Genomic DNA, 56,598 nt, shown 5'->3' with positions numbered 1-56,598 from the left:
GAGACGGCGCGCGCCCTGCTGACGCCTGGCGAAGTGATGCAGCTCAGTCCGGCGGACGAACTGGTGCTGGTTTCGGGGCATCCGCCGATCCGTGCCAGGAAGCTGCGCTATTATGAGGATCAGGCGTTTTCCGAGCGGGTACTTGCCGCACCAGCGCTGGACCAAGCCGGCTCTCCCGACCTTCCGCCGGCCCGCGGCAACCCCTGGGCCGGACAGGTGCGAGGGGCCGACGAGCGCCTGGCCATCGTAGCCGATGCGCAGGCCCCCGCCGAAGATGGCGGCCTGGAGCAAGCCCGCCATCCGGCGCCCGAGATCGCGCCGGCATCTCCGCCGGCGCCGGAGCCGGTCGATCCCCTCGGCCTGGGTGATGACGATGGTGACGGCACTGTCGAGCGCCACGCCCTGGACCGCGTGCAGACCATGGGTGCCGCGCGCACCGTCTACGGTCTCGATGCCGGCAGCGCCCGGCCCGATGACCTGCGGCTGGATTTCTGACCATGGCGCCCAAGGTCCGCCACCAGCTGTTCCTGCCCGCGCCGCTGAGCGAGCGGCTCGAGGCACTTGCCACCAGGCCGGGGACATCCAAGTCCGCGATCCTAGCCGATGCCGTCACGGCCTGGCTCGATCGGCGCGGTGCCTCCGAACTGGAAGATCGCTTCGCGATCCGGCTGGACCGGATGAGCCTGGCGATCGGGCGGATCGAGCGCGACACCCACGTCGTCCTCGAGGCGCTCGCCCTGTTCATCCGCTTCGAGCTCTCCATCCAGGCACCGCTGGCCGAAGACGACCAGGCTGGCCGGGCGCTGGCGGCCAGGCGCTTCGAGGCCTTCGTGCACCAGGTTCGCCGCCAGGTTGCCACCGGACGCCGCACGCTCCAGCCGATAACGGACGAGCAGCCATGACAGAAAGCCTGTCTGCCCAGCGCCGCAGGCGCATGCTCGTTACTGCTCTGGGTGCCGACATTGCCGATGCCATGACCGATCCCACGGTCGTGGAGATCATGGTCAATCCCGATGGCGCTCTGCGCCTTGACCGGCTTGGCGAAGGGCGCACGGACACGGGCCGGCAGCTGCCCCGCGATCAGGTCGAGCGCATCATCCGCCTGGTGGCCAGCCACGCCCGGGCCGAAGTCCACAGCGACTGGCCGATCATCTCGGCCGAATTGCCGCCCCATGGCGAAGGACGCGCCGGCGAACGCTTCGAAGGCGTCCTGCCGCCGGTGTCGCCCGCGCCCTGCTTCGCGATCCGCAAGCCGGCGCGGCGCCTCCATACCCTCGCCGACTATGTCGCGGACGGCATGATGAGCACGGCGGTTGCCGATGCCCTTCGCGCGGCGGTGACCGCGCGCCGCAATATCCTTGTCGCCGGCGGCACCAGCTCGGGCAAGACCACGCTGGCCAACGCGCTGCTCGCCGAGATGGCGCCGGGCCAGGCCGGGCGCGATGCCCGTGTCATCCTGATCGAGGACACGCGCGAGCTCCAGTGCCCTCTGCCCGATACGGTCGCCCTGCGCACCCGCCCGCCACACGTCACGATGAGCGACCTGGTCCGATCGACGCTGCGCCTACGGCCCGATCGGATCGTCGTGGGCGAAGTCCGCGGCCCCGAGGCGCTCGACATGCTCAAGGCCTGGAACACGGGACATCCCGGCGGGGTGGCGACGATCCACGCCAACAGCGCGGCAGCCGCGCTCACCCGCCTGGAACAGCTGTGCCAGGAGGCGGTGATCACCGTTCCGCGCCCGCTTATTGCCGAAGCGATCGATGTCATCGTGTTCATCGCCGGCCGCGGCATCGACCGCCGCGTCGCGACCGTCGCGGAAGTTACCGGCCTCTCGCCCGCGACCGGACTCTACGAACTCACCGAGCTCAACATCCCCCCAACCCAGGAGACATGACCATGACACTTTCCCAAGTACGCACCCATGGCCTGCGTGCCGCGTGCACCGCGCTCGCACTGACGCTGGCCGGCCAAGTCCAGGCGGCCGGCTCGGGCATGCCGTGGGAAGAACCGCTCGAGAAGTTGCTGGAATCCGTACAAGGCCCGGTGGCCAAGATCGTGGCGGTAATCATCATCATCGTCACGGGCCTGACTCTGGCCTTCGGCGAGACAGCCGGCGGATTTCGCCGCCTCATCCAGATCGTGTTCGGGCTGTCGATCGCGTTTGCCGCGTCCAGCTTCTTTCTCTCCTTCTTCAGCTTCGGCGGCGGAGCGCTCATCGCATGATCGCCCCGAACCCCGCCAGCACCGCGCATATCGCCGGCTTCGAAGTGCCGATCCATAGCGCCCTGGGCAGTCCCCTGCTGCTCGGCGGCGCGCCGCGCGGGATAGCGATCGTCAACGGCACGCTGGCGGCAGCGATCGGCCTGGGTCTCCAGCAATGGCTTGCCGGCCTCGCCCTCTGGGCGGTCGGGCACAGCGTCGCGGTCATGGCCGCGCGCCGCGACCCGAGCTTCGCCCCTGTCCTTATCCGCCATCTTGTCCAGAAGGGCTATCTGGCATGCTGAGCCTGCGGGAATATCGCGACCGCGCGGAGCGCCTTGCTGACCATCTGCCCTGGGCCGCGCTGGTGGCACCTGGCGTCGTCCTCAACAAGGATGGCAGCTTCCTGCGCGTGCTCGCATTCCGCGGGCCCGATCTCGAGTCCGCGACGGAAGCCGAGCTCGTCGCAGCCTGCGCCAGGGCCAACAATGCCCTGAAGCGGCTGGGCAGCGGCTGGGCCCTGTTCTTCGAGGCCGAGCGCTGCGAAAGCTGCGCCTACCCGCACAGCGATTTCCCCGATGCCGCAAGCTGGCTGGTGGACGCGGAACGGCGCGCGGCTTTCGAGGCCGAAGGCACGCATTTTGAGAGCCGCTACCATCTCAGCCTCACGTGGCTGCCACCTGGTGACGCGCAGGACAGCGCCGGGCGGTCGCTCGTCGAACGTCCCGAAGCTGAGAAGGAGCGTGACTGGCGCGGCGCCCTCGCGCACTTCATCGCCGAAACCGATCGCCTGTGCGACCTGCTGTCCGGGTTCATGGCCGATGTTCACCCGCTGGACGACGACGCCACGCTGACTTTCCTGCACGGCACCATCTCGGATCGACAGCACCCGGTGCGTGCGCCCGACACACCGATGTACCTTGACGGCCTGCTCGCCGACACGCCGCTCACGGGCGGCCTCGCGCCGCGGCTTGGCAATCTGCATGTGCGAACCCTGACCATCCTCGGCTTTCCCACCATGAGCCGCCCGGGCATTCTCGACGCGCTCAATCACCAGGACTTCGGTTATCGCTGGGTCACCCGCTTCCTTGCCCTCGACAAGACGCTCGCGACCAGGACCCTGACGAGCCTGCGCCGGCAGTGGTTCAACAAGCGCAAATCGATCACCGCGTTGCTGCGCGAAGTGCTCTACAACAGCCCCGCGCAGCTGCTCGACAGCGACGCCGACAACAAGGTCGCCGATGCCGACGCGGCGCTGCAGGCCCTGGGCGGCGATCATGTCGCTTTCGGCTATCTCACCACCACGATCACGGTCACCGACGAGCAACTGGGCGCTGTCGAAGAGAAAGTCCGCTGCGTCGAGCGCATCGTCAACGGTCTCGGCTTCACCTGCATTCGTGAGGGCGTGAATGCGGTCGAGGCATGGCTCTCGTCGCTCCCGGGACAAGTCTACGCGAACGTGCGGCAGCCGCTCGTCCATACCTTGAACCTCGCCCATCTCATGCCGCTCTCGGCGGTCTGGGCCGGACCGGACAGCAACCGTCACCTTGCCGGCCCACCCCTGCTGCTGGCCAAGACGGCTGGATCGACACCGTTTCGCCTCTCGACCCATGTCGACGATGTCGGCCACATGATGGTGGTTGGGCCGACTGGCGCGGGCAAGTCGGTACTGCTCAGCCTGATCGCGCTGCAGTTCCGGCGCTATCGCGGCGCGCAGGTCTACATTTTCGACAAGGGCAATTCGGCCCGCGCGGCGGTGCTGGCGATGGGCGGTGCGCATCATGCGCTCGGCAGCATCGAAACCGACGGGCAGGCGCTCGCCTTCCAGCCACTCGCCGGCATCGACGACCTGGCCGAACGGGCCTGGGCAGCACAATGGATCGCCGCTCTACTCGAACACGAGCGTGTCGCCGTCGATCCTGCCGTGAAGGACGCGCTGTGGACGGCATTGGGCAGCCTCGCCTCGGCGCCGCGCGAGGAGCGGACCATGACCGGGCTTGCCCTCCTGCTCCAGTCGAACGCGCTGCGTGTCGCACTCCAGCCCTATACGCTGGAGGGACCATACGGCGCGCTGCTCGATGCCGCCGAGCAACGGCTTGCGTTTGCCGACGTGCAATGCTTCGAGACCGAGATGCTGCTGGGCATGGGCGCAGCTGTCGCGCCGGTGCTGACCTATCTCTTTCACCGGCTCGAGGAACGCTTCGACGGGCGACCAACCCTGCTCATCCTCGACGAGGCCTGGATCTTCCTCGACCATCCGCTGTTTGCCGCCCGCATCCGCGAATGGCTCAAGACCCTGCGCAAGAAGAACGTGGCGGTGCTCTTCGCGACGCAGAGCCTGGCCGACATCGCCGATAGCAGCATAGCGCCCGCCATCATAGAAAGCTGCCCGCAGCGGATATTGCTGCCCAACGACCGCGCCATCGAACCGCAGTCGCGCGCCGCCTACGAGCGGTTCGGCCTCAACGACCGGCAGATCGAGGTGGTCAGCCGGGCCACCCCCAAGCGACATTATTATCTGCAATCGGCGCGCGGCAACCGCTTGTTCGAACTCGGCCTGGGTCCGATCGCACTGGCGCTCTGCGGCGCGTCCGATCCCGCCAGCCAGAAGCGCATCGACGCCCTTCTCGCCGAACACGGCACGGAGGGCTTCGCTGGCCACTTCCTGCGCTCTGTCGATCTGGCCTGGTCGGCCGACCTGATCGGCGCGTTTCCCGGCGCCCAATCCACCCCTTCCCGAACTCCAGCCCCCGGAGAATGACCATGACCAGAACGCTGTCTTTCAAGAAACCACTCATCGCTGGCGCACTCGGCAGCACCATTATCGCTGCGCTCGGCTTCGTCACACTCGCGCCAAGCGAGCCGGCCCGGGCGCAATGGACCGTGTTCGATCCCTCGAACTACAGCCAGAACATCCTCACTGCCGCGCGCACGCTCGAGCAGATCAACAACCAGATCCGCATGCTGCAGAACCAGGCGCAGAGCCTTACCAACCAAGCCAAAAACCTGACGACGATCAGCTTCCCCGAGTTGCAGGCGCTCCAGCAGACCATGCAACAGATCGACCAGTTGATGGGCCAGGCGCAGGGCATCCAGTTCAAGGTCGCCAGCCTCGACCAGCAATTCCGCTCGCTCTACCCCGACAGCTCCGCGCAAAGCCTGACCACCAGCCAGCAGGTGCAAAGCGCCCGGGCGCGGATGGACACCGCACGCGCGGCCTTCGCGCAGACCATGGCCGTGCAGTCCCAGGTCGTCGAGAATATCGCCGCCGACCAGGCGACGCTGACCGGCATCGTCGCGCGCAGCCAAGGCGCCGAAGGGGCGCTGCAGGCCAGCCAGGCGACCAACCAGCTTCTCGCCTTGGTCGCCAAGCAGCAATTCCAGATCCAGACGCTGATGGCAGCGCAATATCGCGCCGAGGCGATCGAGCGGGCGAACCAGACCCAGTCGCGCAGCGATGCCCGGAGCGCCTCGGCGAAATTCCTCGGCTCCGGCCGTGCCTATACCCCCCACTAGGCACGGCCGGCCAGGGCGGCGGCGATACCGCGCACCTCTCGCCGCCGTCGCCGCGGGATCCGGTTCCCGCTCCCCAAGACTGGGTCCCGCGGCACCTTTTTGAAGCCAGCATCAGGACGCGAAGCACATGGGCGACCTCAACATCATCGACCAGTTCATGGCGGCCTTCATCCGCTATATCGACAGCGGGTTCGGGCTCCTGGGCGGCGATGTCAGCTTTCTGACGCGCACGCTGATCGCGCTCGACGTCACGCTGGCCGGGTTGTTCTGGGCGCTGGGCGGCGAAGACAACGTGCTCGGCCGGCTGATCCGCAAGATCCTCTACATCGGCGCTTTCGCGTTCATCATCAACAGCTTCTCGACGCTATCGGACGTGATCTTCCGCTCGTTCGCCCAGGCCGGCGTGACCGCTGGCGGTGGGACGATCACCGCTGCCGATCTGCTCAAGCCCGGCCGCCTTGCCGGGACCGGCTTCTCCGCCGCCTGGCCGCTGCTGCAGCAGGTCAACCAGTACCTCGGCTTCACGACGTTCTTCGACAATTTCCTGACGATAGTCGTGCTGCTGGTCGCCTGGCTAATCGTGATCCTCGCCTTCTTCATCCTCGCCGTGCAGATGTTCGTCACGATCCTCGAGTTCAAACTGACGAGCCTCGCCGGCTTCATCCTCGTGCCTTTCGCGCTGTGGAACCGCACCAGCTTTCTCGCCGAACGCGTCCTGGGCAATGTGGTGTCCTCGGGCATCAAGGTCATGGTGCTCGCGGTCATCGTCGGCATCGGCTCGAACTACTTCACCCAGTTCACCACCGCGCTGCATGGCCAGGAACCCGACATCGGCCAGGCCATGAGCCTGGTGCTGGCCAGCCTGGCTCTGCTCGGGCTTGGCATCTTTGGCCCCAGTATCGCATCGGGCTTGGTCGCCGGTGCGCCGCAGCTGGGCGCGGGCGCCGCGTTCGGTACCGCACTTGGCGCAGGCGGAGCCCTGTATCTCGGCGGCGCAGGGGTGGCCGGCGCGGCGCGCGGTCTCGCCGCAGCCGGCCTTGGCGCCGTGCGGGCCGGCACGGCGATGGGGTCGGCCGCCTCGACCGCCTACAGCCTCGGGCAGCAGGGCGCCGGCTCGTCCAGCGTCGGCGCCGGGATCGGCGGCATGGCAAGCGCTGCGGCCGGTGCCGCGCGGTCGCGCCTCTCCGCCGCGCTCGGTCTGGGCGAGGCCGCCGAGTCCGGCCGCCGGGCCGCGTTCAACGCGATGACCGGGCAGACGGCTTCCACCGCCGCGGAAACCTCGGACAACGCATCGGTCATGCCCGGTTGGGCGCGCGCGATGCAAGCCCAACAGAGCACCCGCCACCACCGCCAGACCGCCCTGCACGCCATCCAATCGGGCGATCGTGGCGGACACGGCGCAACCCCCGACATCAAGGAAAGGGAGGACTGATCCCGATGCTTTCGCATTCGAACTTGTTCCGGCGCGCCGTGCAGCGATACGGCCATAACCCCGAGCCCGAGACACCCTATCAACGGGCTGGCCAGCTCTGGGATGAACGCATCGGCGCGGCCCGCGTCCAGGCCCGCAACTGGCGGCTGATGGCTTTTGGCTGCCTGGGACTTGCCACCGTGCTGTCGGGCGGCCTGCTCTGGCAGTCGCTGCAAAGCCGTATCGTGCCCTATGTGGTCGAGGTCGACAAGCTGGGTGAAGCGCGCGCGGTCCAGCCCGCCGACAAGGATTACCAGCCGACCGACAGCCAGGTGGCCTGGTTCCTTTCCCGGTTCATCGAGCATGTCCGGTCGGTCTCGCTCGATCCGGTGCTGATGCGGCAGGACTGGCTTTCCGCGTATGATTTCACGACGAAGCGCGGGAGCCTATTCCTTGGCGATTACGCCCGCGCCGCCGATCCGTTCGCTCATATCGGCGAGCGCACCGTCTCGGTGCAGGTCACCAGCGTTGTGCGCGCCTCGGACAAGTCGTTCCAGATCAAGTGGGTCGAGACCGCTTACGAGCGCGGCGCCCAGGCCGGAAGCTCGCATTGGACCGCGATCCTGACCGTGCAGATGGTACCGCCGACAAGCGCCGATACGCTGCGGAAGAACCCTCTCGGCATCTATGTCGACGCCATCGACTGGAGCCGCGAGCTCGAGCCCACCGGTTCGTCACCAGCGACGCCAACCGCCGTCGCGCCAGCACGCACGGCGCTTCCGCCGCCCGCCAGCATTCCCGCCGGATCACCACTCGATCCCACCCTCGGCGCAACAAATCAGGAGACCCAGCCATGAAAATCGCCTTTCTCGCGGCAACGGCCGTGGCCGTCGCGGCTCCCACGCCGCCCCATACCGCGGCGAGCGCCCCGTCCTTGCCGGCCAAGCCAGCGGTGCAGACGGCAGCGGTGGCGACGCTGCCAGGTGCCCCCGTCGTCTCGCCACCACCGAAAGCTATCAAGCCGGCACCGCGTCGTCGGCATATCTCCCCTTCCCCAGCCGAACGGCGTGTCCGCGCCGCCAATCGCGCCGCGACGCTCGAGCCGGCAACCGGCGGCTATCTCAATGCGGCTCAGGTCTTTCCCTACAGCGATGGCGTGATCTACCACGTGCTGACCGCGCCGGGACAAGTCACCGACATCGCGCTCCAGCCTGGCGAAACGCTGGTGGCGGTGGCGGCAGGTGACACCGTGCGCTGGGTGATCGGCGACACCACGTCCGGCGGAAGTGGCAGCAATTCGGGCGAAGCCAAACGCACGCACGTCTTGGTGAAGCCCTTCACGGCCGGGCTCGCCACCAACATCGTCGTGACAACCGATCGCCGGACCTATCATCTGTCACTCACCAGCACGGCGCGCACCGCCATGTCGGCGCTATCCTGGACTTATCCGCAGGACGCGCTGATCGCGCTCAAGGCTGCGGCCGAAGCGGCCCGCGCGACGCAGTCGGTGGCTTCGGGGTTGTCCGTCGACCAGTTGCATTTCGGTTATGCGATCACGGGCGACAAGCCTGGGTGGCGGCCGCTGCGCGCGTTCGATGACGGACGCCAGACGTTCATCGAGTTCCCAGCCAGCCTCGGCGAAAGCGAGGCACCGCCGCTGTTCCTGGTCGACCCCAAGGGCAACGCCCAACTGGTCAACTATCGTGTGCAGGGTCGCTATTACATCGTCGACCGGCTCTTCGATGCGGCAGAGCTGCGCCTCGGGCTCAAGCATCAGGATGTGGTGCGGATCAGCCGGACCGGTGAAGCGACCAGCCTGCGGAGGCCGTCGTGAGCGAGGCGGCGACGACATCGCCTGCCAAGCTCGATCCCGAGAGCCTCGCACTGCGTTCGCGACCGCCGCGCGCGATCCGGTTCAAGCGCAGCGTCATCATCGCCATCGCGGCGGTGGGATCGATCAGCCTCGTGACGGTGACCTGGCTGGCGCTCAAGCCACGCCTGTTCCACGGCGCCTCGGGGCAGGAGGAGATGTCGCAACCCGACCAGCACCATGCCAGCGACACGCTCAACGGCTTGCCGGCAACCTACGGCGATGTGCCACGGCTAGGGCCACCGCTGCCTGGTGATCTCGGCAAACCGATCCTCGATCGCCAGCAACAACTGGCGGCCGACGTCAATCCGAGCGACCAGCAACGCCAGCAGGCCGAGGCCGCCGAGCGCGAGCGGCGGCTCGCCGAAGTGAAAGCCGCGCGCGAGTCCGGCTTGCTGGTGCAGAACCGGCAATCAGCCCCTGCTCCACAGGCAACGACGCCAAGCGTACCTGCCACCGAGAGCACCCAACCCAGTCCGTCGAAACTGGCGCTCGATCCGGTCACCGATCCCAATGCGCAGGGACGCAAGGAAGCGTTCGTCGGGAGCCTCGATCCGCGTGGCGACATCAACCCGCATGTCCTGACGCCACCGCCATCACCATACACCCTGTCGGCCGGCAGCGTGATTGCAGCGAGCTTGATAACCGGCTTGCGCTCCGACCTGCCGGCGCTGGTCACCGCGCAGGTTACCGAGAACACTTATGACAGCGCCACGGGGCGTATCCTGCTCATTCCGCAGGGGGCACGGCTGATCGGCAGCTATGATTCGGTTGTGGCGTTTGGGCAGAGCCGCGCGCTCGTGGTCTGGCAGCGGATCGTCATGCCGGACGGCAGTTCGGTCCGGATCGACAATGTGCCGGCAACCGATCCGTCAGGCTATGCGGGCCTCTCGGACAAAGTCGATCACCACACGTGGTCGCTGCTCAAGGGTGTGGCGGTCTCCACCATGCTCGGGGTGGGTGCTAACCTGACATTCACCGGCGAAAGCGATCTCGTCCAGGCGATCCGGGAATCGACGCAACAGAATGTTTCGCGCGCCGGTGACCAGCTCACGTCGCGCAATCTGCAAATCCAACCCACGATCACGATACGTCCAGGAGCCCCCATCCGGCTTGTCGTGCATCGTGATCTGATCCTGGCACCCTGGAAGCCATAGGAGGCCTTCGATGCCCGAACTCAAGCTGGCCCGCATCCCCGAGCGCACACCGGTGAAACTGACCATCATGGTCATGCCCGACCTGCACCTTGCCCTGACCGATTATGCCCGGATCTACGCGGACACCTATGGCCGCGAGGAGCCTGTCGCCGAGCTGATCCCGGCCATATTATCTGCCTTTCTGGACAGCGATCGCGGCTTCCTCCGTGCCCGCGAAGCCCTTGCGCGCGAGACGTCAAAATGACGCGGTCGTCGGAGGAATGCGATCGGCTGCTCAAGATCGACGAGGTAAAACGCCGCCTGGGCCTCGGCAATACGATGTCGTTCCGGCTGATCAAGCGAGCCGATGTTCAGCATCCTAAAAGCTGTCTCCATCCACCACCGGTTGGAGCGCTCGGCAGAGCATCGCGTGGATAGATCGCGATCCGACTCTGTTACCTGCCCCCCCGGGTTAGAGTTTCCCGGCAAGCGTCATGGTGATGGGCCGGGTGCGTCACCGTGATGCGGGAGCGGCGCTTTTTGCTAAAGCTTTCGTGCGTTCCAGCTTGGCGAATCGCACGAAGTCATCCAGCATTCCGGCTGCGACCTTGCTGCGATGGGCAAGCGTCATGAAATTATGACACATGCCTGGATAGACTTTGTGCGTGACCAGCACGCCTGCGCTGCGCAGTAGCGCGGCATATTCCGCAGAATCGTCGCGCAGCGGGTCGCACTGCGCTGCCGCGATGAATGCGGGTGGCAGGCCGGACATGTCATCACTGAAACGCAAGGGACTTGCCGCAATCATCGCCTCTTCATCGGGGAAATAAGCCTGGTTGAACGATTTCATGACGTCGATGTTGAGGATGGGGCCGGCGCCGAACTGGCGGTGTGAAAGCTTTTGCGCAGCGGTCACGCCGGGAAAATCGAGCACCGGATTGATCAGGCCCTGCCAAAAAAGCGTATCGCCAAGCAAAGCATGGTGTCGCTGTGCCATGAGTGCGGCGAGGTTACCTCCCGCCGAATCCCCCGCGAAAGCGACGCGTGCGCAGACCCCCAATGCGTCGACATTCTTCAAGGCCCAGACCAACGCATCTTCGCACTGCTCCAACGCGACAGGATAGGTATGTTCGGGCGCCAGGGCATAGTCGAGCGAAAGAAACGCCATCTCCGTTCCCAAGCTGAACTCGTGCATGATCTTGTCCAGGCAATCGAGGTCGCCCACCATGAACCCTCCGCCGTGCATATAGAGGACGAGCGGCACCGCAGCAGCGGTGGCAGGGCTATACAACCGCGCGGCCATTTCGCCATGCCGCGTTGGAATGGCCAGATCCGTGGTGACTGCGCGTGCAAGAGGCTCACCCTGATCGGCCAGCAATTGGCAATAGAGCTCGCGAAATTGAGCCGTCGTCAATCCCGGTTTACCCATGACCTCATCGAAACGTGTAGCGTGATACGCAATATCCGGATCCAGAGCGGGAATTTCAAGCGACATTTGTTCAACCAATCTCATAAAAGTGAATGATTATTTCCGACCCAACGAAGCGACCGACTCCAATATGAGCCTTGGTTGAAAGCCATTTATACTTTTCACTACTTGTGAAAAATTGCGGAAGAGTCCGAAAGTATGTTTGATCCAGGCTAGCGCCGCCTTTGGCCGTGATCTCCTCGAAGATCGCTTCATCGGAATGGCCAACTCCGCGGTTGTACACCTCGATCACGACACCATCGTTCGTGAGAACGGGATAGCGCGCATCGAGCCGAAAGATGCCATCGATATTGGTAGACCAGTCGCCACCACCAGGTTGCACGCTCGCCTCGATGTTCGGCCCGATCAACGTGCCTCCACTGACCGGGGTGAACTCACGCAGCACTGGGCCATCTTGCTCCACCATGGCCCGATGACCGATTGCTGCGCACAATTCGGCCACGAAATGCAAGGCGGGCGGATGGAGCGGTTCCACTTTGTATCTCGTCATAGCTTTGGATCGTCCAGCAATTGTCTGCCTGCGATCATAAGTGGCAACGTCAGCTCGTGCTTGCTCCAACCTGCCAATGTCTGGTCTTAGCCCGCCAGGCGGACATCCGGCTCATAAAAGCGGGACCTGGCAGCGTGCTCTGAAATCGCTGGGTGTCGTTCCATATGTCTTGCGGAACATCCGTGAGAAATGGGAGACATCCTTGAAGCCGGTCTCGAACGCGATCTGCGTGATGTTGGCAATGGGCCGGGCCAGGCGTTTGCGGGCAACATCGAGCCGGCACGACCACAGCCAGCGATCCGGCGTGGTCCCATTGCGCGCAAACAGGCGGTAGAGTGAGCGATCGGAAAAGGCGAATTCGCGCGCAATCTCGTGGACGCCAACCCGGGTGACGCCAACATGCGCCATAACCCAATTGCGCATTTCCTCGAGCAACTGCCTTTCGCAATCGAGCGAACTCTGCTGCTGCAGCTCCAATGAGGCTGACAGCAGATCGGACAGAACCTGATAGGCCGTTCTCGCCGTGAAGTGATCGGGTTCGGCCGGCTTGAGCAACAGATCGATCGTACCTGCCAGCAAGCTACTGACGCCCGATCCCTTTCTGATCACGTTGTGCAGCGGGTTGAGACCACGATTCTCCAGAGTCTCCACCACGTGCCGTGGGATGCCGAGCGCCATGAAGCGGCACAGGCCATCGCTTTCCAACGAGCTCTTGAGCGAAGGATCGACGATGACGATCTCGCCAGGTTGCGCCCGAAATTCCATTCCGGCCTCACGGCAAAAGGCAGTTCCGGCTTTCTGCTGGACCAGGAACACCATATCACCCCAGTGCGCATTCAGCGCGCCCGCCTGCCGTTCGATCTTGATTCCGTTCAGATGAGCCGTGAAGGCCAAACCCATGCAGGATTTTCGCCACTCCACGCCGTATGCCGGCTTGCCCACGCCCACTGGGCGCACCCCCACCGGCCCGAACCGCTTTAATATGCGTTGCTCGATGCTGAGCACCCGGGGCCGTTCCAGGTCCAGGACGCTGCTTTCCACGGCATACCGACTTGCCATGCGTCACCCAATCCCGTTGCAATGTTGCTGCTGCAGAATGTGACATCAGTGCGGGTCGGGCAAGCCCCCCGGTGCAACGCAACTGCGGCTAGGACCTCGCTGCCAATCTGTTGCACGTGAGTGCCACCAAAAGCGCTACCACCGTCACTTCAGGGCTCAACCCATGCTAAGATGAGTTTATTAGGCAATTGATATTGAGACTTTTTATTTTGTGATTCCGTTCGTTCAACTACCCCTTGCCGAGAGCTGCAGTTCATTTCCGTCACATTGACTTGCGCCAGCAACGCCCCGCATTTTTGCCCCAGCAGTCGCGACCAACGCCTGCAAGCAACAGAGATTGCATAAAGCAATGAGGGGGGTACTGATGTTCACTCGCAAGCGGCTCTTCACCATTTTGCTCGGCAGCGCTTCAGCCGCAATGCCGGCAAGCGGTGCCTTGGCGCAGCCGGCAAACACCGATAGCGCAGGCCAGTCATCACCAGGACAGACGACCACCGCCGCAACCTCCGGCGCGCCGGGCGAAATCGTGGTTACTGCACAACGGCGCAGCGAAAGCATCCAGAAGGTGCCGATCAGCATCAGCGCCTACACCCAGCAGACCCTGGACCGGCAGGGCGTACGCGACATCCAGGATGTGGTGCGTCTGACTCCGGGGCTGGATTTCAACCGTGGTGGGCCACAGAACCTGACCAACATCTCGATCCGCGGTATCCGCTCCAACGGCGGCGCAAGCACCACGGGGATCTATCTGGACGATGTGCCGATCCAGTCGCGTCGCGTTGGCTACGCCGGGGGATCGCCCTTCCCGGAAACCTTTGACCTCGAGCGAGTGGAAGTGCTGCGCGGGCCGCAGGGCACGCTGTTCGGCGCAGGATCCCAGGGCGGCACGATCCGCTTCATCACGCCACAACCGCCGCTGTCGGGCGAATCTGCCTATGGCCGCGCCGAAGTGAACTCGGTTAAGGGCGGCGGTGTCGGGTTCGAAATGGGCGCCGCCTATGGCGCAGCGCTGGTGGAGGACAAGATCGGCTTTCGCGCCAGCGCGTGGACGCGCCAGTCCGCCGGTTGGGTCGATCGCGCCAATCCACGCACCGGCGCGATCATCAAGCCCGATGCGAATACCGGCGATACCTTCGCTGGCCGGTTTGCCCTCACGCTGGCCCCTGCCGAAACGGTCAAGTTGACCGCATCGATCTATTATCAGCGCCAGCATAGCGATGATACCTCGGCCTATTGGAATATCCTGTCCGATCCGTCGCAAGGCAAGTTCATCAACGGCAACGAGATCGCCGCGCCGACGACCGACAGGTTCTATGTCCCTTCGCTTTCGGCAACCATCGACCTGAGCGACAAGATCGGCCTGATTTCCGTCAGTTCCTACCTTCACCGTGATCAGGACATCGTGGCCGACTATACGCAGTTGCAGCGCGCGATCGTGTTCGGAAACCCCATCCCGCCTGCAGGTGCCGCGGCACCCTCGATGTTCCACAACAGCCAGCGCAGCTTCACGCAGGAAGTGCGCCTGCAATCGACCGCAAGCGGTCAGCGCCTGCGCTGGGTGCTCGGCGCATTCTACCAGAATTCCAAGCAGAACGCGACGCAGTTCGTGCGCGATCCTACGCTTGAAAGCGAATTCCAGGCCGCGACCGGATTGCCGTTTTCCGCCGTGTTCGGCATTCCCGTCCTGCCCGGTGGGCTGATCTACTATCAGGATCCGTTCAAGACCGTCGACAAGCAGATCGCAGGATTTGGCCAGGTTGATTTCGACATTCTCGACAAGCTGACCGCTACGGTGGGTTTGCGCGTGGCCTCTGCCAAGTTCTCGTTCCTGACGAGCGTCGGCGGTCCTTTCGGCGGGGTGCCGTTTACGGATTCCGGCAAGCAAAGCGATTCGCCGGTTACGCCGAAGTTCGGCCTGGAGTATCGATTCAGCCCTTCGAATTCCGTCTATGCCTCGGCAGCCAAGGGTTTCCGCGTCGGCGGCTCCAACGCGCGCCAATTGTCGCCCTGCCAGGCGCAGCTCAATGCGCTAGGCCTGGGCGGAATCAACCCTACCACCTACCAGTCTGACTCGGTGTGGAGTTATGAGGTTGGCAGCAAGAATCAGACCGCTGATCGCCGGCTTACGCTCAATGCCAGCCTGTTTTACGTTAAGTGGAACAATATTCAGCAGTTCGTCACGCTTTCAACCTGCGGCGGCGGCTTCATCGCCAATCTTGGGCGTGCGGAGAACAAGGGTTTCGACCTGCAAGCCGCATTCACGCCGTTCGATGGCCTGAACCTGGGCGCGTCGGTCGGCTACACCAATGGTGAATTCAAGGACACGGTCTATGCCGCTGCTCCGCAGATCGGCGCCTCGGCCGTTTCTGCGGGCGACCGACTGCAGGGTTCACCCTGGCGCATCGCCATCAATGCCGAATACCGGTTCGCTCTGTCGGAACGGAACGAAGCCTATGGCCGCATCGACTACCAGTATGCCAGCCGCGAATCCGATCGCGTTGCGCAGCGTAATCCCGCCAACGGCCTGAACTTCGTGCCATTCTACTATGGTGCGCCGGAAACCCATTTCGTGACGGTGCGTGCCGGCGTGAAGATGAGCGCATTCGACCTCTCAGTGTTTGCCGACAACCTGTTCGATACCAAGACCGCGCTCGATGGCCAGAATCTGGTCGGCTCGCCGCTCACCCGCTTCTCCGGCTTCCGCCCCAGAACGATCGGCCTGACTGCCACGGCGCGGTACTGACGGCATGGCCTGCCGCATTGCGCATCATCCGACACACCAGATGCAGGACCAGACCATGAAGAATGTGCGCCATTCGATACGACGCTTGACACTTGCAATGGCCGCCACTGCGCTCGGCGCGCCCAGCCTGGTTGCGGCAAAAGCCCCTGTGCCCGCCCCTCAGGCGGCCGACCTTGTCCTGCGCAATGGTGCGATCTACCTCGTCGAACCGGAGCGCAAATGGGCACAGGCCTTGGCGGTAAAGGACGGTCGCATCATTGCGCTGGGCACCGACCGCGACATCGCCCGCTTCACCGGCGCAAAGACGCACGTGGTTGATCTTCAGCAGCGCATGGTAATGCCCGGCCTGATCGATGGCCACGTTCACCTGTCCACCGCAGCTGCCGAGCTCCAGATCTACAACTGCGTCTTTTCTGCCTACGGTGATTTTGACGCGGTCATCGCCAGCGTGCGGGCTTGTGCAGCCAAGGTTCCGGCGGGCGAATGGATCCTTGGCCAAAGCTGGGGCAGCGGCCTCTATGGCCGCCTCGCCGATGCAAAGTCGCTCGCACTGCTCGACCAGGCGAGCGGCGATCATCCCGTGATGCTGCGCAATGACAGCATTCACGATCGCTGGGTCAATTCCAGGGCACTGGCGATTGCCGGGATCAGCGCCACTACGCCCGATCCGGAGAATGGCAAGATCGGCCGCGATCCTGGCACTGGGGCGCTCAATGGCCTGCTGCTTGAAAGTGCCACCAGCCTTGTGGAAAGGCATGTTCCCGCGCTTGTTACAAAAACGGATGTCGAACAGGAAGCAGACGCGCTGCAGGTTGGGGTGCGCTATCTCAATTCCCGGGGCGTGACGGGGTTCGACGATGCCGGTGTCGTCTTCGGCAACAGCCATTTCTCCGATGCGCGCGCCTACAAGGCGCTGGATCAGCGCGGCACCCTGACCGCCCATGCCGCGCTTTCGATGCTGATCGATCCCGACAAGCCAGACATCGATGAGATTTACAGTCATCGTGCCGAGATCAATTCCGCCACCCTCAGCATGAATTTCGCAAAGATTTTCGTGGATGGCGTGATGGTCAGCCATACGGCGGAATTTCTCGAACCCTACTTGCCGGACGCCGCCCACGGCGCGGATTTTCGCGGCACCACAAAAATGTCTGCCGAACGGTTGGCGCAACTGGTCACCGCCCTTGATGCACGGGGGATCTCGGTCAAGATGCACGTCGCTGGGGATGGCTCGGTCCGCATGGCGCTTGATGCCATCGCCGCCGCGCGCAAGGCCAACGGGGCTGGCGGGCCGATCCACACGCTGGCCCATGCCGGGTATATCGCCGGAAGTGATATCGACCGCGTGCGCCAATTGCATGCGGCAATCGATGCCTCGCCCACGGTGTGGTACCCGGGGCCGATCCTGACTGGCACCGAGGCAGTGATCGGCAAGGAACGCGCAGACCACTACTGGCCGTTCCGCACGTTCGTTGCGCACGGGGTACTGGTGGCGGGTGGGACCGACTGGAAGACGCTACCTGGCGAATTCTCCGACCTGTGGGACGGAATGCAGGGAATGGTCACGCGGCGCAATCCCACCGGCGCGGCGCCTGGCGCTCTCTGGCCGGAACAGGCTGTCGACGTTGGAACGATGATCCGCTTCTACACGCTCAATTCGGCCAAGGCGCTGGGGATCGATCAGCGCACAGGTTCGATCTCGGTCGGCAAGCTTGCTGACTTCGTCGTGCTCGACAAAAACCTGTTCAAAATTCCGGCAGACACCATCGCCAAAACCAACGTGGACATGACCTTCTTCGGCGGGAAACTGGTATATGAACGCGCAAAGAACTGACATCGCAGTCGCAGGCCTGCGCCACGTCACAGCGGGTTTGCTGGCTTTCGGCGGCTGCCTTGTGGCATCGACGCTGGCGATGGCAGCCGCTCCCGACGCAGATCCAGCCGGCCAGGCGACAGCGGAGTGGCTGGCCGCTATCAATCGGGGCGATTATGCGACTGCCGCAGCCACGTTCAGCGACGACGCGGCGGTGATGGGCCCGGCGGGGCCAATCTGGTTCGGCCCGGCCGAAGTCGCACAGAGCATTGCGTACTTGACGAAAAGCCCTGGCTTCCATGTGGATTTCACCCCGGAGAGGTCGGGTCTGTCACGCGACGGCGAGATCGGATTTGTTGTTGGGCACAGCGCTATCAACGCGCCCGGCCCGGGCACGACGCGCCACGTCACCAGGCAGCGACTGCTGCTGATCTGGCGAAAAGATGCCGCCGGCCAGTGGAAGTGCCTGTTCGACGTGGTGCTGGGCCGCCCAGACTAGGGCAACAGCGCCTGAACGCAATACCCGCGTGGGCACGCGCAATTTCTGTAAGCACGGCAATTTCTGTAAGCACGACAGGCGAATCGCTTTGCCTGGGCGCGCCGGCTCCCTGTTCCAGCAAGCGGTCGTGCTTGCAGGCCATTCTTGACTGTCCTTCGCCTCCTGTCCTGCGCTTGCCGTAGCGACGGAGGCGTCTTCATAAGTGAAGCAGGCGCTTTGCCATCGCGAAAAAGGCTTGGAATAGCGCCGTTCTAACCGCTCCCATGCCATCGGCCACGCCCTTCTGCGCGAGGCGCGCAGCGCCCGTCATCGGCACGTACCACCCCTGCAAGCTGCGACCGATGCAGCGATAGCGCGCGATCTCCACCGCGCCAAATTTCGACTACAGTCGGGTTTTGGCGTATGATATGCGGTGGTGGAGGGTGGATAGCAGCATTTTGGCTCTTTACAAATCGACGACAGTCTGGCGTTATCCGACCGGTCGGACAATTTAGAAAAGGCCTCAACGGCCGTCCATGGGGGATTTCATGTTGGTAATGGCAATCCGTTCCCGGCGCCTGTCGAGCGCCCTTCTGGCTTCCGGTTTCATCGCGGCACCAGCCCTTGCCCAGGCGGCGCCAGACGCTGTGGCCGCCCATGCCGGCGATAGCGGCGAGATCGTCGTCACCGCGCAAAAGCGCGAGCAGTCGGTCCAGAACACCAGCCTGGCCGTCACCGCCCTGGGCGGGGCCGCGCTGGCATCGGTCGGCCGCCAGGACGTGACTGCCCTGGCCGGCCAGGTCCCCAGCCTCCAGGTCAACCAGTACAGCCCCACGATCACCGTCTTCAATATCCGCGGCGTCTCGCAAAACGACTTTGCCGATTCCCAGGAAGCACCGATCGCCTTCTACAACGACGAAGTCTATGTCGGTGCGCTCGGCGCGATCAGCGGGCAGACCTTCGATCTCCAGCGCGTGGAGATCCTGCGCGGGCCGCAGGGCACCCTGTTCGGTCGCAATGCTACCGGTGGCCTGGTCCAGATCGTCACTGCCAAGCCGACCCGCCAGTTCGAGGGCTTCGGCACGCTGACCATCGGCAGCTATGGCCAGGTCGCCACCGAAGGCGCGGTCAGCGGCCCGCTGAGCGATCATGTCCGCGCCCGCCTGGCGTTCACCAGCAACTATCACGGCGGCTACATCAAGAATGATATCGGCCCCAACCGCGGCGGCAGCAAGTTCTACGGCGGCCGCTTCCAGATCGAGAGCGATGTCGGCGAACAGGGCACCTTGCGCCTCAAGGTGCAATACCTGCGCAACGATCACGAGCGCAGCTCGGGCGCCTACAGCCACGTCGCGCTCGGCGTCAACGCCGATGGCCTGGGCTATGCCCTGCCGGCCAATCAGAACTTCTGGGGCACCTGCAACGGCTGCGACGCGGTGGGGTATCGCGATGCCGACGGCAACCCCTTCACCATTTCGTCCAACACCGACCCGCGCTTCGACCGCACCTACTGGAGCGCCACGCTGCGCTACGAGCAGAAGATCGGCGACGTCGACCTCGTCTCGATCACCGACTACCAGAAGCTCAAGAAGAACTACGGCGAGGACTCGGACATCGGGCCGACCTCGGCCTTCAACTATACCACCGCCCAGGATCTCTACCAGCTCTCCCAGGAACTGCACCTCTCGGGCAAGACCTCCCGCCTGCAGTGGCTGGTCGGCGCCTATGGCATGAAAATCCGCACCGACAACGCCTATGTCGCCGACCTGGCCCAGTCACTCAATCTCGTGACCCATTACGGCGGGCGCCAGAATACCGAAAGCCTCGCCGTGTTCGGCCAGGGCGAGTACGAATTCTCGCCGCTGGTCCACTTCATCCTCGGCGCGCGCTACAGCTGGGACTGGAAGGATTACAACTTCGCTCTCACTGCCTTTGACGGCGCCGGGAACAACCAGGGCACCCAGGCCTTCAACCCCACGCTCTACCCCGCGCTCGCCCGCGAGACCTTCGGCAACTATTCGCTCAAGGCCCAGTTCGACATCCGCCCCGCCAACAACGTCCTGCTCTATGCCGGCGTCAACCGCGGCACCAAAAGCGGCGGCTTCGGCGTCCAGGCCTTCCCCGGCTTCGATCCCAGCACCCTGCCCTATGGCCAGGAAGTCCTCACCAACTACGAGGCCGGCTTCAAGACCCAGCCCCTGCCGGGCATGACTTTCAACGGCTCGATCTTCCACTACGACTACAAGAACTACCAGGCCTTCACCATCGTCGGCCTCTCCCAGTTCATCACCAACCGCCCGGCCCGCATCAACGGCGTCGAACTCGAACTCGGTGCCCACCCACTCTCCGGCCTCTCGCTGCAGGCCTTCCTCACCTACCTCGATACCAAGGTGCGCAACATCACCCTGCCCGCAGGGCGCGTTACAGACCGAGTCATGCCCCAGGCACCGCGCTGGAGCATCGGCGGGCGCATCCAGTACCAATTCCCCGTCGGACCAGGCGACATCTCGCTCCAGACCGACTGGAAATACGACGACGTCCAGTACTTCTCCACCTTCAACGCACCCATCGATCGCGAACCGCAGCGCGTCGTCGGCAATGCCCGCGTCGCCTTCAAGACCCGCGACACACACTGGGAAATCGCCGCCTTCGTCAACAACCTCACCGACAAATGGTACCGCGTCTACAACCTCGACCTCTCCGGCGCCCTCGGCCTCGGACAGCAGACCTTCGCTACGCCGCGATGGATCGGCGCTTCCATCTCATACAAATTCTGATCTCGAAAGGAACGCGACGATGCTTGCAAACACCACCATGCTCGTGACCGGCGCGGGAACCGGCATCGGCGCCGCTGTTGTGGCGAGCGCAATCGGGGCAGGCGCCAACGTGGTGCTGATGGGCCGTCGGCGCGCACCGCTGGAGGCTATCGCGGCGCCACATGGCGATCGTGCCGTGGTGGTGGAAGGCGACGCGGCCCGCGGAGAAAGCGTCCGCTCCGCCGTCGCTCTCGCCACTGCACGGTTTGGCGGTCTTGATAGCGTCGTCGCCTGCGCTGGAACGGTCGATGTGGGCCGCGTCGGCGACACCAGCGACGCGGTCTGGCGCGAGCAGTTGAGTACCAATCTTGATACAGCCTTCGTGACAGCGCGCGAATGCATTCCCACGATGATCGCGCGGGGCGGCGGCGCCTTCGTGTTCCTGTCCTCGCTTGCCGGGCTTCAGGCTATCCCGCAATCCGCAGCATACGTCGTTGCCAAGCATGCGATCATCGGCCTCGCCCGGTCTATCGCGGTGGATTACGGCGCTGAGGGCATTCGGGCCAACGCTGTCTGCCCTGGATGGGTGGAGACGCCGATGGCGGATTCCGAGATGCAGGTCGTGGCCGACCGCGATGGGATCACCTTGGCACAGGCCTATGCCCTGATGTCGGCGGACGTACCGGCACGCCGCGCAGCCAAGGCCGAAGAGATTGCCAGCTTATGCTGCTATCTCGCCTCGCCCCGTTCCGCCTTCGTGAACGGTACTTACGTTACCGCCGATGGCGGAGCTTCGGCAGTCTGCGTACCCACGCTTCGGGGCTGATCCACTTTTTTCAAGGGAAACGATGTGTCGCTTCAAACCGATCGCCTAGGCTGGAAATCGATCGCGGGCCTTGGCGTGGCCATCGTGATCGCCGGCCAGTTTTCCGGCTGGAACTTCGGCTTGGCGTTCGGGTGGAGCAACATGTTCGTTGCCACCTTTGCCGTGGCCATACTCTATATCGGGTTGGCCCTTTGCGTGGCGGAGCTGTCCAGTACCCTGCCTGGTGCTGGTGGGCTCCAGATCTATTGTGAGACCGCGTTCGGACAGATGGTTGGCGCGCTCGTTGGCTTTTCGGTATTCCTGGCACTAGCGTTGGGCACGGGCGTCGCCAGCAATTTCGTTGCTTCGTACGTCCATTCGGTCTCTGGCCTGGGGGGCTGGCCGGTCAAGCTCACGCTGTTCACGCTGATCGTAGCAATCCACCTGTATGGCGTGGGCGAAGCGCTATGGATCACGCTGGCCGTAGGCGCGATTGCCACCCTCTCGCTCCTGCTGTTCGGCGCCTCGATGCTACCGTCGTTCAATGTGGCGCATCTGCTGCCCGCGGGCAGCCCTGGGTTGAGCGCAGCAGGCGTGTTCAGTTGCATCCCCTTTGCCGTGTGGCTGTTTCTGGGCGTGGAACAGGCGGCCACCGCGTCGGAAGAGACGCGCGACCCCCATGTCGCGATGCCCAAAGGGCTGATGAGCGCGATCGCAGTGTTGTTCGTCACGTCAAACACGGTTCTCTTGCTCGGTCCGGGCGGTGCAGGCGTCAGTGTGGTCGCCGGGGCCAGCGATCCGCTCTATGCCGCGATGGCCCAGGCGCCGCACGTCTATGGCAAGGCGCTGATGATGAAGATCGTAGGTATCGGCGCTATCACCGGCCTGGCCGCGACGTTCTTTTCGCTACTCTTTTCGGCATCGCGCCAACTCTATTCGATCGCGCGCGCCGGCTTCCTGCCGGTATTCCTGTCGGCGACCAATCGCCATGGCGCGCCTTACGTGGCGGTGCTGGCGATCGCCGCAATCGGCATTCCCGTTTCGATACTGCCGGCCGATATAGTCCTGGTGGGCGTCGTCCTCATGCTCAGCCTGACGTACGTGACGACGCTGGCGGCATTCATCGTCCTGCGCAGGCGCTTGCACGAGCGGCCCGTCGCCTTTCGCGTGCCCTGCGGCATCCCGGTCGCAGCCACGGTCCTGGTACTGGCCGTGCTGGTGCTGGTGGCCAGCGCGGTGCAGAGCAGCCGAATTCTTCCCACCCTCGCCGCCGTGATGGGGCTCTGCGGCCTAGCCATGGCCTGGCGCGTACGTCGCCAGCGCCATGCGCTGCTGCGCTCTCCCTCCTGAACGGGCAAATCGACAAGGCATATCACCATGGCATCTGAAACTGTTCTCGAACGCCGGCGCCGCGTGCTTGGCGAGCATAGCCTGCTGTTCTACGATACCCCCCTGCACATGGTGCGTGGCGAAGACGTGTGGCTCTACGATGCCGACGGCAAGAAGTATCTCGATGTCTACAACAATGTCCCGCAAGTCGGCCATTGCCACCCCCGCGTCGTGGCGGCGCTGTCGCAGCAGGCCGCGACGCTCAATGTCCACACCCGCTATCTAAACGAGCGCGTCCTCGATTATGCAGAGCGCCTGACGTCAAAGTTCGCGCCCGAACTGTCGCGCGCCATGTTCGTCTGTACGGGGACCGAAGCGAACGAGCTGGCGATCCGCATTGCCCGGCGCACGACCGGCAAACGGGGGATCATCGTCACCGACTGCAACTACCACGGCCACAGCACGATCCTGGCTGAGTTGACCACGGGCATTCCACAGGCCGAGCCGTTTCCCGACTATGGGCGAACGATCAGCATCCCCGACATGCTGCGATCACCGCTCAGCGAAGAAGAGCTGCTGCGCCAGCATTTGGCGCAGGTCCAGGAAGCGATCGCGTCGCTCGATGCTGCTGGCTTTGGCGTTGCCGCGCTGTTGGTCGATACGCTATTTTCGACCGAAGGCCTCCCTGTGGTTCCGCAAGGGTATCTCGAAGCGGTGGTCAAGCTGGTACGCGAGGCCGGTGGCCTTGTCATTGCCGATGAAGTGCAGCCCGGCTTTGCCCGCATGGGCGATGCGTTCTGGGGGCACCAGCATTATGCCTTCACCCCCGACATCGTCACGATGGGCAAGCCTATCGGCAATGGGCATCCGATGGCCGCACTGGTGACGCGCCCCGATATCGCCGATCCGTTCTGCGCGCAGTCGATGTATTTCAACACCTTCGGCGGCAACCCCGTATCTGCTGCGGTAGGGCTCGCCGTACTCGACGTGATCGATGATGAAGGCCTGCTGCAAAACGCGCACGATCTGGGCAGCTATATCCGCAAGGGACTGGAATACCTTCAGGACCGGCACGAGTTGGCAGCGCATGTTCGCGGTCGTGGCCTGTTTTTCGGCATCGAACTGCTCCGCGATGGCGTCGCTGCCGCTGCAGAAACCAAGACGCTGATCAACACGATGGTCAATCTGGGCGTGCTGGTGAGCCGCATCGGGCCCGAAGGCAACGTTCTAAAAATGCGGCCGCCGCTCACTTTCCGGCGCGAGCACGCCGACACCCTGATTGCCGCGCTCGACCGCGCCTTCGCCGAACTTTGAAAGGCACACCGATGTCCGACATGCAATTGATCGACCCGGTTGCGCAAGAACGCGCGCTCTACGCCCTCGCGCAGGCGGCGCTGGACCACTGGCCGGGCACCTACAGCGATCTTACGCTGATCAAGTACCGCGAGAATGCGGTCTTTTCCGCCATGCGCGATGGGGTGACCAAGATCGCCCTGCGCGTTCACCGCTTGGACTATCACAGCGATGCCTCCCTACGGTCCGAATTGCAATGGGTGCGCTGCTTGGCAGAGGCAGGCCTGGGTGTACCCGACATCCTGCTGACCACGGGCGGCGAAGAATTCGCGCTTGTAGCGACACCTGATTTGCCACAGCCACGCCAAGTCGACATGCTGGGCTGGCTGAATGGCAAACCGATCGGCTCGATCGAACTGGGCCTTGACGGCACACCCGAACAGCAGGGCGCGCTTTACCACGCAGTCGGCATCCTGGCTGCGCGCTTGCATCAGCGAACCAAAGCGTGGCCTCTCCCGGCAGGCTTTACCCGCCATGCCTGGGACCATGAAGGCCTGATCGGTCCACAACCGTTCTGGGGCCCATTCCTCGAACTCGACGGCCTGACCCCGTTTCACCGCGCCAAGATCCTCCGGGCCGTCGAAGAAAGCCGGCTCGAGATGGAGCGCTACGGCAGGTCGACCGAAAACTTTGGCCTGATCCACGCAGACTTTGTCCCCGAGAACATCATCGTCAACGATGGCAGGCTGCATCTGATTGATTTCGACGATTGCGGCTTTGGCTGGTATATGTTCGAGATCGCGACGGCGCTCTATTTTCACATCGGCACGCCGAATTTCCACGTTTTGCGGGATAATATGATCGCTGGTTATGCGTCTGTCCTGCCGCTGAGCGATGCTGATTTGCGCATGATCGAGGTGTTCCTGTTCCTGCGCAGCACCACGTACCTAGGGTGGGTGCACACCCGTTCGGAAACAGAAACGGCGCGTGAAATGAAGGACTATTTCATCGAGCGGACAATGCTCCTGGCTGACGCGCTGCTGTAGGCGCGCTGCCGGCATTTGTTTGCAGCAAGCCGCTGCGGCACACGACCAGGAGACATTGGGTCCACCAGTTGCGTGCCGCAGCGGCTTTTTTGCACAAAAATAGCGGGGACGGATTTCTCCGTCCCCGCGTGAAACGCCGCTTCTCCCCCGTCAGAGGACGAGCGTGGTCACCTTTTCCTCGGTGCAGGCCTCAATCCCGCTGATGCCGAGTTCCCGGCCTATGCCGCTGGTCTTGAAGCCGCCCCACGGCAACGCCGGATCAATCGTGGCCCAGCCGTTGACGGATACCGCGCCGGCGCGAACTTGCTTGGCAAGACCGAGTGCGCGCGACACGTCCTTTGTCCAGAGCGTAGCGGCGAGACCATACTTGGTCCCGTTAGCGCGGGCGATCGCTTCTTCGTCACTGTCGAAGGGGATGATGCACCCCACCGGGCCAAAGATTTCCTCACTGACGATGGCCATATCGTCGGTGACTGAATCGAACACCGTCGGGCGGTAGAAATAGCCCTGGTCCTGCGCGAACGCGCCCCCCGTCACCATGCGGGCACCGGCTGCAAGACCACCCTGCACATAGCGATCGACGCGTTCGAATTGACCCTTCCCGGCCAGCGATCCCATCTGGACCTGACCACTCGTGGGATCGCCCACCGTTACCGCACCCGCTGCAGCGGCAAAGGCTTCGGTGAACCGGGCGACAAGGCTGCGATGCACAAGGATGCGCGTGCCTGCTGCGCAGACCTGGCCCTGGTTGAAGAACAGGCCCATCGCGCACCCCTGGACCGCAGCATCGAGATCGGCATCTTCACAAAGAATCTGCGGTGACTTACCGCCCAGTTCGAGCGCGACGCGCTTGAAGTTCCCGGTAGCCGCCCGCATGATCACGGCGCCGGTTTCAGGACTGCCGGTGAAACTGATCTTGTCGACATCGGGATGCTCGCTGAGCGCAGATCCGGCAATGCCGCCCAACCCAGGCACGACATTGACCACACCATCGGGAAAGCCAGCCTCGCGAACCAACTGGGCCAAGCGCAGCGCTGAAAACGGCGTCTGCTCTGCCGGCTTGATCACGCACGTGCAGCCAACGGCAAGCGCAGGCGCCAGCTTCCACGCCAGGATCATCAGCGGCGTGTTCCAAGGCACGATCATGCCGATGACACCGACCGGTTCGCGCGTCACGAAAGAATGCGTCTGGCGGCCGAAGTAGCCCGCTGTCGGCACGACGCGACCTTCCAGCTTGTCCGCCCATCCGGCGTAGTACCGGAACGTGGCAATGGCATTGGGCAGGTCAAGCATCTGCGTCTCGATCGCGGGGCGGCCGATGGAATGGGCATCCATGTCGCCCAATGCCTGGGCCTCGCGTTCCACCAGTTCCGCGAGCTTGAGCAGCAGCGCGCCGCGCTGCGCGCCGCTCATCGCCGGCCAAGGACCAGATTCAAACGCGCAGCGTGCCGCAACCACAGCGCGATCCACGTCTTGCGCCGATGCCGCCCCGACCCGCCCCACGATCTTGCCGTTGGCCGGGCTGATCACGTCGAGCGTTGCGGCGTTTTCCGCAGAAATGTCCTGCCCCTCGATGAAGAGCGTGTTCCAATCCCACATTGTCTTGCCTTTCAGTCCTCGGCCACGAACAGCGTGACCTTCCCATCCGCGAAATTGGCCAGGTCCTTGCCGGCCACGCGGTTTTCCGGCGAGGCCATGGCCGCGTCAAAGGCCGCACGATCGGCAAAAACCATTTCAGCGATCATATGGATGTCGCCCTCTCCCATCAGCCGCGTGGTGATGCGGGTGATGCGCAGATTTACCAGGCCCGGCACGCGCCGAACCAGCGGGGCATGGACGCCGCGATAATGCTCCTCAAACGCGGCTGGATCGCCGGGCGTATGATAGACCGCGACAAGTTTCACTGACATTTTCTCTCTCTCCCATGCAGGCTTGCGCCCTCAAGCCCGGCTGCGGTTGTCGATAACGCGGGCAGCCTTGCCCTCAAAGCGAGCGATCGAACCTGGCTTGCACATCCGAATCTTGGTCGAGATCCCAATCATGGTTTTGATATGGTGAGCCAATTCGACGACGGCTGCCTGCTGCTGCGCCTCGTCGACACGCGCCCGCGGTTCGACGTGCAGCATGACGACGTCGAGGCGACCGGGGCGATTGATCTCGATCTGGAAATGCGGGGCGAGCACCGGGACCTTGAGAATCTGTTCCTCGATCTGGCTGGGGAAGACGTTGACCCCACGAATGATCAGCATGTCGTCCGAACGGCCGGTGATCTTCGCCATGCGGCGCATTGGGCCGACTGATCCGGGCAGCAGCCGCGTGATGTCGCGCGTGCGGTAGCGGATGATCGGCATGGCCTGCTTGGTCAGCGAGGTGAAGACAAGTTCGCCTTCCTCCCCGTCGGGCAGCACTTCACCCGTGTCCGGATCGATGATCTCGGGATAGAAATGGTCTTCCCAGATCGTCGGACCGTCCTGCGTATGGGCGTATTCCTGCGCCACACCCGGCCCCATGACTTCGGAAAGACCATAGATGTCGACAGCGCGTAGCCCGGCGCTGCGCTCGATCTCGCGGCGCATGGCGTCGGTCCACGGCTCAGCCCCAAAAATCCCGGTCTTGAGCGAGGTTTGCGCCGGGTCAATCCCGCGTGCCTTCATTTCATCGATCAGCGTCAGCATGTAGCTGGGCGTGACCATGATGATGTCAGGCTGGAAATCCTGGATCATCTGGATCTGCTTTTCAGTCTGCCCACCCGACATGGGAATGACGGTGCAGCCCAGCGCTTCGGCGCCGTAATGGGCGCCAAGCCCGCCGGTGAAGAGCCCATAGCCATAGGCGACGTGGACCTTCATGCCCGGTCTGCCGCCAGCGGCGTGGATCGATCGCGCGACAAGGCCCGACCAGGTTACGATATCCTGCTCGGTATAGCCTACCACCGTCGGCTTGCCCGTCGTCCCTGATGACGCGTGAACGCGCGAAACTTCCTCAATCGGCAACGCAAAGAAGCCAAAGGGATAGCATTCGCGCAGATCTGCCTTGCCCACGAATGGAAACCGCGAAAGGTCCTCCAGCGCAACAAGGTCATCAGGGGTGACGCCAGCCGCTTCGCACTTGCGCCGGTAGGCAAGATTGCCATTCCAGGTGTGACGCAAGCTCTGCTTCAGGCGATCGAGTTGCAGGGCGCGCAGTTGCGCAAGGTCCAGGCGCTCGTTGGCGAGCAGCTCGTTTTCATCTACGCGTGCCATCAGATCGCATTCATCGTCAGGAGTTCATAGGAAGCAACGACTTCGTCTTCCGAATTCGTCACGGTAACGGCCCAGCGCACCTCGCCCATTTCCGGTGTACGGGGCGACTTGGACTTGACGGTCAGCACCACCTTGATGCTCTCGCCCGGCTTGACTGGCTTGACGAAACGCAGGTTCTCGAGGCCGAAATTGGCCAGTACCGGCCCCGGCGCGGCATCCACGAACAGCCCGGCGGCGAAGGAAAGGATCAGATACCCGTGGGCGACGCGGCCGCCGAAGATCGGGCTGGCGGCCGCAGCCACCTCGTCCATGTGGGCATAGAACAGATCGCCGGTGAAATGGGCGAAATGCTCGATGTCTTCGAGCGTGATGGTGCGCGATTCGGTCTGCAGGCTGTAGCCGGGCTCCAGTTCGCCATAGCGTTTGCGGAACGGATGGACATCGCCCTGGGGACGCGGCGCGCCGGGTAGCCACTTGCCCGCCACACGCGACAGGCTGCGCGGGCTACCCTGAACAGCGCTGCGCTGCATGAAGTGCTTGACGCCACGCACGCCGCCCATTTCCTCACCACCGCCAGCACGGCCTGGGCCGCCGTGGATCAGCATGGGCAAGGGTGAACCATGCCCGGTCGATTCGCGCGCACTGTCGCGGTCGATGATGACCAGGCGTCCGTGATAGGCACCAGCACCCAGCACGAATGCACGCGCGACATCGGGATCGTGGGTGAACAGCGAAATCGCCAGCGATCCCTTGCCACGGTTTGCCAGGGCCACGGCATCGTCGAGATCATCGTAAGGCATGATCGTCGCCACTGGGCCGAAGGCTTCGACATCGTGCACTACCTGCGCGGCCCATGGCGTATCGTGGCGGAACAGCAGCGGCGAGATGAATGCGCCGGCCGCCGGATTGTCGGCACGCGCCTCGACACTGTCGATAATGCCGAACACCAGGTCCGCCTCACCTGCAATGGCGCGTGCACTGCGGCGCACGTCATCGACCTGTCGCGCACTGACCAGCGCCCCCATGGTGACGCCTTCGATCGCCGGATCGCCGACCACGACATTGGCCAGCCGCGCCTTGAGGGCTGTCTCGACCGCGTCGATCAGCGCGCGCGGCGCAAAAGCGCGGCGGATAGCCGTGCACTTCTGGCCTGCCTTGACTGTCATTTCGCGCACCACTTCCTTGACGAAGAGGTCGAATTCCGGCGCATCGGGCGTGGCATCGGGGCCCAGCACCGAGGCGTTGATAGAATCCTGCTCGGCAACGAAGCGCACAGATTCACGGCCGATAACCGGATGGTTCTTCAGCTTGCTCGCCGTGGCCGCCGATCCGGTGAACGAGACGACATCCTGGCAAGTGAGATGGTCGAACAGATCACCAACCTCGCCGACGATCAGTTGCAACGCGCCGGCCGGCAGGCAGCCCGCGTCGATCATGATACGCACGGTTTGCTCGGCCACCTGCGCGGTGGCAGTGGCCGGCTTGACGATGACCGGTACGCCGGCAACAAGCGCGGGACCCAGCTTTTCCAGCATGCCCCATACCGGGAAATTGAACGCGTTGATCAGAACCGCCGCGCCCTGGAGCGAGGTATAGATGTGCTGGCCGATGAACGTGCCGGCTTTGCCGATTGGCTCGAAATCACCGTCGGTCAGGACAATGTCATCAGGCAGTTCCTTGCGCGCCTTGGACGACATGGTGAACAAGGTTCCCGCGCCGCCCTCGATATCGACCCAGCTATCCGTGCGGGTGGCGCCCGTCTCGGCGGAAAGGGCATAGAGCTCTTCCTTCCGCGCCATGATCGCCTGGGCAAGCTGCTTGACCATCAAGGCCCGCTGGTGAAACGTCATCGCCCGCAGGCCTTTTCCGCCGATGGTGCGAGCATGGTCCAGTATGGCAGCGAAATCGAGGCCATCGCTGCCGACAAGCGCGACGGTGTTGCCGCTGATTGCGCTGACCACCGGCCGGTCAGCGCGTGCACCGCGCACCCATGCATCGGCGACGTAGTTTTCGAGAATCCTGGTCATGGTAACTCCGAACGTAGACGGTTCACCGTCCGATGAAACGTGGCGCGCGCTTTTCCATGAAGGCCGAAACCCCCTCCCGGTAATCAGCGCTGAAGCCCAGCACGCGCATCAGATCGCGCTCGAGCGTGAGCGATTCGGTCAAGGTCCGCTCGAAGGAAGCCCGCAAGGCCCGCTTGGTTGCGGCGAGGCCGCGTGTCGGTCCTGCCGCGAGCCGCTTTGCCAACGCGAAGCCCTCGTCGGCGAGGTGCTCGTCATCGACGCATTTCCAGATCATGCCCCACGCCTCGGCCTTTTCCGCCGGCAATGGCTCGCCTGTCAGCGCCAACCCCAAGGCACGCGCCTGCCCGGCGAGGCGCGGCAGGATCCAGGTGCCCCCGGTATCGGGGATGAGCCCGATGTTGGCGAACGACTGGATGAACTTGGCGCTGCGCGCGGCAATTACGATATCGCACGCGAAGGCGATATTGGCCCCCGCTCCGGCGGCCACGCCGTTGACTGCGCACACCACCGGCTTTGCCATGCCGGTCAGGCGCTCAACCAGTGGCGCGTAGAAGGCCTCGACCGATTCGCCCAGATCGACGGGTGCACCGCCCGGTGCCACGGCACGATCGGACAGGTCTTGACCAGCGCAGAAGCCGCGGCCCGCGCCGGTCAAAAGAATCGCACGGACGCCATCGTCGGTAGCCGCACCAGCCAGCACTTCAGCCACTTCCCGGTGCATCAAGACATTGAAGCTGTTGAGCCGGTCCGGCCTGTTCAAGGTCAGGCAGCCAACGCCGTCGGCAACCTCGAAGGTGATCGTCTCGTAGGCCAAGGGCCGTCTCCCCACGTAAGCCGTTTTTTGATCTTTTAATAAGCTGCCCGGTCGGACAATTATTGGCAAGCGATATTTTTCACGCTACGCAGATCGCCATGACGACAGCGAACGAACACCCCGTCGCCGTGATCGGGGCGGGCACCATGGGCTCTGGCATCGCGTTCATCGCGGCCGCTGCGGGGCATCCCACCATTCTCATTGACGGACACGGGCCTGCCCTCGAGCGATCCCGCGCCACGATCGCCAAACTCTTGGCCGGCCAGGTCGAACGCGGGCGTGTTACCCCGCAAGCCGCAGAAACGATTGCCGCAAATATCACCTGGACAGACGATGTCGCTGCCGCATCGGGCGCCTTGCTCGCCATCGAGGCGATCGTGGAGGACGTCACTGCGAAAGAGGCACTGTTCAAACGTCTCGAATCGGTGCTCGCCCCTGATGCCGTAATCGCCAGCAACACATCATCGCTCTCGATCACCGCGCTGGCGCAGCCGCTGCGCCATCCGGAGCGTTTTGTCGGCCTGCATTTCTTCAACCCGGTGCCAGCCATGAAACTGGTCGAAGTCGTCGGCTCTGATGCCAGTGCGCCGGCCCTGCTGGACCGGCTCTGCGCCCTGATGCGAAGCTGGGGCAAGCACCCCGTGGTGGTCCGCGACGTGCCGGGGTTCATCGTCAACCGTGTGGCGCGGCCCTATTACGCCGAAGGGTTCACCGCTGTCGGCGAGGGGGAGGCGCCACACGCCGTCGATCGGCTGCTGGAGCAGGCTGGCGGGTTCCGCATGGGCCCGCTCGCGCTCTCTGACCTGATCGGTCACGACATCAACTACGCGGTCGCCTGCTCTGTCCATGCCGCGTATGATGGAAAGACTCGCTTCCGCCCCAGCGCAGTACAGGCGGCGCTGGTCGAAAGCGGAGCCTTGGGCCGCAAGACCGGTCGCGGCTTTTTCGACTATCCGGCGCAAACGGCCACGTCAGGCGATGCAGCGGTCCACGCTGGCGGTGATGTCACACGGTCGCTCCCCCTCATCCGGCATTCCGCCGCATCGCAGCTTGGCCCGCTGCTCGCGCGCCTAGCGGCTGTTGGCGTGAAGACCTCCGTGGATCCTCACCTCGACGACGAAACCCTACAGATCGGCAGTTTGACGGTCAGCCTTGGCGACGGACGCACGTTGGCGCAGCGCCCAGGCCTGGACGCACTGATCGATGCCCAGCGTGACCCGCATACCGCCACGGCGCTGGGGATCACCGCGCGCGACAACAAGGCGCTTGCCACCTTGGCCGCGCTGTTCCGCAACGCGAATATCACCGTCGTTTCGATTTCGGATCGGCCGGGTCAGCTCGTCCTGCGCACACTGGCACAACTCGCCAATGCAGCGTTCGACGCGGTGGCAGATGACGTCGCCGAAGCCGAGGGCATCGACACGGCCATGCGTCTTGGCGCCAATCACCCCGAGGGGCCGCTGGAATGGGCACGGCGCACCGGGCTCGATCGGCTCGACCATGTGCTTGGCAACATCGCACTGGCCAGCGGCGATCCACTCTACACGCCCTCCCGCGGCCTGGCGGCCGCGCGTCACGGATCGCACCCATGACCGATCCCCGCGCGATCGCCGAGGCGCTTTTCTCCGCAGAAGGAACCGGCGGCGCCTGGAACCTGCAAATTCTCGATGTCGCGGACGGATATGCGCGCGTCGCCATGCAGATCAGGCCGGATATGACCAATGGTCATGGCACGGTTCACGGCGGGATGACATTCGCGCTGGCCGATTCGGCGTTTGCTTATGCCTGCAACAGCCACAATGTGCGCACCGTCGGCCAAGCCGCGTCGATCGTCTATCTCGCGCCGGCCCGTGTCGGCGAGACGCTGATAGCCGAGGCGCAGATGGTTGCGCGGCAAGGCAGAAGCGGCGTGTGCAATGTGGTGATCACGGCCGAGGATGGCCGGGTCATCGCGACTTTCCAGGGTCAGTCCCGCGAAGTGGGCGGACCGCTAATCGAAGGATGATCCCATGACAGATGCATTTATCTGCGATGCTGTTCGCACACCCGTGGGCCGCTACGGTGGCAGTCTGGCGGCGGTGCGGCCCGACGATCTTCTTGCTGTGCCGCTACGCGCGCTGGCCGAGCGCACCCCTGCTATTGTTGATCACATCGACGACGTGATCATGGGTTGCGCCAACCAAGCCGGAGAAGACAATCGCAACGTCGCGCGCATGGCCGCCTTGCTGGCCGGCTTGGGCGAAAGCGCCCCCGGCACGACGCTCAACCGCCTGTGCGGCTCCGGCATGGATGCGGTCAGCTTTGCCGCGCGCTCGATCAAGGCGGGAGACGGCCACCTCTACATCGCCGGCGGCGTGGAATCGATGTCGCGTGCGCCGTTCGTGATGCCGAAGGCAGAGAGTGCATTTTCCCGCAGCAATGCAGTGTTCGACACGACGATCGGCTGGCGGTTCATCAATGCCCGACTCAAGGCCGAATACGGCGTCGATTCAATGCCGGAGACGGCCGAGAACGTCGCCGATCAGTTCGGTATCAGTCGCGAAGATCAGGACCGGTTCGCGGTCGAAAGCCAGCGGCGCGCGTCGCGTGCGCAGGCCAATGGCCGGCTTGCCAAGGAAATCGTGGCCGTCAGCGTGCCGGCGCGCAAGGGCGAAGCCGTTCTTGTCGACAAGGACGAGCATCCGCGCGAGACTTCGCTCGAAGCGCTCGCCCGCTTGCGCCCGATCGTTAGTCCAGACGGCACCGTAACGGCCGGCAATGCCAGCGGGGTCAATGATGGCGCGGCTGCCATCGTCGTCGCCAGCGGCGACGCGGTCGCGCGGTTCGGCCTCACGCCACGCGCGCGCATCCTGGGTTGCGCGGTGGCCGGTGTGCCCCCGCGGATCATGGGTATCGGCCCTGCCCCGGCCAGTCTCAAGCTGATGGAGCGGCTGGGCCTGCGGATCGCCGATTTCGATGTGGTCGAGCTCAACGAAGCCTTTGCCAGCCAGGGGCTGGCGGTACTGCGCCAACTGGGGCTTCCTGACGATGCCGACCACGTCAATCCCAACGGTGGCGCCATTGCGCTGGGCCACCCGCTCGGCATGTCCGGCGCTCGCCTGATCCTCTCCGCGACACAGCAACTCGCAGATTCCGGGGCGCGCCGCGCGCTTTGCACGATGTGTATCGGTGTTGGCCAGGGGATAGCCCTCGCCATCGAGGCAGTGTGATTGCCCAAAAGCGCAGATTTTAGTTGACCGTCCGGTCGATTAATTATAACCCATCACCGTGATTGGGGAGATGCAAGATGTATACGACAGAGCTCGGGAAGCCGCAGGTCGCCGTTGCCACCATGGAAGACCCCGCGCTGGTCGCTGCCTTTGAAGCGCGCGTGGCGGCCGATGAATTTATCGAGCCCAAGGACTGGATGCCCGATGCCTATCGCCGCACACTGGTGCGGCAGATCTCGCAACATGCGCACAGCGAGATCGTCGGCATGCTGCCCGAAGGCAACTGGCTGACGCGTGCCCCCAGCCTCAAGCGCAAGGCGATCCTGCTTGCCAAGATCCAGGATGAGGGTGGTCACGGCCTCTACCTCTACTGCGCCGCAGAAACGCTGGGCACCAGCCGCGAGGAAATGATCGACGCGCTGCACGCCGGCAAGGCGAAGTATTCGACGATCTTCAATTACCCCACATTGAATTGGGCGGATATCGGCGCGATCGGCTGGCTGGTTGATGGCGCTGCGATCATGAACCAGGTCCCGCTGCAGCGCACGTCATACGGTCCCTATGCCCGCGCGATGGTCCGGGTCTGCAAGGAAGAAAGCTTCCACCAGCGCCAAGGCTATGACCTGCTCCTCACCATGGTCAATGGTACGCCCGAACAGAAATCGATGGCGCAGGATGCTCTCAATCGCTGGTGGTGGCCCTCGCTTATGATGTTCGGCCCGCCCGACGATAATTCGCCCAACTCGGCGCAGTCGATCCGTTGGCGGATCAAGCGTGAAACCAATGACGAACTGCGCCAGAAATTTGTCGACGCCACCGTTCCCCAGGCCGAACTGCTGGGCCTGACCGTGCCCGATCCCGATCTGCGCTGGAACGAGGAACGCGGACACTACGATTACGGTGTGATCGACTGGGAGGAATTTTACGCGGTCGTGCGCGGTGAAGGACCCGTGGCCAAGGAGCGTCTGTCTGCCCGCCGCAAGGCATGGGACGATGGAGCCTGGGTGCGGGCCGCAGCCGACGCTTACGCGGCGAAGCATTCGGTCCGCGCCGCAGCATGATTGGAATCCAACTACTACGCCCGGTGGGAGAGTTGAACAATGTCGAGTGATTGGCCTCTGTGGGAGGTCTTCGTGCGAGCCCGTGGCGGGCTGGAGCATCGCCATGCGGGCTCCATCCACGCGCCAGACGCACAGATCGCTGTGCGCCACGCCCGCGACACCTACACCCGGCGCATGGAGGGCGTAAGCCTGTGGGTCGTTCGATCGAGCGACATTCACGCTTCTGATCCGGCCCAGGCCGAAGAACTGTTCGAGCCGGCGGTCGACAAGATCTATCGGCACCCGACGTTCTATGATCTTCCCGAACCCGTAAAGCACATGTGAGGGCGACTATGAACGATGCTCTCTTCCATGCGGCGCTGCTTCTGGGCGATGACTGCCTGATCCTGGCCCAGCGGTTATGCGAATGGTCAGGGCATGCCCCTACCATCGAGGTTGACCTCAGCCTTTCCAACATCGGGCTGGACCTGCTGGGCCAGGCCACGATGCTGCTGGAATATGCCGGCGAGATTGAAGGCGCAGGACGCAATGGCGATCGCCTCGCATTCCATCGCGATGCCGGTGACTTTCGCAATGCCATGCTGGTCGAGCAGCCGAACGGTGACTTTGGCCGTACGATGATCCGCCAGCTGCTGTTCTCAGCCTATAGCAGCGTGGTGTTCGACATGTTGACCACGTCGGCCGACGCGCGCCTCGCGGAAATCGCTGCCAAGGCCACCAAGGAAACGCGCTATCACCTGGATTATGCGCGCGACTGGGTCGTGCGACTAGGCGACGGAACCGCGGAAAGCCACGCGCGCATCGTCGATGGCCTCGACTGGATGTACCGTTTTGTGGATGACTTGTTTGTCTGGGGGGACAGCGCCCAGCTGCTAGTCCAACAGGGGATCCTGCCAGACCCTGAAGCGATCCGCGCCCGCTTTGAGGCGATCGTTGCGGAAACGCTGGGCTTGGCGCGCGTTGCCGCGCCGCGGGTTGGCCGCCCGCTCACCGGCGGTCGATCGGGACTCCATACCGAACATCTCTCGACGATGCTGGCCACCATGCAGGTGCTGCCGCGCGCCCATCCCGAAGCTGTCTGGTAGGATTGGTGGTATGACCGTCCCTGATCGGATGGACCGCGCGTTCCATGACAGGTTGATGGGCATCCTGGCAGACGTGCCCGACCCCGAGATACCGGGCGTTTCGGTGGTTGACCTCGGGATCGTGCAAGGCGTGGGCACGTGCGACGGAGACGTTCACGTCAATCTCACGCCAACGTATTCCGGGTGTCCTGCCACGGCGGCGATCCAGCTTTCCGTAAGGCAGGCGCTGGACGCTGCCGGATTGCACGATGTCGGTATCAGGCTGGTTCTTTCGCCGGCCTGGTCCACCGACATGATCACCGATGCCGGGCGGGAAAGGCTGAAAGCCTACGGCATCGCCCCTCCCCCGCGCGGTGCGGGATCGGCATCGCTACGCAGCCCGCAACCGGTGGAATGCCCACGCTGCGGATCAAGTGAAACCGAAGAGGTCTCGCGGTTCGGATCGACGCCCTGCAAGGCGCTGTGGCGGTGCCGGAACTGCCTTGAACCCTTCGACAACTTCAAGTGCCATTAGGAGTTCGCATGTCCTCTTCGTTTCACACGCTCGAAGTTGCCGAGGTCAGACGCGAGACGTCTGAGGCGATTTCGATGAGGCTGGCACTGCCGGACGAGCTTGCCAACGCATTCCGCTTCACGCCGGGCCAGCACCTGACCCTGCGCGCCGTGATTGACGGCGAGGACGTGCGCCGCAGTTATTCGATTTGCTCGGCACCGACCGATGGCGAACTGCGTGTTGCGATCAAGCAAGTCCAGGGCGGTCGTTTCTCGACTTGGGCCAACGCCACGCTCAGCGCCGGTGACAAGATCGAAGTCATGGCGCCGCACGGCAGTTTCACCTGGACGTTCGATCCGTCGCGTACGGGGACCTACGTCGGGTTTGCCGCAGGATCGGGGATCACGCCGATTATGTCGTTGTTGAAAACCGCACTGACAATGGAGCCGCACAGCCGCTTTCTGTTGTTTTACGGCAATCGCAACACGCAGGATGTCATCTTTCTCGAGCAGCTCGCAGCATTGAAGGACCGTTTCCTCGGGCGCCTCGCGGTCCACCATTTCCTGACCGCCGAGGAAGGCGATTTCGACATTCTCAACGGCCGGATCGATGCTGCCAAGATCGATGAAATCCTTTCCCTGCTGGTAGATCCTGCGTCGCTCGATGCAGCGTTCGTGTGTGGGCCGGGCGCCATGATGGATGCGGTGGAGCAGGGCCTTGCTAAAGCGGGCGTTCCGGCCGACCGGGTCTTGGTCGAACGCTTTACGGCAGCCGATATGAGCGACGCCCAGCGGCAAGCCGTTAGGGAATTGGAACGGCAGGCCGAAGGCCGCACAATGCGCGTTTCGATCGACGGCCGGCGCCGCACGATCGCCTACAAGGCAGAAAACGGTTCAATTTTGGAAAATGCCCGCGCCGCCGGCTTGCCCGCGCCGTTCGCGTGCAAGGCCGGTGTCTGCGCGACTTGTCGCGCGCGGGTGGTCGCCGGCGAGGTAGAAATGTTCCAGAATTTCGGGCTGACCGAAAAGGAAGTGGAACAGGGCTATATCCTCACCTGTCAGGCCATCCCGCTCAGCGACGATGTAGAGCTTGATTACGATGCCTGATGAAGCACCACTGGTCATCACAGAGCGTTCCTCCGACGGCGTCCTGCTCGTGCGCCTTAATCGGCCCGAAAGGCGCAATGCGCTCTCCACGCCAGTGCTTATGGCGCTGGTCGCGGCGTTGAACACCGCCACGGCAGATCCCAGCGTGGGGGCGGTCGTGGTGACGGGAAACGAGACGGTGTTCGCGGCCGGCGCCGACATCGACGAACTGGCCCAGGCTTCGAGCGAAGACGATGTGGAAAGTCCTCGCTTCCTCGCCTGGCAGGAGATTAGGGGCTTTACCAAGCCGTTGCTGGCAGCGGTCGAGGGCTGGTGCCTCGGCGCCGGCTGTGAGCTGGCGATGTGCTGCGATATCATCGTTGCGGGCAAAGACGCGCGCTTCGGACAGCCAGAAACCAATCTGGCGATCATGCCCGGCGCAGGCGGTACGGTCACGCTGCCCCGCCGCATCGGTCAGCAGTTGGCCATGCTGATGGTGCTAACCGGAGCGCCGATCACCGCGCAGGACGCGCGCGATTGTGGGCTCATTGCGCTGGTAACGGAAACGGGCCAGGCGTTGGAACGGGCACTCGGATTGGCGACCACGATCGCCGCACGCGCGCCGGTCGCCATCCGGGCGGCCAAGGCCAGCATCAAGCTGGCCACCGCGCTTACCGAACAAGCGCATCTGCACCGTGAACGCGAAATCTACCTTGCGCTATTGGGCAGTGCAGACAAGGCCGAGGGCATTCGCGCGTTCAAGGAAAAACGCGCTGCTGTGTGGACCGGACGCTGATCGCGCCCTGCTGCCACGGCGTCACGGCCGCGGCAGCCATTCATGCGAACATCATTGCACTGGTCAATCCGCCACGACGGCGCGCTTGACCATTGTCACCGCCAGCCGGGAGATCTCGTCCGGGGAGATCGGCCCGGCTGGATCGTACCAGTTGCCAGTCCAGTTGATCATCCCGAACAACAGCATGGTCAAAGCGCGTGCCTTGCCGTGCTCGTTTTTCAGTTGCGGATGGATATCGACCAGCCAGGCCTGTACCGCATCGACGATGCGGCGCTGCTTGGCAATGATTTCCCGGCGGGCATCCGTGGGCAGATTGTCCAACTCATCCAGTAGCACAGACTGGTGTGCGGCCGCCCCCACGTAATCAGCCATGAATGCCTTGATCAGCCGATCGAGCTTTGCCTCGCTGGTGCCCGGTGCTGCCTGCACGTCCTCCAGATTGTCGATCAGCCGATCAATGTGCGACGACATGACCCCTTGAAGGACGTCCTCCTTGGACGGGAAGTAGTGATACAGCAAAGATTTCGATGCATCGCATGCGCGTGCGATGTCCATCACCGACGTGCCCAGAAAACCCTTCGATGCAAACAGCTCGGCTGCCTTGTTGATGATCGTTTCGCGCCGTTCTTGATAATCCGCCGCTTGCGTCCGAGCCATGCGTTCTCCTCCACTGCCAGTCGCCACGGCTTTAGCAGCGTGGCAACAGAGGTCAAATCGTGCTCGCGGCCAATCCCTCAGCCCCGATTCGCATCGTCGGCTAGGCAGCAGCGCCTTACGTCGGCCGGGATAGCGACATCAGTACGGGAGGGATATAAATGGAAAGGTAGGCGATCGACGCACTCACTGCTTCATTTTCGTATTCATCCGAAATTTCTCCACATCTCATCACTGAAAGGCCGAAAAATAGATCAGCTATTTCGATTGCGTGGTAAAATTTTCCTTCAGGATCATTTATCTCTGGAATGACAAAGCGATCAGAAACCATTCCCAGTAACTGATTAGCGAGAAGGACGTCGCTTTTACGGTCGCTGAGCTTGACGATGGCAGGGGTATGTGGCCCGATCAGCAACTGGGCTGCATCATAATTCTGGCGGAAGAATTCTGCACCGCTTCGGACATAGGCAGCGACGATCTGGCGCCAATCGCTGGCTTCCACCTTGGCGACGGCTTCCTGGTACGCCAGCAATTCCGCTTCCACCGCCTCGGCTACAGCGTGAAACACGTCCTGGACATCGGCAAAAAAGTGGTAGGCCGAAGCGCGGGGGATTCCGGCCGCGCTGGCGATGTCAGGCAGTGTCAGCTTCTGCATTTCGCGCTCTTTCAGGAGTGCGCGCGCCGTTTCGAGCAATTCGCGCCGACGCTGCCGCCCCCGCGATTGCATTTTCTTCTCAGTCATAGGCCCCTCAGCGCCAAATTTCGACTACAGTCGGGTTTTGGCGTATGATATGCGGTGGTGGAGGGTGGATAGCAGCATTTTGGCTCTTTACAAATCGACGACAGTCTGGCGTTATCCGACCGGTCGGACAATTTAGAAAAGGCCTCAACGGCCGTCCATGGGGGATTTCATGTTGGTAATGGCAATCCGTTCCCGGCGCCTGTCGAGCGCCCTTCTGGCTTCCGGTTTCATCGCGGCACCAGCCCTTGCCCAGGCGGCGCCAGACGCTGTGGCCGCCCATGCCGGCGATAGCGGCGAGATCGTCGTCACCGCGCAAAAGCGCGAGCAGTCGGTCCAGAACACCAGCCTGGCCGTCACCGCCCTGGGCGGGGCCGCGCTGGCATCGGTCGGCCGCCAGGACGTGACTGCCCTGGCCGGCCAGGTCCCCAGCCTCCAGGTCAACCAGTACAGCCCCACGATCACCGTCTTCAATATCCGCGGCGTCTCGCAAAACGACTTTGCCGATTCCCAGGAAGCACCGATCGCCTTCTACAACGACGAAGTCTATGTCGGTGCGCTCGGCGCGATCAGCGGGCAGACCTTCGATCTCCAGCGCGTGGAGATCCTGCGCGGGCCGCAGGGCACCCTGTTCGGTCGCAATGCTACCGGTGGCCTGGTCCAGATCGTCACTGCCAAGCCGACCCGCCAGTTCGAGGGCTTCGGCACGCTGACCATCGGCAGCTATGGCCAGGTCGCCACCGAAGGCGCGGTCAGCGGCCCGCTGAGCGATCATGTCCGCGCCCGCCTGGCGTTCACCAGCAACTATCACGGCGGCTACATCAAGAATGATATCGGCCCCAACCGCGGCGGCAGCAAGTTCTACGGCGGCCGCTTCCAGATCGAGAGCGATGTCGGCGAACAGGGCACCTTGCGCCTCAAGGTGCAATACCTGCGCAACGATCACGAGCGCAGCTCGGGCGCCTACAGCCACGTCGCGCTCGGCGTCAACGCCGATGGCCTGGGCTATGCCCTGCCGGCCAATCAGAACTTCTGGGGCACCTGCAACGGCTGCGACGCGGTGGGGTATCGCGATGCCGACGGCAACCCCTTCACCATTTCGTCCAACACCGACCCGCGCTTCGACCGCACCTACTGGAGCGCCACGCTGCGCTACGAGCAGAAGATCGGCGACGTCGACCTCGTCTCGATCACCGACTACCAGAAGCTCAAGAAGAACTACGGCGAGGACTCGGACATCGGGCCGACCTCGGCCTTCAACTATACCACCGCCCAGGATCTCTACCAGCTCTCCCAGGAACTGCACCTCTCGGGCAAGACCTCCCGCCTGCAGTGGCTGGTCGGCGCCTATGGCATGAAAATCCGCACCGACAACGCCTATGTCGCCGACCTGGCCCAGTCACTCAATCTCGTGACCCATTACGGCGGGCGCCAGAATACCGAAAGCCTCGCCGTGTTCGGCCAGGGCGAGTACGAATTCTCGCCGCTGGTCCACTTCATCCTCGGCGCGCGCTACAGCTGGGACTGGAAGGATTACAACTTCGCTCTCACTGCCTTTGACGGCGCCGGGAACAACCAGGGCACCCAGGCCTTCAACCCCACGCTCTACCCCGCGCTCGCCCGCGAGACCTTCGGCAACTATTCGCTCAAGGCCCAGTTCGACATCCGCCCCGCCAACAACGTCCTGCTCTATGCCGGCGTCAACCGCGGCACCAAAAGCGGCGGCTTCGGCGTCCAGGCCTTCCCCGGCTTCGATCCCAGCACCCTGCCCTATGGCCAGGAAGTCCTCACCAACTACGAGGCCGGCTTCAAGACCCAGCCCCTGCCGGGCATGACTTTCAACGGCTCGATCATCCACAACGACTACAAGAACTACCAGGCCTACACAATCGTCGGCCTCTCCCAGTTCATCACCAACCGCCCGGCCCGCATCAACGGCGTCGAACTCGAACTCGGTGCCCACCCACTCTCCGGCCTCTCGCTGCAGGCCTTCCTCACCTACCTCGATACCAAGGTGCGCAACATCACCCTGCCCGCAGGGCGCGTTACAGACCGAGTCATGCCCCAGGCACCGCGCTGGAGCATCGGCGGGCGCATCCAGTACCAATTCCCCGTCGGACCAGGCGACATCTCGCTCCAGACCGACTGGAAATACGACGACGTCCAGTACTTCTCCACCTTCAACGCACCCATCGATCGCGAACCGCAGCGCGTCGTCGGCAATGCCCGCGTCGCCTTCAAGACCCGCGACACACACTGGGAAATCGCCGCCTTCGTCAACAACCTCACCGACAAATGGTACCGCGTCTACAACCTCGACCTCTCCGGCGCCCTCGGCCTCGGACAGCAGACCTTCGCTACGCCGCGATGGATCGGCGCTTCCATCTCATACAAATTCTGATCTCGAAAGGTGTCGTTCCATGCGTGACAAGGATGCCAAGCCGGCCAAGCGCCCCACCGCCCAGTGGCCGGACATCACCCGCCGCGATTTCGTCGGAAGCACTCTGATTGGCTCTGGTGCGGCACTGCTTTCGGCCAGTGCGCCCGCTATGCAGGTGTCGGCATCCGCGCAAAACAAGGCGCTGCCGATGACCGGCTTGGGCCCTGACTGGACCGGTCCAGGCGGCATCGGCGACTATGCGGGCAAGAACGGTAACACCCACAAGGTGGTCAACGCGGCCCACGGCGAAATCCGCAATGGCTCGCTCGACAAGCGGATCGCCAATGCTCCGGTCGTCGACGATGTCTATGACCTGATCATCGTGGGCGCCGGCATTTCGGGCCTGACGGCCGCGTATGTGTTTACCCACGAGCGCCCCGACGCCCGCATCCTGGTGCTCGATCAGCACGAAATCTTCGGCGGTGAAGCCAAGCAGAACGATTTCGAGGTGGACGGCTATCGCCTCACTGCCCCGCAAGGCTCGACCGGGATCGTGGTGCCGTTCGCCAAGGCGATCGAATCCGGCTTCCCCACCCCGTTCATCAAGGAATTGGGCTTCCCCACGACGTTCACCCACCAGAAGCCGCAGAACCTCACCAAAGACATTCTGATCCCAGAGGACATGTGGTCCCCCATGCATATCGCCTGGGAGCGCGCGGACACCGCCTTCTACTACGAAGGCCATGGCATGGTGAAGAACCCGTGGCGCGACGGTTTTGCCAAGGCGCCGATCTCGGACCGCCTCAAGAAAGCGCTGGTCGACCTCGAATTGTTCCGCACCCCGCCGCGCCGCGATGACTGGGCACAGTGGCTGGATTCCATGTCCTATCGCGACTTCCTGCTCAATGTCGCCAACGTGCCAGCCGATCTGATCGACGATGTCTGCGCATACCTGGATCCGATCATGGCGGCGATGGGCTGTGCGCTGGGCTCGGACATTATCTCTGCCTATTCTGCCTGGAACTACATGATGCCGGGTGTGAACGCCTATTCGCGCTATCTCAATGGTGGCGCTGATCCCACCGATGCAATCTATCTTGCCACGTTCCCGGGGGGGAACACCTATCAGGCCAAGCGCTTCCTCAAGCTGGCCAAGCCCGAAGCGCTGGATGGCGAAGATACACTTTACGGGCTGCAGTACAGCAAGGTGAACTGGGACGCGCTGGATCGCCCAGGCGACAAGTATCGTATGCGGCTCAGTTCCACGGTCTTTTCAGTCGTCCATGAAGGCAAGGCACCCACGGCCAAAATCGTGCGCGTCACCTACGAAAAGGGCGGCAAGCTACAATCCGTGCGTGGGCGCCGGGTGATCTGCGCAGGGCAGCAACATGCCAACAAGCACATCTGCCACGACGTCAGCCCGGCCTATCGCGAGGCGATGAACGCCTTTCAGCATGCGCCGATCCTTACGCTCAACGTCGCACTGCGAAATTGGAAGTTCCTGGAAAACCTCGGCGTTGCGGCGGTCCGCTGGTTCGAAGGGCTGGGCTGGTGGACCAGTCTGCGCCGCAATCTCGTGCTCGATGGCAAGGAGACCCAGCCACTCGACCCGAACAAGCCGGTAGTGCTGACGCAATACATCCCGTTCCTCAATCCCGGCGTGCCGTTCCCCGATCAATGCACCGCGGGCCGAATGCAACTGTTCGGCATGACGTTCGCCGATATCGAGAGCCAGATTCGCGCCCAGTTCACCAAGATGTTTGCACCTTACGGCTTTGACGCCGATCGCGACATCGCAGGGATCATCGCCAATCGGCAGGGTCACGCATATATGTGCGGCTATCCGGGCTTCTATTTCGGCAAGGACGGCAAGAAGCCACCGATGGAAATTCTGCGCGAACCTTTCCATCGCATCGCCTTCAGTCATTCCGAATTGTCGGGCGCGCAGATGTGGGAAACCGCCGTCGAACAAGGCGAGCGCGCAGCCAAGCAGATGCTGGCACTGGCCGACTAAAAACTTTCCCGATCAGGAGCCAATCCAATGACCATTTCACCAAAGGTCGGTCTTTCGCTGCTCGCGGCAGGCCTTTCTGCCATCGTTGTTCCTGCCGCCCATGCGCGCCCTGCTAAGGCCCCGCCAACGGCTGCAACCGAAACGACCACATCCTTCGCAACGATGGGCGACATCCCGGCACCGTCCAAAGCGGAACTTGAGGCATTCCGCAAGGCAACACAGGCCCTCTATACGCTGAAGGAGCAGGCCTTTGCCCAAGGCGCAGCCGATCCGATCGTGAAGCGCTTCTACGCCAACAACGCCCTTTCTGTGACGCCCGAAGGCAAAGTCGAACAAGGCCGCGCCGCGTTCACTGAAACGTACAACAAGATCGTTCCGCAGTATAACGTCAAGGTTGTACCTTACAACACGTATGTAAATGGCAGTGCCGGCTGGGACTGGGCGACCTTTTACGTAACCCCCAAGGACAGTTCCAGCAGCGAAAAGCCCTTCTCGTTCGCCATCCTGTTCCTGTGGACGAAGGTCTCTGGTCGCTGGGTCTGCGCCGGCGACATCTATGTCTTGGGCAGCTTCCAGGCCACCCAATAAAACCTCGCCGGACAGCGGCCCATTTCTGCCGTCTGCAACGTCGTCTCGTTCTGGAGCAATTGATGTTCAAGAAAAGTCTGCTGACACTTGCCTGTGTCCTGGCCTGGAATGCGCCGGCTCGAGCCGAACTCGAGCCGGAGCAACTTGCCGTTGAAAGCCTTCCGGAAACCATGGCGCCCCACTGGGTGTGGGTGAACGAAATCGCCTTCGACCATATGACGGACGGGCGCGCCTATCTGGTCGATGGCGATAGCGGTCGCGTGCTGGGCATGATTAGCGCCGGCTATGGCCATGGGTCGCTGCTTCTTCACCCCTCGGGCAAGTATTTCGCCGTTCCGGCGACCTACTTCTCACGCCACACGCGGGGCGAGCGCAACGATGTCGCCACATTCTACAAGATGACTGATCTGGCCCCTGGCACGGAAGTGGCGCTGCCGCCGAAACGGTACAACGGCATGCCATTCCTGGCGACGAACCGGATGATGCCCGGCGGCCACTTTGCCTTGGTATACAACTTCACGCCGGAGCAGTCCCTGACCGTGCTCGACATGGAAAGCCGCAAAGTCACCGGCGAGTTCGCAACGCCTGGCTGCGGCCTGACCTTTCCGTTTTCGGCCACCAGGTTTTTCCTGCTGTGCTCGGATGGATCGACCCAGCCCGGAACGCTTGATGCCCAGGGCAATATTTCGTTGCAACCGGCCACCCAGCAGCTGTTCCCGACTGACGACCCCGTGACCGAGAAGGGAGTCTGGACCGGCAGCAACTGGCTGTTCTTTTCGCGTGACGGTCAGGTCTTCGTCGTCGGCGAGGCCCAGGGCAAGCCCACTGTGCTGCGCAAGTGGCCACTGGTCCAGTCGGTCCCCGGCCATTGGCGGCCGGGTGGGCAGCAGACCGCCGCCTATCACCAGCCCACCGATACGCTGTTCGTGCTGATGCACCAGGGCGATGCCAATTCACACAAGGATGCCGGCACGGAACTCTGGGTCTACAAGGCATCGGAGGGCAAGCTGTTGCGCCGGATGGATCTGAACGGCGGCGCCACTTCTGTCGCCGTCAGCCAAGACGCGGCCCCGCTGCTCTATACCGCCAATCTCGGTGAAACGCCGCTCAAGATCCGTGACGTGGATACGGGCAAGGTCCGCCGCGAAGTTGGCGGCATCGGCTATTCGATCACTGTGCTGCAGCCGGCCCCTGTGGACACGGGCCATGATTGACAGCTGGGCCCTTCTCACGGGGGAACTGGCATTTGCCGGCCTGTTTCTGGTGTCTGCCGCGGCCAAGCTGGCAAGGTACCAGCAATTCGCAGCGGCAATAGACAGCTACATGTTGGTGCCGATGGCCTTGGTCATGCCAGTGGCGGCCATTCTGACCGGCGCCGAACTGGGCACGGGTTTGGTCCTTTCGGGCTCGATGGTTTCGCCCTTTCCGCTCGGGGTTCCGCGCGTTGCCGCCCTCACCCTCGCTAGCGCCCTGCTTACCGCCTATGCGGCAGCGATGGCAATCAATCTTGTTCGCGGGCGCACAACGCTGGGCTGCGGCTGCGCAGGCTTTTCCAAGGCAGACACGCCAATCAGCAGATCGCTCGTGGTGCGCAATCTCGCACTTGCCTTCGCGGCTTTGGTCCTGGCCCACGGCGGCGCCAACAGCCGCGTGCTGCACATCGCCGATCTGGCTTACGCCGTGGCGGCTGCGGTTACCATACTCGTCCTCTATTCGTCCTTCGCGCAGTACGAGAAGAACCGCGCGATCTTGAAGGGCAGCCCGCGATGAACCAACTCCTTGTCTACGCTGTTGCCCTGCAATGGGTGCTGATGCTGGTCATGGCTGCCATGATGCTCGGCATGCTGCGCCAAATCGGCGTCCTGCACGAACGCCTTCCGGCGGCAGGCGCCCTTACGCTTTCGGGTGGACTGCGCCCCGGTGACAACGTGCCCGCGGCAAGCTATGCCGGGCTGGACGGCGAGACCGTCAGCATCGGCGGCCATGCACCCGACGGTCGAGCGACGCTCTTGTTCTTCCTGTCGCCCACGTGCCCCACCTGCAAGGCAGTCCTACCCAGTATCCTGGGCGTTGCCGGGCAATTCCGCAAGACAACCCGGTTGGTGCTGGCCAGCGACGGAGATGAGCCGCTGCAACGGCGGATGGTCAGCCAGGAAAAGTTGCACGATTACCCGCTCGTCCTGTCGATGGAACTGGGCCGCCAGATGGGGGTGTCCAAGCTGCCTTACGCCGTGCTGGTCGGCAGCGACGGCAAGATCATTGCCAAGGGCCTCGTCAATAACAGTGAGCATGTCGAAAGCTTGTTCGAGGCGCAGCGCCTCGGCGCCGGTTCGATCCAGGAATATCTGGCTGCCCAACGCCATTCCGCAAACGGAGTCGAGGAGTTCGCACAGTGACCAGATTTGATCGCATTTTTGAAAAGATGTCCCGTTCTTCGGCCCGCAATGTGTCGCGCCGCAGCTTTCTCGGCCGCATCTCCACCATTGGCGCCCTCTCGGCGTTGCCCTTGCTGCCCGTTTCCCGCGCCAATGCCAAGCAACCGGGCGAATCCGGCGACCCGCAATCGTGTGACTATTGGCGCTATTGTGCGATCGACGGCTTCCTGTGCTCATGCTGCGGCGGATCGACTTCCACCTGTCCTCCGGGCACCGAGCCATCGCCGATCACCTGGGTTGGCACTTGCAGGAACCCAGTCGACCAGAAGGACTACGTGATTTCCTATAACGATTGTTGCGGCAAATCGGCGTGCGGTCGGTGCCAATGCACGCGCAACGAGCGAGACACCCCAGTGTATATGCCGGCGAGTTCCAACGATATCAATTGGTGCCTCGGTACACAGGTCGGGGTGGTTTACAACTGCTCCACCGCTGTCGTGCTTGGTGCGGCCTGAGGCCAACGGTCATGAACACGCGGATCGTGACTGGCATAGCGATTACCACATTGATCGCGGCGATAGTTTTCGCGCCGGCATCCGGGTATCCGGCTGCCCCGGGCACCAACGGGCGGCGACCGCAAGTGAACTACATGCTCGAATGCCAAGGATGCCACCTGCCCGATGGCGCCGGCATGCCCGGGCGGGTGCCGGCTTTGAAAGGCGAGGTTTCACAATTTCTTGCCGTACCGGGCGGTCGCGCTTTCCTGGTTCAGGTGCCTGGGTCTGCGAACTCCAAGTTGAGCGACGGGGATCTTGCCGATGTACTCAACCTGATCGTCGCGCAGTTCGGCGGGCAAAAGGCCGGCACCTTTGCAATGTTCACTGCCGATGAAGTTGCCAGATACCGAACAACCAAGTTGGCCGATGTTCAGGGAACGCGGGCGAGACTGGTTGCCGCGTTCCCGCGCAGCAAATGACTACCTACGGAGAACCTGAAATGCGATCGACCAAAATTCACACTGCTGCCTTGGCAGTTGTCAGCGGCCTGGTTTCCAGCACCGCCGTTCAAGCCCAAGCTGCCACTCCGGCCGCCCCTGCTGCATTCAACCAGTGCAAGGCATGCCACGTGGTTGCTGCTGGCCAGAAACCCACGATCGGCCCGAACCTGAACAAGGTCTATGGTGCCAAGGCGGGCAAGCGCCCGGGCTACACCTATTCCGCGGCGATGGCCGCAAGCGGCATCACGTGGAATGCCAAGACGCTGGACGCTTTCATCACGGCGCCGCAAAGCGCCGTGAAGGGCACCAAGATGTCATTCTTTGGCGAGAAAGACCCGAGCAAGCGCGCAGCAATCATCGCCTACCTGCAGGGCTTGAAGTAACATCCCGGCAACGCTGGGCGGGTCAAAGGCGTTTTGACCAGATTGAGTTAAATCACCGCTGACCAGAATCCGCTCTGGTTCACATGAATGGTAATGGCGGCGTGGCGCGACTTGATCGCCCGCGCCGCCTCACCAAGCTTGGCTGAACGGGGCCGCGCCCTACGCCAAGCCGAAATGCTGCTGCAATTCTGCGAGCAATTCCTTGTGGAAGGCGATCATGCGGTCATCCGGCTGCCATGCCGAAAAAAAGTCGAGCTCCGGATCGATGACATTGCTGCGATGGCCCGTCATGGCCTCCAAGATGGCAACGCCGCAATAGGGAACATAGGCTTCGGCATAGCCGCCTTCGTGGACCGCCACCAACCGTCCGCCGCACAGACGCGCTGCCGCATCCATCATCAACGCCGTCAGTTCTCGATAGCTGGCACTGTGCAGCAGCATTCGCGCGAGCGGGTCGACAGCATTTGCGTCCAGTCCACTAGCGACGATGATCAGGTCGGGGCTATACTTTTCCAACGCGGGGACGACGATCTTGCGGAAGGCATGAAGATAGGTTTCGTGGCCGCTGCCGGCAGGCAGCGGAATGTTGAGGTTGTACCCCGTTCCCTTGCCTTCGCCACGGTCCTCCGCGCCGCTGTAGCCAGGCGGAAAGCAGCGGTCCTGGTGGACCGAGATTGTGAGCACGTCAGAGCGGTCGTAATAGATCGATTGCGTGCCATTGCCGTGGTGAACGTCCCAGTCCACTACCGCGACACGCTCCACGCCGAATTCCGCCTTGGCAGCCTCGATGGCGATTGGAATGTTGGCCAAGAGACAAAACCCCATCGGACGGTCGGCCAGGCAGTGGTGACCGGCAGGGCGACATAGCGCATAGGCATTGTCGAACTCGCCGTTCAGCACTGCCCGCGTCGCAGATTTGGCAAGCCCGGCAGAAACTTGCGCAATTTCGAAGCCGCCTTGGCTGAACGGTGCCAAGTCTCCCAGATCGCCTCCGCCGGCATCACTGGCCGTCTTGAAAGCGTCAAGGTAGCGGCGTGGATGGACCCGCAGCAAATCCTCCATAATGGCGGGCGACGACGAGGGAAACGCGACCTTCGTTGCAAGATCGGACGCCTTGAGGAGGTTGAGTATACGACGCTTCGATTCCGGGGTGTCCGCGCCAACCGACCCTGCCGGAGGCTGCACCCAGCGACCGATCGGGAGGAACAACGCCTGCACCCCAGTGCTGTGCCAGAATGTCAGTTCGTCAGAGAAAAAGGCTGTGCTCATCGCTGCTCCCATTTCTTGTGCAACACTGCGCCAAATCGCGCCCTGCGGCTGCGGTGACACCGCACTACGCCACCCCCTTCGGGCACGCTGTGTCCGCGCTGCCAGGCATTGGGTGAGCGTGCCAAAAAAGTATATCGAACGGCCGCGATCCGAACACCAACTGTTGAATTAACCAACCAGTCGGTCATACTGCAATCAAGTTTCGCAGTCGGAAGCTCACATGGCGCACAGACATCGCAGCGGAGACACCACCCAGCCCACCGATTTCGGCAGCAGCATCGCCGTAGCGAACGACGGATCGTCAGCCGGTCTGTCGGAATTCGAAGCGGCACTCTCAGCCGAATATGGACAGCACACAGCAACAGCGCGCGCTGCCCACTATTGCGCGCGGTTTGCCAAGCCGCGCTTCGGCCCCTTCGAGGTGGGCGTCGCTGCGGGACGCTCGTTTGCTTGGACCCGCAAGCGCGCAGGCCTTGCGGAACGCTGGCATGAGAACATCTTTCTCGTCCATCAACTCGATGGCAGATCGACCGTCAACCACGCCGGGCGATCGGTGGATATGCGCCCATGCGATATGACGCTCATTGATCCCATCGGCCCCTGTGACTTCGAGTTCAATGGCCATGGAACGCTCGTGTCCTACGGCTTTCCAAGACGCCATTTGAACAATATCAACCTGCCTTCCGATGCCGTGATCGCACGTCGGATTAATGGCTCCGATGGCTTCGGGCTCATCTTGTCATCTTATCTGTCCTCAATGTTGGCAGTCAAAGCTGATTTCGACCAGACAGACATGGATATTCTTTCAGGCATCGTATTCAAGATGCTTGACCGTTACCAGAACAATGGCGGATTCCAGCAATCCCAACCAGCGGCTTGCAGCAAATTGGAAAGACTGCGCGAATGGGCCATTGAAAATCTGGCATTGGCCCAGATCACCCCCGAGGTCATGGCCAGAGCCTGCGCCGTCTCGCGCAGGAAGCTCTATAGATTGTTCGAAGACACTGGTATGACACCCCAGCACTGGCTCTGGCAGCTACGGTTGGAAGTCGCCCACCAACGCCTGCAACGACACGACGGGCGCACCATCACAGACATCGCCTTCAGTGTCGGTTTCAACGATGCCGCTCATTTTTCACGGGCGTTTCGCAATGCGTTCGGCACGAGTCCGAGTGCGATCCGCAAAACATCCTGAGCGGTGCGTATTTCGGGTCAGAATTTGCTCTAGGTCAGCGCGGCGAGGAAATCCGCTCGAATGGCGCTCGCAGCATCGTTCTCGGCAATGAACACGATCGTCGTGCACCTTTCACCGGCTGCCCAGTTACGCATGGCAAGTGGCGGTGAGAAAACATCGCGCACACCCTGAACCAAGATGGGCCGGTCGATCTCCGCGATCCGACAAACGCCTTTGGTCCGCAGCAAAGCACCAGAATATTGCTTCGCCACCCGGTCGAGCGCCATCGCGATTTCCCCCCACGATCTGGTCTCTTGGATGGTTATTGATGCCGTCGAAACCGGAAGCGCGTGTCCATCCTGAGTGTCGCCTTTTCGCCCGAGGCGCTCCAGCACGGGCTGGAATGGGATCGGCGCGGGCGCAAGGAACACCGCCGCCTCGCATGCGCCCTGGGTCACGAACAACAACTCGGCCAGCGGATTGAGTTGGCTGATGCTGTCAAGCGTGCAACTCCACGATCCTTCGTCAGCGATATCCGATTTGGTCACCACGATCCGGTCTGCCGCAATCGCTTGTTCACGCGCCTCCAACGAGCTTTGCAGGGTCAAAGGGCCGAACACGCCATCAACGCAACTGATCACCGAATGCAGGAAGAAGGTCTGCCTGATCCAGGCATCGCAGCTGAGCAAGCGAATGATCGAAACTGGCCTGGCAATGCCTGTCGTCTCAATCACCACCCGCTCGAACTGCGGAATATCGCCGCGCTCGGCGCGCAGTGAAAGATTTCGCAGTGCCATGCCAAGATCGCCGCGAATGCTGCAACACACGCAGCCGCCATCGAGCAGCACGACAGGTTCCGTCCCTTCAGACTCTGCCAGAACGAGTTGGTCGATCCCTATCTCTCCTACCTCGTTGACCAGCAGGGCCGTGCGCGCGAACGCCGGGTCCCTCAACAATTGCGACAGCAAAGTCGTCTTGCCCGAGCCAAGATAGCCAGTGAGGAGAAGGATGGGGATCGCCATGTCGATCAATACCTGTAGGAGAGAGTCAGGCCGATGGTACGCGGCCGGAACGTGACCGACCGGAACAGCGACGAGGTCCGCGATTCATGCGCCAGAGACAACGCCTTGTTGTTGTTGAAGACATTGTTGGCGAATACCGACACATCAATGCCGGAAAGACGCGTTCCGAGACGCACGTTAGCAAGATGATATTCCGGCAGGCCGTAGTAGGCCGGATCATAGCTCACGTCCTGCGGATTGTTTCCTGCAACGTTGCGAGGGTCACCCGATTGGTACTGGTAATCGATCCGAGCGTACGATTGCGCCCCGGCCACTTCGAAATCGTATTGCCCGGATGCGGTCACCTGCCATGGCGATCCCGGCAGGCGATCGCCCGCAGAACTGACGGCGAGAGCCTGGTTAGCTCCGGCCGCACTGGCATAGACCGTATTGCGGAACTCGGCGTGGGTGTAGGCCGCCGCTAGGCTCAGCACAAGATGGTCGACCGGACGCGCCTCGATCTGGATATCACCACCACGAATGCGCGCCGACCCCAGGTTCGCCACGAAGTTGTCGGCACAGGCCGGCAACAGAACCGTCTGCTGAATATTCTTCCAGTCGATCTGGTAGACACTGCTATTAACGCGCAGTCGACCGCCGGCGAACGTATTCTTTGCACCCAGTTCATAGTTCCAGACCGAATCCGATTCGAACGTGACTGGATTGGTGTCCAGGCCCAGTGACGCGAGATCTGACCTGCAGGTGTTCGGCACGCGCGGATTGTAGCCGCCGATACGGAAACCCTTCGACGCAGTTAGATAGACATTATTTTCCCGGTCGAAGTTATAAACCAGACTGAATTTGGGTGTGAACGGGTTGCCGCTGATTGCCCCGGAACTGGTCAACGGCATAGCACTGCCGACAACCGGACCATACTTGGTGGAGGTGCCATTGAACTCGGTATGGGCCCAGCGCAGGCCGGCGACAATCTTGAGCTTTGGGGTTACCTTGAAATCCACCTGCCCAAACGCCGCAAGTTGCTTGTCGATCGCCTGGTAGGGATCTTGGACGTAGATGGAATCCCCATTCACCAATCCGGTTCCGAAAATCGACGCAAAGTTCAGCCCGGTCTGCGCTTCGAAAAAGCTGGGCAGGAATGCGGCGGGAACATTCTGATAAGCGATCTGCTTGCTGTGCTGGTAGAAACCGCCAATTACCCAAGTAAGGCGGCTGTCGGCCGGGCCATTCGACTGCAGGCGCACTTCCTGCGTGAACGATTTCTGGGTGTTGACGTAGTCAGACGGGCTCACCGCGCCGTCGGGATAGTAGGGATTGCCGACGAACAGGGCGCTGTCGAGGCTGGTGTAGTCGCTGGTGGCACGTTGCTGACGATCAAGGTATGCCGTGCTCGAAATTGCAGTGACCGACCCGAGGTCTGCCTCGATCTTCAAGGAAGGAAGCGTGAACCGGTCACGGTTCGGCGAGGCGATCGCGTTGCCGCTGTTGAACCGACCAACCGCTGGATCTGACAGTTGCACCCAATACGCATCGCCGTCATTCTTGACCGTCTTCTGGAAAAACACCGCCGGCGTGATTGTAAGACTATCGGTGGGTTTGAAGGTCAGCGCGGCTCTGGCTACGATGACATCGCTGCGGTTGGCGTTCTTGTCTTGCACCGCACCGGTGCGATAGTTCACTCGATCGACATATCCGCCATCGCGCCGGTGCGAAATCGACACGCGGAATCCGATCTTGTCAGTCACCAGCGGACCGCCGAGCGACAGGCCCTCTTCGTAGCTTAGCCCACCCGCCTTGGTAGTAGCGATTTCGCCCCGGGCATAAGCGCTGAACTTATCCATGCTTGGTTGCGGCAGGATGAAGCGGATGGTGCCGCCTTCGGACCCAGCGCCAAACAGCGTGCCCTGCGGCCCTCGCAGCACTTCCACGCGCTCCAGGTCGAAGATTTGCGGGTACGCATTGCCACCACTATAGCCCAGGCTGCGTATCTGGATCGGGGTATCGTCGATATAGACGCCGGTAGTTCCGGCACCTGAGGTTGAACTTACGCCGCGAATGGCGATGTCAGTGTTGCTGCTAGACCTGGTATTGTAGGCCGAGAAGTTCACGCCTGGCGCAAAGCGCGAGAGATCCTGCATATTGCGCACGCCCCGCGAATCCAGACTTTCGCGGCCTAGCGCCGTAATGCTGATAGGCACTTGCTGGACCGATTCACTGCGCCTCTGCGCGGTGACCACGATTTCGCCCGACGGCGCGGTCTCGGCTGCACCGGATGCACCGCTGTCTTGAGCCGGAACCGACTGAGCGATCGCCGCGCTGCCCCCCATTGTCGTTGCCAGCAATATAGATAGAAATTTTGATTTGCTCATTTTTCAATCCCCCATTTCAATTTATTTTAAATTAAAATCTAATTTTTATATTTGGATTTAATTGAGCTCATTTGCTTGGAAAGACACGATTGAATTGACACGCCATTGGCCATCACGGCGAATCCAGCAAAACAGGACCCTAAACGTCCATGGTTTTTCGTCATTATCGCGCGGCATCACCGGATAATTGACAAAATCCCATCCCGCATCCCCGCAAACAAACGTCTTCACCGGTTCGATCGCGACAAGGTAATTCCTGGTTACCACCTCGAAGAACGGCCGCATTTCTGCTGAACCATTGAGCTCGGGATAGCCTTGAGCCGCCCAGAGAGCATCTTTAGTGAAAAACTTATCAAAAAGAGGTTCTGGATTACGGTCTTGAAAGCACTTGCAGTGCAGGTCATACTTTTTTCGCAGTACAACTCTGAATTTATCAAGATCTTTTTCAGACACAGCTTACGACCTCCAAATCTCTATATACGATTCTTCCCTCAAACACTGTAACAAGTACCTTGGTATCCCCGACCTGATCGGTGGGTATCTCGAACAGATTTCGATCGAGGATGATGAAGTCGGCCGATTTTCCCGCCGCAAGAGTGCCGATCTTGTGATCCAGTCCGACTGCACGCGCACCGGACAGGGTCATCATCTCGAGTGCGGTTTCCAGCGAAACAGATTCCGAGCCTCTTTCCAGCATGCCTTGCAAAGCGGGGAAAAGATTGGGGTTTTCGGTGATGATCCAATCTGAACCGACGGTCATGTGGGTGCCAAGACCGTGCATCGTGGCAAAGGTGTAGCCCGTATCCAGCACCGCGAATTCGGGTGTCTTGAGGTGCCAGATTGCCGGCGAGAACTCGGCGATGACATTCAACTGAGCAAAGCGCGGGCGATCGTCGGGATGAATGAATGTGCAGTGGGCAATTTCCTGTGGGCGCATGCTGGCACCATCGGTTTTGCGCAGCTTCTCGATAGCATTGAGCGCGGTTCTGATCGCCCCTTCCCCGGCACAATGCATCTTGAGCAGAACACCCTCGCGGTCATAACGAACCAGCGCGGCGGTCAGGTCTTCTTCCGATATCTGGATACGGCTCGGGTCGATCTGACCATCGACCAGCGGCGCCTCGGTGAAATGGGGCGGCAGTGGCGCACCGTCGATCCAGCATTTCACGAAGTCGGTATGGACGTGCGGGCTTGCAAAATCCTTCCGCTGGGCAATCAGACGCTCGAGATCTTCTTCCGAAGCGCCGCGGGCAAAACCCTCTTCCTGCCAAACCAGGTGCGCCGTCACGCGCATCTGTCGCGCGACGATCTGGATGAGAAAGCGCGACAATCAAGATGAGAATCCGGTGTGTCGGGACCGGCGCAGGGCGTAGCCCGTAGCCGGTCCCG

At 62.6% G+C, this 56,598-nt stretch carries 55 protein-coding genes (1 of these 55 only partly in view); 39 read left to right on the top strand and 16 right to left on the bottom strand.

The window, feature by feature from the left end; genetic code table 11:
• The 12 genes from ABIC78_RS18915 to ABIC78_RS18860 form a co-directional block, all read left to right on the top strand.
• Positions 1–495: the 3' portion of a conjugal transfer protein TraG gene (locus ABIC78_RS18915; RefSeq protein WP_354491365.1), read on the top strand. It extends 1,548 nt beyond the left edge of the window; only the last 495 of its 2,043 coding nucleotides appear in the window; its start codon lies off the left edge, out of view; its stop codon occupies positions 493–495.
• Positions 496–497: 2 nt separating this feature from the next.
• A complete protein-coding gene (locus ABIC78_RS18910) occupies positions 498–902 on the top strand; it encodes a YlcI/YnfO family protein (RefSeq protein ID WP_354491363.1) in 405 nt (134 codons plus the stop codon).
• Positions 899–1,897 carry a P-type conjugative transfer ATPase TrbB gene (trbB, locus tag ABIC78_RS18905; RefSeq protein WP_354491361.1) on the top strand — a complete coding sequence of 333 codons (999 nt, stop codon included), beginning with the start codon at positions 899–901 and terminating at the stop codon, positions 1,895–1,897. Before ABIC78_RS18910 ends, trbB begins: the two co-directional genes overlap by 4 nt.
• Positions 1,894–2,226: a TrbC/VirB2 family type IV secretion system protein gene (locus ABIC78_RS18900; protein ID WP_354491359.1), complete on the top strand. Its 333-nt coding sequence runs from the start codon at positions 1,894–1,896 to the stop codon at positions 2,224–2,226. Before trbB ends, ABIC78_RS18900 begins: the two co-directional genes overlap by 4 nt.
• Positions 2,223–2,507 (top strand): VirB3 family type IV secretion system protein, encoded by a 285-nt coding sequence (locus ABIC78_RS18895; protein ID WP_354491357.1) that lies wholly within the window; start codon positions 2,223–2,225, stop codon positions 2,505–2,507. The genes ABIC78_RS18900 and ABIC78_RS18895 overlap by 4 nt, the downstream gene beginning before the upstream one ends.
• On the top strand, positions 2,501–4,963 hold the full coding sequence (gene trbE, locus ABIC78_RS18890) for a conjugal transfer protein TrbE (RefSeq protein ID WP_354491355.1): 2,463 nt from the start codon (positions 2,501–2,503) through the stop codon (positions 4,961–4,963). The genes ABIC78_RS18895 and trbE overlap by 7 nt, the downstream gene beginning before the upstream one ends.
• A 2-nt stretch (positions 4,964–4,965) precedes the next feature.
• Positions 4,966–5,718, top strand: a complete 753-nt coding sequence (gene trbJ, locus ABIC78_RS18885) for a P-type conjugative transfer protein TrbJ (RefSeq protein WP_502915703.1) — start codon at positions 4,966–4,968, stop codon at positions 5,716–5,718.
• A 127-nt stretch (positions 5,719–5,845) separates the two neighbouring features.
• Positions 5,846–7,150 (top strand): P-type conjugative transfer protein TrbL, encoded by a 1,305-nt coding sequence (trbL, locus tag ABIC78_RS18880; RefSeq protein ID WP_354491351.1) that lies wholly within the window; start codon positions 5,846–5,848, stop codon positions 7,148–7,150.
• 5 nt (positions 7,151–7,155) lie between these two features.
• A complete protein-coding gene (trbF, locus tag ABIC78_RS18875; RefSeq protein WP_354491349.1) occupies positions 7,156–7,986 on the top strand; it encodes a conjugal transfer protein TrbF in 831 nt (276 codons plus the stop codon).
• Positions 7,983–8,963 (top strand): P-type conjugative transfer protein TrbG, encoded by a 981-nt coding sequence (gene trbG / locus ABIC78_RS18870; RefSeq protein ID WP_354491347.1) that lies wholly within the window; start codon positions 7,983–7,985, stop codon positions 8,961–8,963. Before trbF ends, trbG begins: the two co-directional genes overlap by 4 nt.
• Positions 8,960–10,156, top strand: a complete 1,197-nt coding sequence (locus tag ABIC78_RS18865) for a TraB/TrbI/VirB10 family type IV secretion system protein (RefSeq protein WP_354491345.1) — start codon at positions 8,960–8,962, stop codon at positions 10,154–10,156. Before trbG ends, ABIC78_RS18865 begins: the two co-directional genes overlap by 4 nt.
• 10 nt (positions 10,157–10,166) lie before the next feature.
• A complete protein-coding gene (locus tag ABIC78_RS18860) occupies positions 10,167–10,400 on the top strand; it encodes a DUF2274 domain-containing protein (protein WP_354491343.1) in 234 nt (77 codons plus the stop codon).
• A gap of 249 nt (positions 10,401–10,649) precedes the next feature.
• On the opposite strand, the gene ABIC78_RS18855 is transcribed toward ABIC78_RS18860, so the two are convergent.
• The 4 genes from ABIC78_RS18855 to ABIC78_RS18840 all read right to left on the bottom strand — a co-directional run bounded on the left by ABIC78_RS18855 (position 10,650) and on the right by ABIC78_RS18840 (position 13,752).
• Positions 10,650–11,630 (bottom strand): alpha/beta hydrolase, encoded by a 981-nt coding sequence (locus ABIC78_RS18855; RefSeq protein ID WP_169042253.1) that lies wholly within the window; start codon positions 11,628–11,630, stop codon positions 10,650–10,652.
• Positions 11,631–11,634: 4 nt separating this feature from the next.
• Positions 11,635–12,099 (bottom strand): DUF3237 domain-containing protein, encoded by a 465-nt coding sequence (locus ABIC78_RS18850; protein ID WP_169042252.1) that lies wholly within the window; start codon positions 12,097–12,099, stop codon positions 11,635–11,637.
• Between the two features lie 126 nt (positions 12,100–12,225).
• Entirely contained in the window at positions 12,226–13,173 is a 948-nt protein-coding gene (locus ABIC78_RS18845; RefSeq protein ID WP_169042251.1) for a helix-turn-helix transcriptional regulator, read from the bottom strand.
• Between the two features lie 225 nt (positions 13,174–13,398).
• Positions 13,399–13,752 (bottom strand): hypothetical protein, encoded by a 354-nt coding sequence (locus ABIC78_RS18840; protein ID WP_354491340.1) that lies wholly within the window; start codon positions 13,750–13,752, stop codon positions 13,399–13,401.
• Here ABIC78_RS18840 and ABIC78_RS18835 point away from each other — a divergent pair.
• The 8 genes from ABIC78_RS18835 to ABIC78_RS18800 all read left to right on the top strand — a co-directional run bounded on the left by ABIC78_RS18835 (position 13,739) and on the right by ABIC78_RS18800 (position 25,436).
• Entirely contained in the window at positions 13,739–15,916 is a 2,178-nt protein-coding gene (locus ABIC78_RS18835; protein ID WP_354491338.1) for a TonB-dependent receptor, read from the top strand. The two genes, ABIC78_RS18840 and ABIC78_RS18835, sit on opposite strands and share 14 nt — an antisense overlap.
• A 55-nt stretch (positions 15,917–15,971) precedes the next feature.
• Entirely contained in the window at positions 15,972–17,750 is a 1,779-nt protein-coding gene (locus tag ABIC78_RS18830) for an amidohydrolase (protein WP_354491336.1), read from the top strand.
• Positions 17,731–18,228 carry a YybH family protein gene (locus ABIC78_RS18825; RefSeq protein WP_354491334.1) on the top strand — a complete coding sequence of 166 codons (498 nt, stop codon included), beginning with the start codon at positions 17,731–17,733 and terminating at the stop codon, positions 18,226–18,228. The genes ABIC78_RS18830 and ABIC78_RS18825 overlap by 20 nt, the downstream gene beginning before the upstream one ends.
• A 536-nt stretch (positions 18,229–18,764) precedes the next feature.
• Positions 18,765–20,984, top strand: coding sequence for a TonB-dependent receptor (locus ABIC78_RS18820; RefSeq protein WP_354491332.1), 2,220 nt, complete (start codon positions 18,765–18,767; stop codon positions 20,982–20,984).
• A 19-nt stretch (positions 20,985–21,003) separates the two neighbouring features.
• Positions 21,004–21,789, top strand: a complete 786-nt coding sequence (locus ABIC78_RS18815) for an SDR family NAD(P)-dependent oxidoreductase (protein WP_169042213.1) — start codon at positions 21,004–21,006, stop codon at positions 21,787–21,789.
• A 24-nt stretch (positions 21,790–21,813) separates the two neighbouring features.
• The gene (locus tag ABIC78_RS18810; protein WP_169042214.1) at positions 21,814–23,118 is read left to right on the top strand and encodes an amino acid permease; all 1,305 of its coding nucleotides are present in this window, start codon (positions 21,814–21,816) and stop codon (positions 23,116–23,118) included.
• Positions 23,119–23,145: 27 nt separating this feature from the next.
• The gene (locus tag ABIC78_RS18805) at positions 23,146–24,411 is read left to right on the top strand and encodes an aspartate aminotransferase family protein (RefSeq protein ID WP_169042215.1); all 1,266 of its coding nucleotides are present in this window, start codon (positions 23,146–23,148) and stop codon (positions 24,409–24,411) included.
• Positions 24,412–24,422: 11 nt separating this feature from the next.
• Entirely contained in the window at positions 24,423–25,436 is a 1,014-nt protein-coding gene (locus ABIC78_RS18800; RefSeq protein WP_354491329.1) for a phosphotransferase enzyme family protein, read from the top strand.
• A gap of 150 nt (positions 25,437–25,586) precedes the next feature.
• Here ABIC78_RS18800 and ABIC78_RS18795 read toward each other — a convergent pair whose 3' ends face one another.
• The 5 genes from ABIC78_RS18795 to paaG are packed head-to-tail and all read right to left on the bottom strand — an operon-like array spanning position 25,587 to position 31,519.
• A complete protein-coding gene (locus ABIC78_RS18795) occupies positions 25,587–27,035 on the bottom strand; it encodes an aldehyde dehydrogenase family protein (protein ID WP_354491328.1) in 1,449 nt (482 codons plus the stop codon).
• Positions 27,036–27,046: 11 nt separating this feature from the next.
• On the bottom strand, positions 27,047–27,346 hold the full coding sequence (locus ABIC78_RS18790) for an EthD family reductase (protein ID WP_169042218.1): 300 nt from the start codon (positions 27,344–27,346) through the stop codon (positions 27,047–27,049).
• A gap of 30 nt (positions 27,347–27,376) precedes the next feature.
• On the bottom strand, positions 27,377–28,678 hold the full coding sequence (paaK, locus tag ABIC78_RS18785) for a phenylacetate--CoA ligase PaaK (RefSeq protein WP_354491326.1): 1,302 nt from the start codon (positions 28,676–28,678) through the stop codon (positions 27,377–27,379).
• Complete coding sequence (paaZ, locus tag ABIC78_RS18780; RefSeq protein ID WP_354491324.1) at positions 28,678–30,705, bottom strand: phenylacetic acid degradation bifunctional protein PaaZ; 2,028 nt, start codon at positions 30,703–30,705, stop codon at positions 28,678–28,680. The genes paaK and paaZ overlap by 1 nt, the downstream gene beginning before the upstream one ends.
• 22 nt (positions 30,706–30,727) lie before the next feature.
• Positions 30,728–31,519 (bottom strand): 2-(1,2-epoxy-1,2-dihydrophenyl)acetyl-CoA isomerase PaaG, encoded by a 792-nt coding sequence (gene paaG / locus ABIC78_RS18775; protein WP_354491322.1) that lies wholly within the window; start codon positions 31,517–31,519, stop codon positions 30,728–30,730.
• 98 nt (positions 31,520–31,617) lie between these two features.
• Between paaG and ABIC78_RS18770 the strand changes: the two genes are divergently transcribed.
• The 9 genes from ABIC78_RS18770 to ABIC78_RS18730 all read left to right on the top strand — a co-directional run bounded on the left by ABIC78_RS18770 (position 31,618) and on the right by ABIC78_RS18730 (position 39,248).
• Positions 31,618–33,111 carry a 3-hydroxyacyl-CoA dehydrogenase NAD-binding domain-containing protein gene (locus ABIC78_RS18770; protein WP_354491320.1) on the top strand — a complete coding sequence of 498 codons (1,494 nt, stop codon included), beginning with the start codon at positions 31,618–31,620 and terminating at the stop codon, positions 33,109–33,111.
• Positions 33,108–33,524 carry a hydroxyphenylacetyl-CoA thioesterase PaaI gene (gene paaI / locus ABIC78_RS18765; protein ID WP_169042222.1) on the top strand — a complete coding sequence of 139 codons (417 nt, stop codon included), beginning with the start codon at positions 33,108–33,110 and terminating at the stop codon, positions 33,522–33,524. The genes ABIC78_RS18770 and paaI overlap by 4 nt, the downstream gene beginning before the upstream one ends.
• Before the next feature lie 4 nt (positions 33,525–33,528).
• A complete protein-coding gene (gene pcaF / locus ABIC78_RS18760) occupies positions 33,529–34,728 on the top strand; it encodes a 3-oxoadipyl-CoA thiolase (protein WP_354491318.1) in 1,200 nt (399 codons plus the stop codon).
• Positions 34,729–34,805: 77 nt separating this feature from the next.
• Positions 34,806–35,789, top strand: a complete 984-nt coding sequence (gene paaA / locus ABIC78_RS18755; protein WP_169042224.1) for a 1,2-phenylacetyl-CoA epoxidase subunit PaaA — start codon at positions 34,806–34,808, stop codon at positions 35,787–35,789.
• 39 nt (positions 35,790–35,828) lie between these two features.
• Entirely contained in the window at positions 35,829–36,113 is a 285-nt protein-coding gene (gene paaB / locus ABIC78_RS18750; protein ID WP_169042225.1) for a 1,2-phenylacetyl-CoA epoxidase subunit PaaB, read from the top strand.
• 8 nt (positions 36,114–36,121) lie between these two features.
• Positions 36,122–36,874, top strand: a complete 753-nt coding sequence (paaC, locus tag ABIC78_RS18745; RefSeq protein WP_169042226.1) for a 1,2-phenylacetyl-CoA epoxidase subunit PaaC — start codon at positions 36,122–36,124, stop codon at positions 36,872–36,874.
• 10 nt (positions 36,875–36,884) lie between these two features.
• The gene (paaD, locus tag ABIC78_RS18740; protein ID WP_169042227.1) at positions 36,885–37,388 is read left to right on the top strand and encodes a 1,2-phenylacetyl-CoA epoxidase subunit PaaD; all 504 of its coding nucleotides are present in this window, start codon (positions 36,885–36,887) and stop codon (positions 37,386–37,388) included.
• Positions 37,389–37,396: 8 nt separating this feature from the next.
• The gene (paaE, locus tag ABIC78_RS18735; protein ID WP_169042228.1) at positions 37,397–38,473 is read left to right on the top strand and encodes a 1,2-phenylacetyl-CoA epoxidase subunit PaaE; all 1,077 of its coding nucleotides are present in this window, start codon (positions 37,397–37,399) and stop codon (positions 38,471–38,473) included.
• Positions 38,466–39,248, top strand: a complete 783-nt coding sequence (locus ABIC78_RS18730) for an enoyl-CoA hydratase-related protein (RefSeq protein ID WP_354491314.1) — start codon at positions 38,466–38,468, stop codon at positions 39,246–39,248. The genes paaE and ABIC78_RS18730 overlap by 8 nt, the downstream gene beginning before the upstream one ends.
• 63 nt (positions 39,249–39,311) lie before the next feature.
• On the opposite strand, the gene ABIC78_RS18725 is transcribed toward ABIC78_RS18730, so the two are convergent.
• Together ABIC78_RS18725 and ABIC78_RS18720 are read right to left on the bottom strand one after the other, a co-directional pair.
• Positions 39,312–39,905, bottom strand: a complete 594-nt coding sequence (locus ABIC78_RS18725) for a TetR/AcrR family transcriptional regulator (protein WP_169042230.1) — start codon at positions 39,903–39,905, stop codon at positions 39,312–39,314.
• A gap of 115 nt (positions 39,906–40,020) precedes the next feature.
• The gene (locus ABIC78_RS18720) at positions 40,021–40,644 is read right to left on the bottom strand and encodes a TetR/AcrR family transcriptional regulator (RefSeq protein ID WP_354491311.1); all 624 of its coding nucleotides are present in this window, start codon (positions 40,642–40,644) and stop codon (positions 40,021–40,023) included.
• A 178-nt stretch (positions 40,645–40,822) separates the two neighbouring features.
• Between ABIC78_RS18720 and ABIC78_RS18715 the strand changes: the two genes are divergently transcribed.
• The 9 genes from ABIC78_RS18715 to ABIC78_RS18675 all read left to right on the top strand — a co-directional run bounded on the left by ABIC78_RS18715 (position 40,823) and on the right by ABIC78_RS18675 (position 49,378).
• Positions 40,823–43,042, top strand: coding sequence for a TonB-dependent receptor (locus tag ABIC78_RS18715; RefSeq protein WP_354491309.1), 2,220 nt, complete (start codon positions 40,823–40,825; stop codon positions 43,040–43,042).
• Positions 43,043–43,061: 19 nt separating this feature from the next.
• Positions 43,062–45,035: an NAD(P)-binding protein gene (locus tag ABIC78_RS18710; protein ID WP_169041825.1), complete on the top strand. Its 1,974-nt coding sequence runs from the start codon at positions 43,062–43,064 to the stop codon at positions 45,033–45,035.
• Positions 45,036–45,062: 27 nt separating this feature from the next.
• Positions 45,063–45,623, top strand: coding sequence for a Cif family virulence factor (locus ABIC78_RS18705; protein WP_354491307.1), 561 nt, complete (start codon positions 45,063–45,065; stop codon positions 45,621–45,623).
• Between the two features lie 62 nt (positions 45,624–45,685).
• Positions 45,686–46,837, top strand: a complete 1,152-nt coding sequence (locus ABIC78_RS18700) for an amine dehydrogenase large subunit (protein WP_354491305.1) — start codon at positions 45,686–45,688, stop codon at positions 46,835–46,837.
• Positions 46,830–47,393 (top strand): MauE/DoxX family redox-associated membrane protein, encoded by a 564-nt coding sequence (locus tag ABIC78_RS18695; RefSeq protein ID WP_354491303.1) that lies wholly within the window; start codon positions 46,830–46,832, stop codon positions 47,391–47,393. The genes ABIC78_RS18700 and ABIC78_RS18695 overlap by 8 nt, the downstream gene beginning before the upstream one ends.
• Positions 47,390–48,019 (top strand): redoxin family protein, encoded by a 630-nt coding sequence (locus ABIC78_RS18690; RefSeq protein WP_354491301.1) that lies wholly within the window; start codon positions 47,390–47,392, stop codon positions 48,017–48,019. Before ABIC78_RS18695 ends, ABIC78_RS18690 begins: the two co-directional genes overlap by 4 nt.
• Positions 48,016–48,513: a methylamine dehydrogenase light chain gene (locus ABIC78_RS18685; protein WP_169041821.1), complete on the top strand. Its 498-nt coding sequence runs from the start codon at positions 48,016–48,018 to the stop codon at positions 48,511–48,513. The genes ABIC78_RS18690 and ABIC78_RS18685 overlap by 4 nt, the downstream gene beginning before the upstream one ends.
• 11 nt (positions 48,514–48,524) lie before the next feature.
• Positions 48,525–48,974, top strand: a complete 450-nt coding sequence (locus ABIC78_RS18680; protein WP_354491299.1) for a c-type cytochrome — start codon at positions 48,525–48,527, stop codon at positions 48,972–48,974.
• Between the two features lie 20 nt (positions 48,975–48,994).
• Entirely contained in the window at positions 48,995–49,378 is a 384-nt protein-coding gene (locus ABIC78_RS18675) for a c-type cytochrome (RefSeq protein WP_354491297.1), read from the top strand.
• Positions 49,379–49,537: 159 nt separating this feature from the next.
• Here ABIC78_RS18675 and ABIC78_RS18670 read toward each other — a convergent pair whose 3' ends face one another.
• Entirely contained in the window at positions 49,538–50,647 is a 1,110-nt protein-coding gene (locus ABIC78_RS18670) for a histone deacetylase-like amidohydrolase (RefSeq protein WP_354491295.1), read from the bottom strand.
• Positions 50,648–50,867: 220 nt separating this feature from the next.
• Between ABIC78_RS18670 and ABIC78_RS18665 the strand changes: the two genes are divergently transcribed.
• Entirely contained in the window at positions 50,868–51,842 is a 975-nt protein-coding gene (locus ABIC78_RS18665; RefSeq protein WP_354491293.1) for a helix-turn-helix domain-containing protein, read from the top strand.
• Between the two features lie 29 nt (positions 51,843–51,871).
• Here the strand turns inward: ABIC78_RS18665 and ABIC78_RS18660 are convergent, their stop codons facing one another.
• From ABIC78_RS18660 to ABIC78_RS18645, 4 genes are read right to left on the bottom strand one after another with little or no spacing between them, the layout of a single operon-like run.
• Entirely contained in the window at positions 51,872–52,843 is a 972-nt protein-coding gene (locus tag ABIC78_RS18660) for a CobW family GTP-binding protein (RefSeq protein WP_354491291.1), read from the bottom strand.
• 5 nt (positions 52,844–52,848) lie between these two features.
• Complete coding sequence (locus ABIC78_RS18655) at positions 52,849–55,209, bottom strand: TonB-dependent receptor (protein WP_354491289.1); 2,361 nt, start codon at positions 55,207–55,209, stop codon at positions 52,849–52,851.
• A gap of 57 nt (positions 55,210–55,266) precedes the next feature.
• Positions 55,267–55,662 (bottom strand): nuclear transport factor 2 family protein, encoded by a 396-nt coding sequence (locus ABIC78_RS18650; protein WP_354491287.1) that lies wholly within the window; start codon positions 55,660–55,662, stop codon positions 55,267–55,269.
• The gene (locus ABIC78_RS18645; RefSeq protein ID WP_354491285.1) at positions 55,655–56,539 is read right to left on the bottom strand and encodes an amidohydrolase family protein; all 885 of its coding nucleotides are present in this window, start codon (positions 56,537–56,539) and stop codon (positions 55,655–55,657) included. Before ABIC78_RS18645 ends, ABIC78_RS18650 begins: the two co-directional genes overlap by 8 nt.
• Positions 56,540–56,598: the final 59 nt, after the last annotated feature.

Origin of the sequence: Novosphingobium sp. 1529, assembly GCF_040544855.1 — a bacterium.
Taxonomy (GTDB): domain Bacteria; phylum Pseudomonadota; class Alphaproteobacteria; order Sphingomonadales; family Sphingomonadaceae; genus Novosphingobium; species Novosphingobium capsulatum.
Note: the sequence above shows the minus strand (reverse complement) of the source record. Positions and strands in the feature narration are given on the sequence as shown.

What these genes read in the sequence shown, in the direction of transcription:
- ABIC78_RS18910 (WP_354491363.1), top strand. Translation starts at nt 498, where the DNA reads ATGGCGCCCAAGGTCCGCCACCAGCTGTTCCTGCCCGCGCCGCTGAGC.
- trbB (WP_354491361.1), top strand. Translation starts at nt 899, where the DNA reads ATGACAGAAAGCCTGTCTGCCCAGCGCCGCAGGCGCATGCTCGTTACT.
- ABIC78_RS18900 (WP_354491359.1), top strand. Translation starts at nt 1,894, where the DNA reads ATGACCATGACACTTTCCCAAGTACGCACCCATGGCCTGCGTGCCGCG.
- ABIC78_RS18895 (WP_354491357.1), top strand. Translation starts at nt 2,223, where the DNA reads ATGATCGCCCCGAACCCCGCCAGCACCGCGCATATCGCCGGCTTCGAA.
- trbE (WP_354491355.1), top strand. Translation starts at nt 2,501, where the DNA reads ATGCTGAGCCTGCGGGAATATCGCGACCGCGCGGAGCGCCTTGCTGAC.
- trbJ (WP_502915703.1), top strand. Translation starts at nt 4,966, where the DNA reads ATGACCAGAACGCTGTCTTTCAAGAAACCACTCATCGCTGGCGCACTC.
- trbL (WP_354491351.1), top strand. Translation starts at nt 5,846, where the DNA reads ATGGGCGACCTCAACATCATCGACCAGTTCATGGCGGCCTTCATCCGC.
- trbF (WP_354491349.1), top strand. Translation starts at nt 7,156, where the DNA reads ATGCTTTCGCATTCGAACTTGTTCCGGCGCGCCGTGCAGCGATACGGC.
- trbG (WP_354491347.1), top strand. Translation starts at nt 7,983, where the DNA reads ATGAAAATCGCCTTTCTCGCGGCAACGGCCGTGGCCGTCGCGGCTCCC.
- ABIC78_RS18860 (WP_354491343.1), top strand. Translation starts at nt 10,167, where the DNA reads ATGCCCGAACTCAAGCTGGCCCGCATCCCCGAGCGCACACCGGTGAAA.
- ABIC78_RS18855 (WP_169042253.1), bottom strand. Translation starts at nt 11,630, where the DNA reads ATGTCGCTTGAAATTCCCGCTCTGGATCCGGATATTGCGTATCACGCT.
- ABIC78_RS18845 (WP_169042251.1), bottom strand. Translation starts at nt 13,173, where the DNA reads ATGGCAAGTCGGTATGCCGTGGAAAGCAGCGTCCTGGACCTGGAACGG.
- ABIC78_RS18840 (WP_354491340.1), bottom strand. Translation starts at nt 13,752, where the DNA reads ATGCTGATCGGCACCTTCTGGATGCTTTCGCTGCGCCGTTGTGCAGTA.
- ABIC78_RS18830 (WP_354491336.1), top strand. Translation starts at nt 15,972, where the DNA reads ATGAAGAATGTGCGCCATTCGATACGACGCTTGACACTTGCAATGGCC.
- ABIC78_RS18825 (WP_354491334.1), top strand. Translation starts at nt 17,731, where the DNA reads ATGAACGCGCAAAGAACTGACATCGCAGTCGCAGGCCTGCGCCACGTC.
- ABIC78_RS18820 (WP_354491332.1), top strand. Translation starts at nt 18,765, where the DNA reads ATGGCAATCCGTTCCCGGCGCCTGTCGAGCGCCCTTCTGGCTTCCGGT.
- ABIC78_RS18815 (WP_169042213.1), top strand. Translation starts at nt 21,004, where the DNA reads ATGCTTGCAAACACCACCATGCTCGTGACCGGCGCGGGAACCGGCATC.
- ABIC78_RS18805 (WP_169042215.1), top strand. Translation starts at nt 23,146, where the DNA reads ATGGCATCTGAAACTGTTCTCGAACGCCGGCGCCGCGTGCTTGGCGAG.
- ABIC78_RS18800 (WP_354491329.1), top strand. Translation starts at nt 24,423, where the DNA reads ATGTCCGACATGCAATTGATCGACCCGGTTGCGCAAGAACGCGCGCTC.
- ABIC78_RS18795 (WP_354491328.1), bottom strand. Translation starts at nt 27,035, where the DNA reads ATGTGGGATTGGAACACGCTCTTCATCGAGGGGCAGGACATTTCTGCG.
- ABIC78_RS18790 (WP_169042218.1), bottom strand. Translation starts at nt 27,346, where the DNA reads ATGTCAGTGAAACTTGTCGCGGTCTATCATACGCCCGGCGATCCAGCC.
- paaK (WP_354491326.1), bottom strand. Translation starts at nt 28,678, where the DNA reads ATGGCACGCGTAGATGAAAACGAGCTGCTCGCCAACGAGCGCCTGGAC.
- paaZ (WP_354491324.1), bottom strand. Translation starts at nt 30,705, where the DNA reads ATGACCAGGATTCTCGAAAACTACGTCGCCGATGCATGGGTGCGCGGT.
- ABIC78_RS18770 (WP_354491320.1), top strand. Translation starts at nt 31,618, where the DNA reads ATGACGACAGCGAACGAACACCCCGTCGCCGTGATCGGGGCGGGCACC.
- paaI (WP_169042222.1), top strand. Translation starts at nt 33,108, where the DNA reads ATGACCGATCCCCGCGCGATCGCCGAGGCGCTTTTCTCCGCAGAAGGA.
- pcaF (WP_354491318.1), top strand. Translation starts at nt 33,529, where the DNA reads ATGACAGATGCATTTATCTGCGATGCTGTTCGCACACCCGTGGGCCGC.
- paaA (WP_169042224.1), top strand. Translation starts at nt 34,806, where the DNA reads ATGTATACGACAGAGCTCGGGAAGCCGCAGGTCGCCGTTGCCACCATG.
- paaB (WP_169042225.1), top strand. Translation starts at nt 35,829, where the DNA reads ATGTCGAGTGATTGGCCTCTGTGGGAGGTCTTCGTGCGAGCCCGTGGC.
- paaC (WP_169042226.1), top strand. Translation starts at nt 36,122, where the DNA reads ATGAACGATGCTCTCTTCCATGCGGCGCTGCTTCTGGGCGATGACTGC.
- paaD (WP_169042227.1), top strand. Translation starts at nt 36,885, where the DNA reads ATGACCGTCCCTGATCGGATGGACCGCGCGTTCCATGACAGGTTGATG.
- paaE (WP_169042228.1), top strand. Translation starts at nt 37,397, where the DNA reads ATGTCCTCTTCGTTTCACACGCTCGAAGTTGCCGAGGTCAGACGCGAG.
- ABIC78_RS18730 (WP_354491314.1), top strand. Translation starts at nt 38,466, where the DNA reads ATGCCTGATGAAGCACCACTGGTCATCACAGAGCGTTCCTCCGACGGC.
- ABIC78_RS18725 (WP_169042230.1), bottom strand. Translation starts at nt 39,905, where the DNA reads ATGGCTCGGACGCAAGCGGCGGATTATCAAGAACGGCGCGAAACGATC.
- ABIC78_RS18720 (WP_354491311.1), bottom strand. Translation starts at nt 40,644, where the DNA reads ATGACTGAGAAGAAAATGCAATCGCGGGGGCGGCAGCGTCGGCGCGAA.
- ABIC78_RS18715 (WP_354491309.1), top strand. Translation starts at nt 40,823, where the DNA reads ATGGCAATCCGTTCCCGGCGCCTGTCGAGCGCCCTTCTGGCTTCCGGT.
- ABIC78_RS18710 (WP_169041825.1), top strand. Translation starts at nt 43,062, where the DNA reads ATGCGTGACAAGGATGCCAAGCCGGCCAAGCGCCCCACCGCCCAGTGG.
- ABIC78_RS18705 (WP_354491307.1), top strand. Translation starts at nt 45,063, where the DNA reads ATGACCATTTCACCAAAGGTCGGTCTTTCGCTGCTCGCGGCAGGCCTT.
- ABIC78_RS18700 (WP_354491305.1), top strand. Translation starts at nt 45,686, where the DNA reads ATGTTCAAGAAAAGTCTGCTGACACTTGCCTGTGTCCTGGCCTGGAAT.
- ABIC78_RS18695 (WP_354491303.1), top strand. Translation starts at nt 46,830, where the DNA reads ATGATTGACAGCTGGGCCCTTCTCACGGGGGAACTGGCATTTGCCGGC.
- ABIC78_RS18690 (WP_354491301.1), top strand. Translation starts at nt 47,390, where the DNA reads ATGAACCAACTCCTTGTCTACGCTGTTGCCCTGCAATGGGTGCTGATG.
- ABIC78_RS18680 (WP_354491299.1), top strand. Translation starts at nt 48,525, where the DNA reads ATGAACACGCGGATCGTGACTGGCATAGCGATTACCACATTGATCGCG.
- ABIC78_RS18675 (WP_354491297.1), top strand. Translation starts at nt 48,995, where the DNA reads ATGCGATCGACCAAAATTCACACTGCTGCCTTGGCAGTTGTCAGCGGC.
- ABIC78_RS18670 (WP_354491295.1), bottom strand. Translation starts at nt 50,647, where the DNA reads ATGAGCACAGCCTTTTTCTCTGACGAACTGACATTCTGGCACAGCACT.
- ABIC78_RS18665 (WP_354491293.1), top strand. Translation starts at nt 50,868, where the DNA reads ATGGCGCACAGACATCGCAGCGGAGACACCACCCAGCCCACCGATTTC.
- ABIC78_RS18660 (WP_354491291.1), bottom strand. Translation starts at nt 52,843, where the DNA reads ATGGCGATCCCCATCCTTCTCCTCACTGGCTATCTTGGCTCGGGCAAG.
- ABIC78_RS18655 (WP_354491289.1), bottom strand. Translation starts at nt 55,209, where the DNA reads ATGAGCAAATCAAAATTTCTATCTATATTGCTGGCAACGACAATGGGG.